Origin of the sequence: Streptantibioticus parmotrematis, assembly GCF_019890615.1 — a bacterium.
GTDB classification, from domain to species: Bacteria; Actinomycetota; Actinomycetes; order Streptomycetales; family Streptomycetaceae; genus Streptantibioticus_D; species Streptantibioticus_D parmotrematis.
Map to the genome: position 1 here is coordinate 1 of NZ_JAINVZ010000030.1, position 57,671 is coordinate 57,671.

Sequence of the window (57,671 nt, forward strand, 5' to 3'; positions counted from 1 at the left end):
GTGGCGCCGGACCCGGCATGACGGGGTGCCGCTTCAGCGCTGCTTGCGCACAAGGGCGTTGGCGCGTCAGGGCACGTGGACCCATTGCCCTTGGGAAGGCGTGTGACGGGAATCGGTGACGAAGAGCATGTACCAGCCCGGCGGCACCAGTGAGGGGTCGTCGGGCACGGTCACGGTGATCCCGTCACGAGTGCGGGTGAAGGCCAGGGCGACCGAGCGCTGGTCGATGTCGGTGACGTGGGTGGCGGACCCGGGGCGGATCAGCCGCGCCGTCGCGACGGGAAGAGCGCTGCGGACGGGGTAGGTGGCGTGGGCGCCGCGGGCGACCGTCTTCGGCCCGGTGCCGAGACGTGGGCGTTCGGTGCGGTAGAGGTAGGGCGGGGTGTAGATCTCGATGCGCTGCTGGAACGTGCCAGGAACGGTGTCCGCCTTGTCGCCGAAGAGCGGGTCGCCGCCGAACACGGCGACGCGTCCGTCCGGCAGGAGCAGTGCCTCGGTGTGGTAGTCGCGACCCACGGTCGGGGAGGCCGCCCTGGTCAGGGTGTTGGTGGCGGGGTCGTAGAACTGCGCTCGCAGGATGTCGCTGGCGCCCTTGCCCCGGTAGTCGCGGGAGCCGCCGGTGGTGAAGACGGTGTCGTCGGGCATGATCACGCTGTTGAGATAGCGGGTCTTCTCGGGCAGGTCCGGCCCCGGCCGCCACACGGGATCGGTACCGCCGAGGTCGACGATGGCCGTGCGGGCGGTGGCCAGGGACGACTCGCCCACGCCGCCTCCGCCCAGCACCATGACCTGCTGCTTCTGCGCGGGCGGCAGCAGGAGCGAGGAGGAGGTCTCCAGCGCGTCGGAGTCGGCCAGTCCCGGCACCGGAGTGAAGGCGCCGGTGCGCAGGTTCCACATGCCGGGCTCGCGGCCCTGGTCGGCGGGCCCGTAACCGGCGTTGGAGCCGGAGTAGAAGAGCCTGTCGCCGCGCATGGTGAACAGGGAGGGGTAGGTGGGGAAGTACTCGTGCGGCGCGGCGGACCAGGTGCGAGTCGCGGGGTCGAAGATCTCGTTGTCACCCGGGTTGATCTGCCCGACGTCGTCGAGACCGGAGACGGCGAGGACCTTGCCGCTGGGCAGCCCGACGAGCGTGGGGTACCAGCGCGCGTCCTTCATCGACCGCACCTGGACGTACTTCTCACTCCAGGGGTCGAACTCGTAGGCCTCCCTGATCCCTTGGAAGTCGCGCTTGTCCATGCCGAGGCGCTGGGCCATCCCGTAGAAGTTGTCCGCGGCCCGGCCGGTCAGTCCGACGATGCGGTACTGCTCGGCGGTGTTGGTGCCGTGCGAGGGGCCGTCCTCGGAGGCCTCGACGTAGACGCGGGCCTGGCCGGGGGTGATGGTGACCTCGCCGGTGTCGGGGTCGACCGCCTTGGTCGCGTGCGGCACGGTGACGGAGCGCTGCGCGGCGTAGATCTGCCCGGCGGGGGAGCGGAAGAGCGTGCCCTTGGGGAACGTGCGGGAGTGGTCCGGGTCCTCGTCCTTGACGAACATCGCGCCGCCGGCCCGCTTGACGTCCCCCTTGAGCACCTCGTACGCGGCGGTGCCACCCGCGATCAGCAGCCTCCCGTCCGGGAGTTGGGCGTGGCCGCCGCAGAACAGGTCCTTGGGCGTCGGGATCTTCTTGAAGGTGCCGTGTGCGGGATCCCACAGGGTGGAGTCGAAACTGCCGCCCTCGAAGTGCCTGATGTTGTTGCCCGATCCGGCGATGAGCAGCACGTCGCCGGTCGGCAGCAGCGTGGCGTGGATGCTGTTGACCCGGTACTTCGCGGGCATGGCCAGCAGGTCCCAGTGCCCGTAGGCCGCCTTGTACGCGGGCTGGTCGATCCGGTACCGGTGGTACTCGTGGCGGGCGAAGCCGATGGCCGCAGGCGCGTTGAGACCGCCCAGCACGGCGAGGGCGGAACCCACCAGCAGGGCCTTGCGGACCTTGGGCCGCGGTCTGTACCCCATACGTCGACTCCCTCGGTCCGGACGCGAGTGCGTACCTTGGCATAGTGCAACGATCGCATAAGGTAGCAAATCGGACGTGAGGTGTGGGGAAGAGCCGAGCTTCGGGAGTGTCGTCGGCCTTGCCGTCGGGGAAGGGCCCTCGGATCACGCTCCCGGCTGACGGGTGCCGGGAGCCCTCAACGCGCAGCTCTGCATCCGACGTGTACTGACGGCCCGTGAGCGTACGCGACATCTCTCCGCGCGCGGCCACCGTCGTTGGGCAGGTGGGCGAGGAGCCGGTTGGCGTCGATGTGTCAGGAAGGCGACGGTGACGGGGCTTCGGTGCTGACGCGCCGGGGCGCGCGGCTCGGGGTGTAGGCGGGGCGGCCCGTCAACGCGCGTTGGGCGGCGTAGCCGATCGCCAGGGTCGCCGCGCCGGCGAAGGCGTCGGTGAGGAAGTGATTCGCGGTGGCGATGATGACGGTGAACGTCGCGAGGGGGTAGCAGACGCCCAGGACCTTCACCCAGGTGCGGCGGGCGAGGCAGGCCAGGGTCAGGCCACTCCACGCCGACCAGATGATGTGGACCGACGGCATGGCCGCGTACTGGTTCGACATCGAGGCCACGTCGCCCGAGGCCCATGAACCCCAGGTGTGGTGTTTGACCACGGTGTCGATGAATCCCACCCCGTCCAGGAACCGCGGCGGCGCGGTGGGCAGGAAGAAGAACCCCGCAAGCGCCAGCAGGGTGGCCGTGTACAGCACGGTGCGGGCCGAGCGGTAGCGGTCGCGGTGCCGCACGTAGAGCCAGACCAGCACGCCGATCACCACGACGAAGTGCAGCGTCGCGTAGTAGTAGTCCATGCCGACGATCAGCCAGGTGACCTTGTCGCAGGCGTGGTTGACGGCCAGTTCGACGTTGACGTGCAGCGCGCGCTCGGCGTGCCAGATCGCCTCCGCCCGGTGCATGGCAGCCGACCGGTTGGACGGGACGGCGTTCCGGGAGACGGTGTAGGCCCAGTAGCCGATCAGTGTGAAGGCCAGTTCCACCCATAGCTTCGGGCGGTCGAGCGGGCACCAGCGGGCCGGTAGCAGCCCCCGGCGCGGGCGGCCGGATTCCGTGGACTCCGTCGTGGTCACTTCGTTCCCCATAGCTGTGGTGGCGGCGCGCACCGACGGAGTGGACGGCGACGGTCCGGAGCGGACCGCGCCGAGCCCCCGGCGGACAGCCGAGACCCTCCCGTCGCGACACGCCGTAGGCGCCGCCGCTCGGGCGGGTGGCGAAAGCATCGAGAACAGACTGTACGACAGTGTGTCGGTGGCAGAACTATTCGGGTCCCGACGCATTGGGCCGTTCCTCCGACGAGAGGCCCGCCTGGACTGCGCCGGATTCGACGGCCGAGCCGCCTCGGGCTGTCACGAGGCGAGTGCTCACGCCTTTCGGCGTGCGCTCGTACGCCCCCCGGCGTCGGGTGCGATGTGCTGGGGAGGCGGTGGGCACTCGTATCGTCGGCACTGCTGGGCCGCCGTGCGGTCGGCGTCGTCCGTGCCGAGCCTCAGGCCGGCCGCGAGGGTGAGGACGGCGACGGCGGTGACGACGACGGCGCTGAGCAGGCGGCTCTGCCAGGGCGTGGAAGCCTGTGACGCAACAGGCCCCGCCAGGCGGCGGCAGCGCGTGTGTTGACGGTGTGCCAGCACGGCGAGCGCACCGGCGCCCACGAGGAGGAGCAGACCGACGAGCCTGTGCCAGACGTGTCGTTGACCGGGCAGGGCGCTCAACGCCCCGCCCGCGGCCAGCAGGGCCAGACAGGTGCGTACCCAGGCGAGGTAGGTTCGGTCCGCGGCCAGGGCATCGCGAAAGGCCAGCCCTTCCGCGCTTCCCGGCTGTCGACGCGTCGTCATCCGGGTAACCGCTCGATCCTCGACAGCCATCGGCACACCACTCCCGCGGTCGGCTCCTGCCTTCGTCGACGGTAGCGGATATCTCGCTGTTCGTTACTCTGAGTTGCCAAGAATGATGTCGAGTGAGAACATGCCTCGCCCTGACGTGGCGTCAGGGCGAGCGGACGGCTACTGCTACTGCCGGGTCTCGGCGTCGGCGGGCGTGTGCGCGCCCCCGCGGTCCCATGGCCGTCATAGGCCGCTGGGGCGCCGCTGCGGACAGTGGAATGACCGTCCTGCGTGCTCGCGGTCCGGGGGATCGGTTTCGGGAGGGCGATCCGCCCTCGGTATCGCAACCTGCACCACCTGCGCCGAAGCAGCTGCCAGGCTGCCACCCCCGCCGCCACGAGTGTCTGCACATGGGCGTTACGGGACAGTCTTCAGGCGGTGCCGTCGGCCGGCCGGATGGTGAAGACGCGGTCCAGGCCGACCAGGGTGAGGATGCGGAGAGTGTGGGGTGGGACGGCGGCGAGGACGACTTCGGCCCCGGCGGCTTGGGCGTGCTGGCGGGCGGCCAGCAGTGTGCTGATGCCGGTGGAGTCGCAGAACTGCAGACCGGTCAGGTCGAGAAGCAGTTCTTCGCCGGGGCCGAGGCCGAGGCGTTCGACCAGCGCCCGTAGGGCGGGGGAGTACTCGTAGTCGAGTTCTCCGTCGACGTGCAGGACGGGGCCGGTGGTGGTGGCGTCGTGAGTGATCTGCAGGGGGCTCATCGTCGGTTCATTCGTTGCCGGGCCGCGGGTCGGATGGGTGGCGGGGCACGCCGAGGGCGAGCAGGGCGGTGTCGTCGTCCAGGCCGTCGCCGAAGCCTTCCATCAGCCCGGTCAGCGCCGAGATCACCTCGGGTGCTGAGGTGGAGGCGTGACCGCGGCCGAAGGCGAGGAGGGCTTCGTCCCCGAAGAGGGATTGGCGGGTGGGGCCGGTGCGGGCTTCGGTGAGGCCGTCGGTGTAGAGCAGCAGGGTGTCGCCGGGGGCGAGGATGGTCTGGGCGAGGGTGAACGTGGCGGCGGGCACGATACCGACCAGGACGCCCCCGGGAGTGGGCAGGTAGTCCGCCTGGCCGTCGGCCCGCATGACGAGGGCGGGCGGGTGGCCGCCGGAAGCGAGCCGGACGGCGGCTTCACCGCGCTCGGTGAACGTGACGGTGCCGAAGATCACGGTGCAGTAGCGGGGGTCACCGCCGGCCGCGTACCGGTCGTGCAGGACAGTGTCCAGGACGGACAGCACCGCGGTCGGCTCGGGGTCGTGCAGGGCCGCCGCCCGCAGCGTGTAACGGGTCAGAGAAGTCAGGGAGGCCGCCTGGGGTCCCTTGCCGCACACGTCCCCGAGGAAGAACGCCCACCGGCCGTCGCCCAGGGAGAACAGGTCGTAGAAATCGCCGCCCAGACGGTCGGGCGAGGCAGTGTGGTAGTGGACGGCCGTCTCCAGTCCCGGCACCGCGGGCAGGGCCGAGGGCACCAACGACTGCTGGAGCGCCGCGAGCGCGTCGGCCAGCCGGGCTCGGTCGGCCTCGGCCTGCAGGCGGGTTTCCTCCGCCTGGGCCCGCGCCCGGTCGGCTTCGGCGCGCGCCAGCTCGGCCTCCTTGCTGCGGCGCAGGAGTTCCTGCTCGTAGGCGCGCCGGTCGGAGGCGTCGAAGACGGTGGTGCGGATCAGCAGCGGGTCGCCGCCGCTGCCGTGCTTGACGACGGAGGAGACGAGCACCGGCAGACGCCGACCGCCGACCGCCTTCATCTCCAGGGCGATGCCGCGCAGTTCTCCTTGCATGCGCAGTAGTGGCGCGAAGTGCGTCTCGTGGTAGAGCTTGCCGCCGACCGTCAGCAGATCGGCGAAACGGACGGCGCCCACCACCTCCTCGCGCTCCAGGCCGAGCCACTTCAGCAGCGTGGTGTTGATCTTCGCGATGGTGCCGTCCATCAGCGTCGACAGGTACCCGCACGGCGCTGAGTCGTACAAATCCTCGGCACTGTCCTCCAGCAGTGCGGCGAACGCCGCGTCCTCGCTGCTGGCATCACCGCTGCCCACTTGCTCCGGGTCCCCGCCCGGGCGGCACATCACCGCAGCTCCCGCAGGAACTCCAGGATCGCGTCAGTGGTGGTCTCCGGCGCGCTCAGCTGCGGGCAGTGTCCGGTGGCCGGCAAGGTGACCAGACGGGAGGAGGGAATCGCCGCGTGCACGAACGCGCCGACCTCACGGGGGGCGATCACGTCCTGCGCGCACTCCAGCACCAGCGTCGGCACCGTCACGTCCTTGAGGTCCTGCCTGCTGTCGGACAGGAACGTGGTGCGGGCGAAGACCCGTGCGATGTCCGGGTCGGTCGCGCAGAAGCTGTTGGCCAGCTCCTGGCCCAGCTCCGGCCGCTCCGGATTGCCCATGATCACCGGCGCCATGGCGGCGGACCAGCCCAGGTAGTTCGACTCCAGCGACTCCAGCAGCTCGTCGATGTCCTCGGCGCTGAACCCGCCGCGGTAGCCGTCGTCATCGATGTAGCGGGGTGACGGGGCCACCATCACCAGGGCCCCGATCCGCCGCGGCGCTCTGCGGGCGGCCAGCACACCGATCATGGCGCTGACCGAATGCCCGACGAACACCGCATCCCGCAGACCGAGTTCCTCGCAGACCTCCACCACGTCCTGCGCGTAGCCGTCGAGCGCCGAATACCGTTCGGCGCTCCAGGCCGACAGGTCCGACCGCCCGGCCCCCACGTAGTCGAACATCACCACCCGGTACCGCTCGGCCAGGACCGGTACCACCAGCCGCCACATGTTCTGATCGCAGCCGAACCCGTGCGCCAGCACCACCACCGGGCCGTCCACCGGACCGGCGACCGTCACGTTGTTCCTGCCGCGAATATCCATACCGGCCATCCTCCCACCAGGCTCGGACTTCACTCCTGTCCAGCGGCGAGGCACAGAACACATGCTCGTGAGGAAGGGTGTCCTGTCGGCGGCAGCGCACACCCCGGGCGACGGCCCGCTCGGTCCCTTCGGGCGGCGGCATCCGCGACCGGGGTGTCCCCGTGGTGGACGGGGAGACCCCGCGCGTCAGGCGAAAGTGCCGTTGGTCTCGTTGGCCTCGGCCGCGGCTTCGGCGAGGGCGTCCAGCAGCTCCCGCAGGGCGGTCAGGGTGGGCTCGTCCGTGATCCTGCCGTCCGCGAACTTCCGGGCGGCCTGCGGGACGCGCAGGTCCTGCGGGATCACCCGGGCGCTCATCACGGTCAGGGTCTGGGACACCCAGGCCCGGGCGCTGTCGCCCCCCGTGATGGCGGTGGAGGCGCTCGCCAGCGCCACCGGCTTGCCGGCGATCTCACCGCCGCCGACCATCCATTCCAGCGCGTTCTTCAGCACGCCCGAGGTGCCGTGGGCGTACTCGGGGGTCACCACGAGTACGCCGTCCGCCGCACCGACCGCCGCCCGCAGGTCGGCCACGATCCCGGGCAACGCGGTCGCCTCGACGTCGGCGTCGAAGAACGGCAGACGGCCCAGGTCCGGCCAGACGACGAATTCCCGCGGGGCGACGGTCAGGTCCGTCGCCGTACGCAGCACCGACGCGTTGAACGACCCGGATCGCAGACTTCCGCACAGACCGAGGATCCTCATGCCGCTCAGCCTACGTTCCCGAAGGTCACCGGCAGGCGGGAAAGCGCCCGCGAGACGGTGGAGGGGCGGTAGGCCGGCTCGCCCTCCGGTCCCCGGCGCTGCCGAGGCGCCGGGGACGGCTCATCGCTGACCGGTGTCCCCGGCGAGGGCCGAGGCCAGTTCCGTTCTGCGGCGGATGCCCAACTTGCGGTAGGCGCTGGTGAGATGGGTCTCCACGGTGCGCCGGGCGAGGTGCAGCAGCGCGGAGATCTCCGCGTTCGTGCGGCCCTCGGCGGCGAGCGCCGCGATCCGGCGTTCGCTCGCGGTGAGCGATCCCGATCCGGTGCGCGCCGATTCCGCCCGGCGGGCGCCGCCCTCCCGCAGCGCGTGTTCCGCCGCCGTCCGCATCCGTACCGCGCCCAGCACCTCGGCGCGTTCGGCCGCCTCACGCAACGTGTCGCGGGCACGCGACCGCTGGCCGGCCGCGATCAACTGCCTGCCGCGCGCGATCAACGCCGGAATCAGTTCCGAGTCGACGGAGGTGCCCCGCAACATCTCGACGGCCTGCCCGGTCAGTTCGAGACCGCGCCGCCCGCCGGTCGCCACCCCCAGCACCCGCAACGCCCGGCCCGTCACCCGCGGGGTGCCCCACACCGCGGCGAGCCGTGCCTCCTCCTCGACCAGGACGAGGGCCTCCCGCTGCCTGCCCAGCGCCAGTTGGCACTCCGCCGCGGCCGACCGCCACGGGGTGACGACCGGACTGACGACGTCCCGCGCGGACTGCCTGCGCCCGCTCTCCAGGAAGAGGTGGAGCGCGCCCGCCGGATCACCGTAGGCGGCACGCAGCACACCCCGCGCGTACAGGAAGCGGTTCAGCTCCCAGGAGTCGGGGGAGTCCGGCAGCCGCACGGAGTCGGCGAGGCTCAGGGCCTGATCGAGACGGCCCGTCTCCACCAACGCCACGACAGCGTGCGCCTGTTCGTTGACCGACCCGGTGCGACGGGCCGCCCCCGTGTCGCTGTGCGGCGGCCCGGGATCGGCCAGCACTTGCGCGTACGCGCCACGGGCGGCGGCGATGTCGGCCCGGGTGTTGAGCAGCATGGTGTGCATCGGATGCAGCAGCGACCCGCGCTGCCCGGCCAGGCCGCGCCGCACCAGCCACTCGGCCTCGTCCAGCTCGTCCGCCCACTGCGCCACGGCGGCCGCGGTGCCCAGCAGGAACGGCTCCGCGAGCGCGTCGGCCGGCTCCTCCAACAGCGCCCTGATCCCGCGCATCGCGGCGTCCGCCGAGGTCAGCCCGGCGGTCGCCTCGTACCGGATGAGCAGGGCCCGCCCGGCCGCGCCGACCAGGCCGGGCGAGTGCCCGGCGGTCGAGCGCAGCCAGCGGTACACCTCGCTGCGGACCTGCTGATCGTGCTCCGACAGGAACGCCGACGCGGTCCGGGTCATCCGGGTCAGGCCCGGGTGGTCCGGCAGTTGCTCGTCGAGATCGCGCAGCACGTCGACCGCCGCCCGCGCCTGACCGCGTTCGGCCAGCGCGGTGCCTAGCGCCAGCGCCGCGCGCAACCGGTCACCGGGACCGCCCGGCAGCCGCGCCGCCTCCGACAGCCGGGGGATACCGGCCGACGACCGGCCGGTGGCGTACTCCAGCGACCCCAGCTCGGTCAGGACGGACGCCCGGCGCTGCGGCGCCAGCGGCTCGTCCAGCGCCCGCCGCAGGAACGCCATCGCGTCCTCGGGGCGGCCGCCCCCGATCGCGTGCGCGGCGGCGTCCAGCAGCGCGCCGGTGGCCCACTCCTCGCCCACCGCCCCGGTCCGCACCAGGTGCCCGGCCACCGCCTCGACGGGCTCGCCCCTGCCGAGCAGCGCCTCGGCCGCCACCCGGTGCGCGGCCCGACGCCCCGCGCTCGACCAGCCGCTGAGCACCGCGTCCCGCAGCAGCGGATGGGCGTAGCGCGGCCGCCCCTCGCGGTCACGGCGCAGCAGCCCGAGGCGGACCGTCGCCGTCAGCCAGCCCGCCACCCGCGCCGGGTCGGCCCCCGCCATCGCGGCCACCAACTCGGCGTACTCCTCGACGCCGCCGTACGGCGCCGGGCCCGCGACGCCGCCCGGGCCGTCGAGGTCCACGGCCGCCAGCGCGCGGGCCACGTCGGCGGTCGTGCGGCCCGCGTTCTCCAGCCACCACGAGACCGCGGCGGGGAAGGCACCCGACGCCAGCGCCGCGCAACTGTCCGGCAACGGCGGCGGAACCGTGCCGTCCTCCTCCCGGGCCGGCAGGTCGTCCAGCAGGGCACGCAGCAGCAGCGGGTTGCCCGCACCCGCGCGCACGCAGTCGGCCACCCACTCCTGCCCGCCCGCGACGCCCGGCGCCACACCGGAGGCGGCGCGCACCAGGCCCGCCGCGGAGGCGGCACCGAGCGGGCCGAGCGTGAGCGTGCGCACCAGGGCGGGCGACAGACCGTGGGCCAGCCCCGCCGAGGGCGGATCGATGTCGTACTGACCGCGTTCGGTCACCACCAGGAGTACGGGTAACCGGTCGAGCCGCAGCGCGGTCTCGGCCAGCCAGCGGTGCGACGGCCGGTCCGCGAGGTGGGCGTCGTCGACGGCCAGCAGCACCGGACCCCGCGCCGCGCACGAACGCAGCCCCCTCCACAGCCGCTCGCCGACGAGCCGGTCGTACGACGCCACGCGGCCGACCGGGCGCGGATCAGTGGGTTCCAGGGCAGAGTTGAGCAACTTCAGCACCGAACCGAAGGGCGTGGTGGCATCCTGCGGGGAGCAACGGGCACGCAGCACGTGCATGCCGCGGGCCGCCGCGTCCTCGGTGACGGCTTCCAGCACCGCCGTGCGCCCGCTGCCGGTGGCGCCCCGCAGCAGCACCAGGCGGCCGGAACCCGACCTGGCGCGGGCCGCTTCGGTGGCGACCAGCGCCAGCGCCTCCTGCCGCTCCCGCAACCGGCCCTCGTCGGCGGGTGCCGTCGCCCAGGGCAGCCCGGGTGCCCTGGGGGTCCCCGGCGCGTCCGGCGACCACGGGGTCTCGGGGATCCGGGACATCCGGGGTGTGCGCAGTATCCGTGACATCACAGGCCCTCCCGCCGTGGAGTCTCGTGGCCGATCTCGTGGTACCTGTCGTGACCTTCCACGATTGCCACGGCATGCGCGTTCCCGCAGGCTGGAAGCCGGACAGCGGCCACCGGCACCGTGGGGGCGGCGAACAGAACAACAGGGGGAGCGGTCTTGCGCGGTTCACTCGCGGCCCCGGTCATGACCCGGACCACGGACACCGGCCCGCACTCGGTCACGGGTGCGAGCGCGGGCGGCCCAGCCGGAGCGCCGGACGGACGGATACCGGTGGTGGTGCACGCACCCGACCCGCTCTCCCAGGCCGGGGTCCTCAGCCACCTGCGGCAGCATCCGCTGATCGACCTGGTCACCGAGGAGGCCGCCGGTCCCGGAGCGGTCGCGGTGCTGCTGGCCTGGACGCTCGAGGAGAGCACGCTCGCGCTGCTGCGCAGGCTCGTGCGCAGCGAAGGCGCCCGGGTCGTGCTGGTGGTCAGCCGTATTCGCGAGGCGGAACTGCTGGAGGTCGTCGAGTGCGGCGCCGTGGCCATCGTCTGGCGCCACGAGGCCACCGCCCACCGCCTGGCGACGGCGGTGCGCGCGGCGTTCCGCGGCGACGGGGACCTGCCCGCCGACCTGCTCGGCCGCCTCATCCAGCAAGTGGGCGCGCTCCAGCGCAGCGTGGCCAACCGGGCCGGACCTCCCTCGTCGGGACTGACGCCGCGCGAGGCGGACGTCCTGCGGCTGGTGGCCGAGGGCCTGGACACCGGGGAGATCGCCAGCAAACTGTCCTACTCCGAACGCACCGTCAAGAACGTCATGCACGGCCTCACCACGCGCCTGCATCTTCGTAACCGGGCCCATGCCGTGGCGTATGCCCTCCGGGAAGGTTACATCTGACCTGCGGGGCAGCATCGAGGGTCCTTTCGGACAGCTTCCCGTGCCCGGCTGCGGGCCCCGGCGATCATGCCGTGACGGCGGGCGGGCTGGAAGGATCGGAGGGGGAGCGCCATCGGCCGCCGCGCGAGCGGCGATCCGGTGCGCGGCCGACGTTCCCGCTGGGACGAACGCGTCGGCAGGACGAGCACATCCGCCACGAGCGGCGGTTCACGGTACGGCGGGAGCGGCGAGGGTGATCCACGAGGTCGACGAGGTCCTCAAGAAGCTGCTCGGCGGTGGTGCCCTGGCCGGCTCCGACATCGACGTCTCCTTCGACGCGCCCACGCGCGACTGGGCCGCGCGGCGCAACGGCCCGGCCCTCAACGCGTACCTGTACGACATACGGGAGGACGTGGCACGGCGGCAGCGCGGTTCCGTGCCGGTGCGCGACGACCGCGGAGTGGTGCTGCGCCGCCGTCAGCCGCCGCGCTGGTTCCGGCTGTCGTACCTGGTGACGGCCTGGACCAAGCGGCCGCAGGACGAACACCGGCTGCTGTCGGCGGTGCTGGCCACCCTCCTGCCCAGGGAGATCATCCCGGCCGACGAACTTCCCGGTTCACTGGGGGAACTGGGGCTGTCGGTGCCGCTGGCGGTCGCGGGGTCGCGGACCGAGGCGCAGTCGCTCGCGGAGATCTGGTCGGCGCTCGGCGGTGAACTCAAGCCCTCCCTCGACCTGATGGTGACGGCGCCCTTCCCGGCCGTCCCCGAGTACGACGCGGGCCCGCCGGTCACCGAGGGCGCGGGCGTGCGGGTCCGGGGCATCGACGGCTCGCTGGAGGGCTCGCCCGAGCGGCACCACCGCAGGCCGCTGCCCGTGCCGGACGCCGCGCGCGACGGTGCCACGGACGCCGGGCGTGAGGATGCCACGGACGGCGGGGCGGAGGAACGGTGACCGTGTCCGCGACCACACGGCCGGACGCGGACACGCGAGCGCGCGGCCCCCTCGCACCGCGCCCCGGCGACGCCGACGCGCTCCTCGCCAGGCTCGGCCGCCTGCGTGAACGCCTCGCCCTGCTGGTCGAGCACCGCGCCGCCGACGACCCCACCGCGGGCGACCCGCTGCGCGGCCTGTACCTGTCCGACGACACGGCACGCCGCCTGCTGGACGCCCCCGCCGCGCCCGGACCGGCCACGACCGGCCTGCCGGACCTCGGGACGCGGGAAGGCGGTGACGCGCTGGACCGGCTGGCGGAACGCCTCGGCCTGACCGCACTGGACGCGGGCCTGCTGCTGATCGCCCTCGCGCCGGACCTCGACCGCTCCTTCGAGCCGCTGTACGGGTACCTCAACGACGACGTCAGCCGCCGCCGCGCCACCGTCGGCCTCGCCCTCGACCTGTACGGACTCCCCGCCCACCTGCCCGCCGTACGTGGGCGCTTCCATCCGTCGGCGCCGCTGGTCGCGCTCGGACTGATGACGGTGGCGGACCCGGAACGGCCGTTCCTCAGCCGCTCGTTGGAGGTGCCCGACCGGGTGGCCGCCCACCTCCTCGGCGACGACACCCTGGACGCGGCGCTCGCCGGACACGTGAGCCCGCTGGCCGCGCCACCCGAACGCGCCCCTCACGACGCCGAGTTCACCCGCAAGCTCACCGACCGCCTCGCCTCCGGACCGCTCTCCGCCTACCTGCGCGAGCAGCGCGAAGGCGACGCGACGGCTTGCGCGGCGACAGCGCTGCGGGCCTGCGGCCTGCCCGCGCTGCACCTGGTGCCCGAAGCCGCCGCCGCGCCCGGTACGCCGGACGCCGGGGTGCGCGAACCGGTGGCCGCACTGCTGCGTGAGGCGCGGCTGCGCGGCTGTGCGATCGTCGTCTCCCCGCTGCCCGACGACCCGGGCCCGCTGCTGCGCGCCCTCACCACGGACGACGTCACCGTGCTGTTCGCCGGGGCCCGCCCCTACGACCCGCAGTGGTGCGAGCGCGATCCACTCGTGCTGGACGTGCCCCGGCCGGGCGCCACCGGCGCGGTGGACGCCTGGTCGGCCGCGCTCGGGCCGGACGGGGACGATCCCGCGCTGGACCTGGCCGCCACTGTCAGCGCGTACCGTCTCGGCGCTGAGCGGATCGGCCGGGCGGTGCACGCGGCCCGGAAGCTCGCCGCGTTCGACGGCACCGGACTGACCGCCGCCCACCTGCGGCTGGTCGCCCGCCAGCAGTCGGCCTCCGGGCTGGAACGGCACGCGCGGCGCATCCGCCCGGCCGTCGGCTGGGACGACCTCGTCCTGCCCGCCGGACCGCTGGCGCAACTGCGGGAACTCGCGCTGCGCGCCCGCCACCGCGAACGCGTCCTCGGCGACTGGCGGTTGTCCGCGGGCGGCGGCCGGGGCCGGGGCGTGCTCGGGCTGTTCGCGGGCGAGTCGGGCACCGGCAAGACGCTGTCGGCCGAGGTGGTCGCCGCGGAACTCGGACTCGACCTGTACGTCGTGCAGTTGTCGTCCGTCGTGGACAAGTACGTGGGCGAGACGGAGAAGAACCTGGAGCGCCTGTTCACCGAGGCGGACCGCACCGACGCCGTCCTGCTCTTCGACGAGGCCGACGCGGTGTTCGGCAAGCGCTCCGAGGTCAAGGACTCCCACGACCGCTACGCCAACATGGAGAGCGCCTACCTGCTCCAGCGCCTGGAGTCCTTCGACGGCATCGCGCTGCTCACCACCAACCTGCGCGCCAACATCGACGAGGCGTTCACCCGGCGCCTCGACCTCGTGATCGACTTCCCGTTCCCCGACGCGGAACAGCGCCTCGCCCTGTGGCGCACCGGTCTCGCCCACGTCCCGTGCGCCGACGGCATCGACCCGCAACCGGTCGCCCGCGACTTCGAGTTGGCCGGTGGCTCGATCCGCAGCGCCGTGGTCACCGCCGCGTACGCCGCCGCCGGGCGCGGTGAGCCGGTGACCACCGCAGACCTGCTGACCGGCGCCCGGCGCGAGTACCGCAAGGCGGGGCGCCTGGTGCCGGGCGAGGGTGGCTGGTAGCAGCCAGGGTGGGGGACGGCAGGTAGCAGACCGGGTGGGGGCGGCTGGTATCAGCCGCCCCCACCCAGTCGTCGTACGGCGTCAGGAGGAGGCGCCGGGGACCAGGCGCCAGCCCTGGTCGTCGGTGTCGCTGCAGTTGTAGAGGGTCAGCGGCTTGGCGTTGGCCGCGTCGGAACCGTCGGAGGCGTACCCCGACACGTCCAGGCACAGCTCGTTGCTCATGTAGTTGCGGATCCAGTACAGCCCGTTCGGCCGCTTCTCCAGGGACCACAGCTGGTTGTCCTGGATGGTCCGGGTGCACGAGTACTCGCTGATGTGCGTGGTGGCCGGCTCGGGGCCGTTGCCCGGCAGGTCCATGCAGTACCCGTCCTTGTCGTTGCGGATCTGGAACAGGTCGGTGCCGTTCGGCCCCTTGCCGGGGAAGATCACGTCGAGGTCCCACAACTGGTTGTCGGAGTCCGTCGGGTCGCAGGTGTACTGGTTGACCTGACCGCCGATCGACCCGTTCCCGTAGCCGGGGATGTCCGCGCACTTGCCGGTGGCGCCGTTCATCAGCAGGATCCGCTGGTTCTTCGGCTTGGGCTTGCCGCCGCCCCCGCCACCCCCGCCCGGGGCCTGCGAGTTGCCCCCGCCACCGGGCGTCTGCGAGGGGGAGGGGCTCGGCGGCGCGAGGGAGGGCGTCACCGAGGGCCCCGGGAGCGCCGTGGCCGCCGCCTGCGCTACGCGCTCGGTGGCGAGGGTGTGCACCTGCGGCGGGTGCGCGAACCAGAAGGCGGCGAAGGCGATGGCCAGCGCCACCACCATGCCGAGCGCGGTGGCCAGCCAGCGGGGCAGCACGCCGCGCTGGGTGTACATGCCCTCCACCGGGTGCGGCCGGGACCCCGAGCGCTGCACGGCCAGGGTGTAGGGCCGCTGCTGCTTGGCGCCGAACCAGATGATCCGGTGCGGCCGCAGCGTCGTCTTCAGGAACGCCGCGCGCCCCGGGGCGATCTGCACACTGCCGGGGCGGACGTCGTACGCGAGGTGGTCGCCGTTGTCGCTGCCGGTCACGGAGGCCGTCAGCGGGGTGTTGCCCAGGTTGTCGACGGCGAGCTTCGGACGCCCGCGGAAGCGGCCCTTGACGGTCGGCGGGACGAGTTCGGCGCGCAACTCCGTGAACGGCGTGACGGTCAGGTTGCCCTCGGGCACCGTCGTCGCCTCGGGATGCTCGGTCGGCGTGATGCGCACCGCGTACGGATTGGGCCCCGCGGTCGCGTCCGGGGTGCGCGGCGGCGCGAACGTCAGCTCCACCGTGCCGGTCGTGCCGGGGTAGAGCCGGATCGACGGCGGCGTCACGGTGGTCCACGGCGCCACCTCGCCCACCGGCTCGAAGCGGTACTCGTCGACGACGTCACCGGTGTTGCGCAGCCGCAGACGCACGGTCGTGCTGGCACCCGGATCGACGGTCGTGGACGCGGGCTCCAGGGAGGTCCACAGGCTCATACGGCGACGCTATGGGAAGGCCGCGGCCATGTCGCAGGACGTGGGGCAGGGTGCGCTGCCCGAACGTGCCCGGTGCGGTGTCCGCCGGGGCAGACCGCACGACCGCGTCCACGAACCGTGGCGCGCCGGGGCCGGGCGGGGCTCCCGCCGGGCCGCCGACGGCCGCTCGACTCCCGCTCGCGGGGCGGTCGTCCAGCCCGATCGGGCAGCGAATCTGCCCCCGAACGGGGACCTGCGGACGTTTCGTCCCCGCGCTTCGCGCGTGAAGGTGGATGACGTCATATCTCGTACCCCGAGGAGAGCCAGAGCATGCCCTCGTACCTGTCACCCGGCGTCTATGTCGAGGAGGTGGCCAGCGGTTCGCGTCCGATCGAGGGGGTGGGCACCTCGGTGGCGGCCTTCGTCGGTCTCGCGCCGACCGGCCCGCTGAACGAGCCGACGCTGGTCACCAACTGGACCCAGTACGCCGCGGCCTTCGGTGAGTTCGTCGACGGGTACCACCTCGCGCACGCCGTCTACGGCTTCTTCAACAACGGCGGCAGCGCCGCGTACGTCGTGCGCGTCGGCGGGGCCTCCGGCGGCGAGAACGGCGGCGCGCAGGACCCGGCGGCCGTCACCGGCTCCGCCGCGGCGCCCGCCGCCCTGCCCGCCGGTGAGGCCAAGGCGCTGGGCACCTTCTCGGTGACCGCCATCGCCTCCCCGGAGAGCGGCGGCCGCATCACCGTCGAGGTCGCCGACCCCGAGGGCGAGGGCCCGGCGGAGCGCTTCCGGCTGGTCGTCAAGGACGGCGACAAGACCGCCGAGACCTTCGACGTGACCGCCAAGAAGGGCGGACGCAACTACGTCGTCACCCAGGTCAAGGAGCGCTCCAAGCTCATCACCGTCCAGGAGTCGGCGCCGGCCGCGCAGTTGGCGCGCCCCGACAACCAGACCGTGACGCTGGCCGCGCCCACGCCGCCCCCGGCCGTCCCGGCCAAGACCGACACCGGGCACCCCGGCGTCGCCGACTACCTGGGCGACTCGGCGGACCGCACCGGTTTCGGCGGCCTGGAGGCCGTGGACGAGATCTCCATGGTCTGCGTCCCCGACCTGATGTCCGCCTACCAGCGCGGCGCCATCGACCTGGAGTCCGTCAAGGCCGTGCAGCTCGGCCTGATCGCCCACTGCGAGCTGATGGGCGACCGCGTCGCCATCATCGACCCGCCGCCCGGCCTGAACGCCCGCCAGATCCGGGTGTGGCGCCAGGAGACGGCCGGCTACGACTCCAAGTACGCGGCCCTGTACTACCCGTGGATCAAGGTCTTCGACCCCGCCACCGGCCGGACCCGGATGGCGCCGCCGAGCGGTCACATGGCCGGCATCTGGGCCCGCAGCGACTCCGAGCGCGGCGTGCACAAGGCGCCCGCCAACGAGGTCGTGCGCGGCGCGGTCGACCTGGAGATCCAGATCACCCGGGGCGAGCAGGACCTGCTCAACCCCATCGGCGTCAACTGCGTGCGCGCCTTCCCCGGCCGGGGCATCCGGGTGTGGGGTGCCCGCACCCTCTCCTCCGACCCGGCCTGGCGCTACCTCAACGTGCGCCGCTACTTCAACTACCTGGAGGAGTCGATCCTCCTCGGCACCCAGTGGGTGGTGTTCGAGCCCAACGACCAGGCGCTGTGGGCCCGGATCCGGCGCAACGTCTCCGCGTTCCTGGTCAACGAGTGGCGTAACGGCGCCCTGTTCGGCTCGCGGCCGGAGGAGGCCTTCTACGTCAAGTGCGACGAGGAGACCAACACCCCGGAGTCGGTCGACCTGGGACGGGTCATCTGCGAGATCGGCATCGCCCCGGTCAAGCCCGCCGAGTTCGTCATCTTCCGGCTGGCGCAGTTCTCCAGCGGCAGCGGGGAGCTGGAGGAGTAGGGCGGGCCGTCACGGCCGCGTGCGGCCGCACACACCACAGCAGTAGACGGCACCGTTTCAGAAGGACGGACAGCACTTCATGAGTCTCCAGCCGGGTGACGCCCTCACCTCACACAATTTCGGCCTCCAGATCGACGGCGTCATGGTCGAGTACCTTGCCGAGGTCAGCGGCCTCAGCCTGGAACAGGACGTCATCGAGTACCAGCAGGTCTCGGCCCAGGGCAAGCCGGTCACCAAGAAGATGCCGGGCGTGAAGAAGGCCGGCACCTGCACCGTGGTCCGCGGCATGACCCAGTCGGCGGCGTTCAACCAGTGGATCAACGAGTCGGTGGCCGGCCAGATGGCCACCGCCCGCAAGAACGCCACCATCATGGTGATGGACTACCAGAACAACCCGGTCAAGCGGTACAACATGCGCAACGCGTGGTGCAGCAAGATCGACACCAGCACCGTGAAGGCCGGAGAGGCGTCCGCGCTCACCGAGTCGGTGACCATCACCTTCGAAGAACTGGTCATCGAGTAATGCGCCGTACGGCCACCAGGCCTTCCCCGGCCGCCGAACCCGAAGGGGCGGCGGCCGGGGAGCCCGCCGCCCCCGAGGTCCTCGCGCCTGCGCCCGAGGCACCTCAGGCGGCCCCGGCGGCGCCGCAGCCCCAGCAACTGCTGCGCACCGAGTTCGAGTTCGAGCTGCCGCGCGGGTACGTCGACGAGTCCGGCACCGTGCACCGCAACGGCACGATGCGGCTCGCGACCGCCCGCGACGAACTGATCCCGCTCCAGGACATGCGGGTGCGGGACAACCCCGCCTACCTGTCGGTGGTGCTGCTCGGCCGGGTGATCACCCGCCTCGGCACGCTGCCGCTGGTCCACGACGGCATCGTGGAGAACCTCTTCGCCTCCGACCTGGCGTTCCTCCAGGACTTCTACCGGCAGGTCAACGCGGAGGGCCACACCCGCGCCGGAGTGACCTGCCCGCATTGCGAGCAGCCGTTCGAGGTGGAGCTCGGCGGGAGCCGCCTGGGGGAATCGTGACGTACGCGACCGACCGCATCCACGAGGAGATCGCGTACATCGCCTACCACTTCCACTGGAGCCTGGAGGAGATCCTGGACCTCGAACACCGCGACCGCCGCCGGTACACCGAACGGATCGCGGCGCTCGTCACCCGCGCCGCCTCCGGGGAGGGGTGAGGCACCGATGGGAATCCTCGACGGATTGCGGTCGGCGGCCGCCGGGGTGTCAGGGCGGGGGAGGACCCGCCCGGGCCCGCACGACGGAGCCGCCGTGGAAGGGACGTCGAGCGCCTCGGGCGCTCCCGAACCCGGCTCCGCTCCCGGACGCGGCACGGATCGCACGGAGACGGCCACCACCGGCCCGGACACCACCGGGCCGGTCACGCCTGCTCCGGCGCGTACGGCGTCCTGGCCCGCCCTGCCGCCGATCCAGCGGGCCACCGCCGGACCGCGGCAGCAGGTCAGCGACCCGGCGTTCGGCGGGCGGCTGACCACCTGGGACAACCCCTCCTTCAGCGGCTCGCTCTCGCACGCCGTCCTGGACGGCGCGCCGAGCGGCGTGCTGCGGAGCCTCCCGGTCGTGGCGACCGGCCCGGCCCCCGGGCTCGAACTGCCGTCGCTCACCCTGCCGGTGGCCCCGTACGACGAGCCGCCGTCCCCTGCTGGCGACCACGGCGACCCGCTGCCCGTGCAACGCGCGACGGGATCCGCGGCGGTCACGGTCAGCAGGCCGACGGGTCCCCGGGTGGCTCCGGTCGCGCCGGGCCGCGCCCGCCCGGTCCAGCTGACGCGCGCGGCTCCCGCCGCCGGGGCCCGGCGCACGCTGCCGACGGCCGTACCGTCGACGCCGCCCGCCGCGGCGGCGCCCACGGATCCGTCCGGCGGCGACGCCACCCCGTCGACCCCGGGGCCGGGCACCCCCTTCCCGGCCCCGGCATCCGCTCCCGCCCGTCCCGCGGCTGCGGCGTCCGCTCCTGCCCGTCCCGTGGCGGCGGCGAGGCCGCTGACTCCGGCGCGGGCGCTGGCCCCTTCGCGGCCCGCTGCCGCGTCGTCGGCACAAGAGGCCCTGCGCGGGCGGAACACCGCCGGTACGGCGGTCGCGTTGCGCCGCGTCGCCACGAGCGAGGGAACGCGGCAGACGGCCGACCGGCCGTCACCGGGGACACCGCGGAGCGCGCCGCCCGTAACTCGGGGTGCCGCCGGGCCGGTCCAGCGGCTCGCGGGGCCGGGCGCGAGCCCGGGCCCCAGGCCGACGGCTCCGGCGGCGACGGCCCCGGGCCGTGCGGCGCCGGGGCCCACGCATGCGTCAGCGCCGACTCGGCCCTTTGGCAACGCTGTTGGGCCATCTGCGGAGAGGGCGGTGCCTGGAGCGCAGCCCAGGCAGTCGCGTTGGGCGCCGACGCAGGACGTCACGCGGGCGGCCGAGCCGTCCACGGCGGGCGGCGCAGGGCTCGTCGCGATCCAGCGCGTCGCGACGCGGCGGGTGGGCGATGCGACGGCTACGGCTGGTCCGACAGCCACGGCTGGGGCCGGGGCCGATGCGACGGTTACGGCCGGTGCGGTCGGCGTGCCCGGGGCTGGCGCCACTGGGCCTGCGGGTGGCGTCACCGTGGCTCGCTCGGTCGCTCCCGTGGCGCGCTCCGTCGCGACGCCTCCCGCGGCTCCTGGCGTAGCGTCCGGCGTTCCGTCCGGCCCGCAGGAGGGCGCCTCAGGGCGACGGGCGGGACTGGGTGTGCCGGTGGTGCGGCCTGCCGCTCGGCCGGCTGCCGCGGGCCGCCCTGCCGCGGATACGTCACCGGTGGCTGAAGGTGCGTCCGATGGCGGGGGGTCGCTGAAGGGTGAGGCGCCGTCGTCGAGTCTGGCGGGGGTGCGAACAGGCGGTGTGGTGGGTTCCGTACCGCTGCGTCGGGCTGAAGTGGGCTCGGCGCGGGCCCCGTTGGGGGCGGCGTCCGTGCAGCGTGCCCCGGAGCGGACGGTCACGCGTTCACCGGAGGCCGCCATGCCTCGTCCCGCGACGGGGGCGGATACCGAAGCGCCTCGTCCTCGGGCTTCATCGCCTTCCAGGTCCGGTGACGTGCCGGTCCAGCGCGCTCCGTCGACCCGTTCGGCGCGACCTGTCACGCCTGACGCCGTGGGATCGCCCGAACCGGCTCCCGTACAGGTGCCGTTGCTGCCCACGTCGGGAGACGTGTCGGTGCAGCGTGTTCCGTCGGGGGACGGTCCTGCCGTGCCTCCGGTGGCCGACGCGGCGCGTGTACGTTCGTCCGCTGACAGTGCGCCCATCGGCGGTGCGGTGGCTCCCGAACCGCACGCCACACGGGCCCCCTTGACTCCCACATCCGCTGACCTGCCGGTGCAACGCCTCTCGGCTGCCGGTCCCGTCGTGACGCCTCCCGTACGCGACGTGCCGCGTGGCAGCGTGTCGTCGCCCGCGTCGCCCGCGTCGCCCGCGTCGCCCGCGTCGCCCGCGTCGCCCGCGTCGCCCGCGTCGCCCGCGTCGCCTGCCCCGCAGGCACCGCTTCCGCCCCCGCCCGCCGCTGCCCCTACGCGTCCTGCCGTGGGTACCCCGCTGCGTGCCGCGAAGTCGTCGTCCGCGTCGGGGGAGCCCTTCGGCCCGGTGGCCCGCAGGACCGGGGGTGCGACGGTGCAGCGTGCTCCGATCGCGGGCCCGGCGCGTTCCGGCCTGGGCGCGCCCGGCGCGGCGACCGTTGCCGCTCCGGTCCAACCGACGTCAGAACAGGCGCCGTTGACGGTCAGCCGTGCCACGGATACGCCGGGTGCCCGTCTCGGCAGCCCGACAACCTCCGCGCTTCCCTCGCCGGAGGCCGAGGCGCCGACCGGTGTGGGCGCACCCGTGCGTCGCGTCCCGTTGAACGCCCTGGCGGGCCCGTCGACGGGCGCACCGGCGCGTCCGCACGTCCAGCGACTGCGCGCGTCATCGGCCTCCTCGCTCGGTGCCCCCGTACAACGCGCGATCGCCGTCGAGGCGGTGCGGCCGCACCTGGGCACTCCCGAGGTGGGTGACCGTCGACCCTTCCAACAGGCGCCGTCCGCCGTGCCGTTGACGACGGCCGGACCGGTGCAGCGGTCCACGCCCAGCGGCCTGCCGGACGCCGTCTCCACGAGCCGGTCCGTCGGCGCACCGTCGTCCGCCTCACCGCCCGCCGCCACGCCGGTCCAGCGTGCCCCGCTGACGTCCACGCCGTCCGCACCCTCCGCGCCGTCCCGTCCGGCACCGTCGATCCCCTCCACCGCGGCCCCGACACGCCTCGGTGTCCCGGACGTTCACGCGCCCGCGTCCGCCGCCGCCATGCCGGTGCGCCGCGCCAGCGCGGCGGCCCCGCTGCCGACGCCCGCCCCCATGCCCGCGCCCGCGCCGACCGTCCAGCGGCAGTCGGACCCCCAGGGCAACGCGTTCACCAAGGCGACCGTCGCGTTCCCGACCCCCGAACGGCCCATGGCCACCTCCGCCGCCCCCGCGACGCCTCCGCCGCCCTACACGCCCTCCGGCCCGCCCCCGCCGTACACCCCCGTCTCCCGGCCGACGTCCTCGCCCGCGTCCGGCGCGGCGCGCGCGAACGGACCGGCTCCGGCGGGAGAGGAGTTCGACGCCAGGGCGCTCAGCGACGGGCAGATCGACGAGCTGACGCATCGTCTGCTTGGGCCGCTGACACGGCTGTTGCGCACGGAACTGCGCCTGGACCGGGAGAGGATCGGCAGACTGCGCGACCCACGCCGCTGACGGCCGGGCGCCGCGAGCGCCCGGCCATCCGTCAGCACCGCCGACACCGGAGCCGGTGAGAGGCACCGCCGACACCATGACCGGTGACACCGGCACCGACGACAGCAGTACCGACGACCGCAGTTCCGCAGAAAGGCCCCCGATGCCCAGCGATCTCGACCCGGGCTCCACCATCTTCTTCAACCTGACCATCGACGGCGAGAGCCTGGGGAACTTCAACGGGTGCGAGGGGCTGTCCTCCGAGGTGGAGATCGAACACCACCAGGAAGGCGGGAACAACGGCTTCGTGTGGCAACTGCCCTCCCGCGTCACGTTCTCCAGCATCCGCCTGACCCGCCCGCTGACCCCGGACACCAGCAAGGTCGCGGCGTGGATCTCGTCCGTCGCCACCGGGGTGACCCGGCCGACCGCGCAGATCGCGGCGCTGCGCGCGGACGGTTCGCTGGTGGCGCGCTGGGGGCTGATCGACGTGCTGCCGGTGCGCTGGCAGGGACCCACCCTCGACCCGGCCAACCCGGGTGTGGCCACGGAGGTCCTGGAAATCACCCACCACGGGTTCACGGACTAGGGGGAACGCGTTCATGGCAGGCACCGCCGGCAGGGGCGGCGCGGGCAAGAGCCTGGTCCGCGCCACCCTCGCCATCCACGAACCGCCGGTCGGCTACAGCACGACACCCGGCGCGCTCATCAAGACCTTCGACTTCGACTTCAACCCCTCCCAGCTGGCGCTCAGCCGCCGCGCGCAGTGGAAGACCACGCCGACCGCGGCGGTGCGCGACGGCGCGCTGCCGGAGTTCATGGGGCCGGAGCCGCGGGAGATGACGGTCGAGATCTTCCTCGACTCCTCCGACGACCCGGGCGGCACGTCCGTACTGAAGAAGGTCGAGGCGCTTTTCTCCTGCTGCGAGGTGACGGCCCGCAGCATCGCCGCCAAGCAGCCCTCCACCCCGTGGGTGGTCTTCCAGTGGGGTTCGTTCTCCACGGCGCGCTTCACCGCGTACGTCACCTCGGTCGACGTCACCTATTCGCTGTTCGGTACGACGGGTGTGCCGATCCGGGCCACCTGCCAGACCCACCTGTGCGAGATCCCCAGCACCACCAAGGGCCAGAACCCCACCTCCGGCGCGCTCACCGCGCGCCGGGTGCACCGCGTGGTGGCGGGTGACTCGCTCCAGTCGCTGGCCTGGCGCGAGTACGGGGACGCCACGGCGTGGCGTGCGATCGCCGAGGCCAACAGCATCGACAACCCCTCGCAGTTGCCGACCGGCGTCGAACTCGTCCTGCCCGCGGCCGAGGAGGTGCGTTCCTGATGCCACCTGTCGCCTACTCCAGCGTCATCCACGTCACCTTCGGCGGCGCGCCCGTGCCGCCGGAACTCGCCGGGCTGCTCGTCGACGGCTGGGTCGACCTGGGCGCGGGGGTGCCCGGCGCGTTCCGGGTGACCTTCCGCGACCCGCACCACATGGTCCTGGCCAAGCTGGGCGTCAAGATCGGCACGCCCGTCGTGCTGGCCCCCGTCGCCGACGGCAAGGGCGCCTCCTCGCCGCTGCTCACCGGCGAGGTCACGGGCCTGGAGACCGACTACGACGGCACGGGGACGTTCACCGTCGTGCGCGGCTACGACCCGGGCCACCGCATGATGCGCCAGCGCAGGGTCGCCGCGTACCGCAACCGGACCGCCTCGGACATCGCCCGCAAGCTCGCGGCGGCCGACGGCGTGGCGATCGGCTCCATCGAGTCGACCAGCACCGTCTACGACTTCATCAGCCAACCCAACGTCACCGACTGGGACTTCCTCGCCCGCCTGGCCGACGAGAACGAGATGGTGATGTCCCTGGACCCCGAGGGACGCTTCCGCTTCGTCAAGCCGGACCCGGCGTCCGGAGCGCCCCCGACCGGCACCCCCGGCGAGAAGAGCCCGTTCGTCCTCCAGGCGGGCACCGACGTGCTGCGCTGCCGGGCCGCCGTCACCTCCGCCGACCAGGTGGCCAGGACCGAGGCGCGCGGCTGGGACGTGCTGGCCAAGAAGACCCTCACCGCGACCGCGGCCGCCACCGCCAACCCGGGCATCGACATCGGCACCACCCCGCAGCGGGTCACCGCCGCGTTCGGCACGGCCGAACTCGTCGAGACCGACCTGCCGTTGGACCACCCCACCGAGGTCACCCGCGCCGCCGACGCCCTGCGCGACGACGTCACCGGCTCCTTCGCGGAGCTGGAGGTCGTGGTGCGCGGCAACCCCCGCCTGCGGCCCGGCGTCCCCGTCACGCTGACCGACGTGGGCACGCCGTTCGAGGGCAAGTACACGACGACCTCCGTGCGCCACGTCTTCGGCGACAGCAGGCACTACGAGACCTGGGTGACCGTCAGCGGCCGCCAGTGGCGCTCCCTGTACGGCCTGACCTCCGGCGGCGGCACGACCTCCGCCCGGGTGCCGAGCGTGGCCAACGCGCTCGTCACCGACGTGACGGACCCGCTCAAACAGGGCCGGGTCAAGCTCCAGTTCCCGTGGCTGGACGACAGTTACGTCAGCGACTGGACGCGCACCGCGCAGCTCGGCGGCAAGGCGGGCGGCGGGATCTTCCCGTACGACGTGGGCGACGAGGTGCTGGTGGCCTTCGACCGCGGCGCGCTGGACCACCCGTTCGTCATCGGCGGCCTCTACAACGGCAAGGACCACCCGACACAGGTGCCCGACGTGCCGCTGTACGACGGGCTGCGCAACGCCGCCGCCCGCCACACCCTCTCCGACCGGCACGGCAACCGGGTCGACCTGCTCAGCCAGACCACCGGCCGCAAGTCGGGCGTGCGGGTGGCCACCGGCGACGACCGGCTGACCGTCAACCTGGACCGCACAAAAACCGAGATCAGCGTGGACAGCGCGGGCGCCGTCAGCATCAAGGGCGCCACGTCCGTGTCGGTGGAGGCCGGCGCGGACCTGTCCCTCAAGGCGGGCGGCGCACTGTCCCTGGAGAGCGTCGGCCCGCTCAACGTCAAGTCCGCCTCCGTGCTCAACCTCAGCGCCACCGGATCCGTCAGCGTCGAGGCGCTGGGCGCCCTCAGCCTCACCGCCCTGGCCGAGGCGACGCTGACGGCCGGCGCGAGCGTCCAGATCGACGCGGTCGCCGACGTCGGCGTCCGGGCCGTCACCGTCCCCCTGCAAGGAGTGGTCCTCATCAACGACGTCCCGGTGCCGCTGTAATGGCCGAGCAGTTCGTCGGATCGGGCTGGGCGTTCCCGCTGCGCATCGGCCCCACCGGAGGCATCGCCCTGGTCAGCGGGGAACGGGAGATCGAGGAGGCGGTCCGGCTGGTGCTCGCCACCGCGCCGGGGGAGCGCCCCATGCGCCCGGAGTTCGGCTGCGCCATCCACGACCTGGTCTTCGCACCCGTCAACGAGGCCACCGCGGGCCGCATCCAGCACGAGGTGTACGCCAGCCTGGACCGCTGGGAGCCGCGCATCGAGGTGCACGACGTGGAGGTGACCGCGGGCGCGGAACAGGGCGTGCTCCACATCGACGTGCGCTACTCGATCCGCGGCACCAACAACCCGCGCAGCCTGGTCTTCCCCTTCTACGTCATCCCCTCCCACGACGAGCCAGAGCCCGGGTCCGCAGGCGGCGGACCGGCCACCGAAAGCGACCTGTAGATGGCACTGCCCTCCCCCAACCTCGACGACCGGCGCTTCCAGCAGTTCGTGGACGACGCCAAGCGCTACATCCAGCAGCGCGCCCCGGAGTGGACCGACCACAACGTGTCCGACCCCGGTGTCACGCTGGTGGAGACCGTCGCGCACATGGCCGACCAGATCGTCTACCGGCTCAACCGGGTGCCGGAGAAGAACCACTTGGCCTTCCTCGACCTGGTGGGCATCACCCTCTTCCCGCCGTCGGCCGCCCGCACCGACCTGACGTTCTGGCTCGCCGCGCCGCAGGACGACCCCGTGGTGCTGCCGACCGGCACCGAGGTCGCCACCGTGCGCACCGAGAGCGAGGAGGGCGTCGTCTTCGCCACCGAGCGCAAGCTGGCCGTCGTGCCGTGCTCCCTCGGCCACGTCGTCGTGCAGCACACCGGCGAACCCGTCCAGGACCACACCACGGACCTCGACGAGGGCAAGGACCTCCTCTGCTTCAACGAGGCCCCGCGCCCCGGCGACTGCCTGCTGCTGGGCCTGACCGCCGCCGTGCCGCACTGCGCGGTCGCGCTCACCCTCGACAGCCGCGTCGACGGCGTCGGCGTCGACCCCCGGCAGCCGCCGCTGGTGTGGGAGGCGTGGACCGAGGACGGCTGGACCGCGTGCGAGGTGGACCGGGACGGCACCGGTGGCCTCAACCGGCCGGGCGAGGTCGTCCTGCACGTCCCCGGCACCCACGCCGTCTCGCGCGCGGGCGGCCAGGAAGCGGGCTGGCTGCGCTGCCGCGTCACCGAACCGCTGGCCAACCAGCCCTTCTACACCACGTCGCCGACCGTGCGGTCCGCCGCCGCGTTCACCATCGGCGGCACCACCTCCGCCGTGCACGCCGACACCGTGACCGACGAGGCGCTCGGCGAGTCCACCGGCATCCCAGGACAACGGCTGCGGCTCGCCCACGCGCCGGTCGTCGCGGGCGACCCGGCGGTGCTGCTGCAGACGGCCGACCACGACGGCTGGAGCGACTGGAGCGTCGTCCCGCACTTCGCCGCCTCGGGCCCGCAGGACCGGCACATCACCCTGGACGCCGCCACCGGCGAGATCGCCTTCGGCCCCGCCGTACGCGAACCCGACGGCTCCCTGCGGCAGTACGGCGCCGTGCCCCCCAAGGGCGCCGTCATCCGCGCCCGCCGCTACCGCACCGGCGGCGGCAGGGCCGGGAACGTCGCCCGTGGCGCGATCCAGGTGCTGCGCGGCTCCGTGCCGTACGTCGCCTCCGTCGCCAACCGGGAGGCGGCCACCGGCGGGGTCGACGGCGAGACGGTGGAGGAGGCCAAGGTCCGCGCCCCCATCACCCTGCGCGCCCAGGAGCGCGCGGTGACGCTGCGGGACTACGAGGAACTCGCGCGCCGCGCCGCGCCGGAGACCGCGCGCATCACCTGCCTGCCCGGCGAGGAGGGCGAACACGGCTCCTACGCGGTGCGGGTGCTCGTCGTGCCGCAGGCGGTCCCGGACCCCGGCGGGCGGCTGCGCTTCGAGCAACTCGTCCCCGACGACGCCCTGTTGGACCGCATCACCCGCCACCTCGACGAACGCCGCCTGATCGGCACCCGGCTCGCCGTCGGTCCGCCCTTCTACCAGGGCGTCACCGTCGTCGCGACGTTGCACGCCTTCCGCGGCGCCGACACCGACCGGGTGCGCAAGCAGGCCCACGACGCCCTCTACCGGCACCTCGACCCGCTCACCGGCGGAATCGGCGGCACCGGCTGGAAGTTCGGGCGCCCGGTGCAGGCCGGGGAGGTCTTCGCGGTGCTGCAACGCGTACCCGGCGTCGAGCTCGTCGACGAGGTGCTGCTGCACCCGGCCGACCCGCTGACCGGCAAGCGCGGCGAGGCGACGGACCGCATCGACCTGGACGCGCCGTCCCTGGTCTTCTCCTTCGACCACCGGGTCCGCGTGATCGGGGACGGCTCGTGAGGGGCTCCGTCGACGACCTGCCGTCGTCCGCGCCGATCGGCGCGATGCTGCCCGCCGTCTTCGCCGCCGACGACCTCGCGCAGCGCTTCGTCGCCGGGCTCGACGACGTCATCGCGCCGATCCTCGTCGTCCTGGACTGCCTGGACTCCTACTTCACCCCGTCGCTGGCGCCGGTCGACTTCACCCGCTGGCTCGGCGACTGGGTCGGCGCGGAGACCGACGGCACGGAACCCGAGGCCCGGCTGCGCGCGGCGGTGGCCGCCGCCGCGTACCTGCACCGCGTCCGGGGCACCCGGCGCGGCCTGTCCGAGGCGGTACGGCTGGCCTTCGGCGTCGAGCCGGAGATCACCGAGAGCGGTGCCGCCGCCTGGGGGGCCCGGCCGCTCGGGCCGTTCCCCGGCGAGCGGCGGCCCCGGCTGCACGTGGCGCTGACGCTGCCCGACCCGACCCCGGCCGACGAACACCGTCTGGACACGCTGGTCGCGGCCGCCCGCCCGGCCCACATGCCCTACACGGTCCAGGTGACCGCCGAAAGGAAGCCCTAGAGATGACCAGGCAGACCTCCGGCACCCGCCCGGAACGGGAGCGGGCCCGCAACTGCGCCGAGTGCGGCACCCCGGCGGAACCGGGCCAGCCCTTCTGTGACGCCTGCGGAGCCGTGCTCGGCTGGACCGCGCCCCCACGCGCTCCGGAGCAGCCGCGGGAGGAGGGCGGCCCTGCCGCGCGGGACCCGCACGACGGCGTCGCCGTTCCGCCGCAGGGCGGTCCCGTCGACCCGGACGACGAGCCGACCGAGCCGCTTCCCCCGGCCGTCCCGGCGCCGGACCCGGCGATCCACCCGTCGGCCGCGGCCTATCCGCCGGCCGGCGCCGCTACGGACGTCCCCCCGGCGCACGTGGTGCCCGCGGGGGCCCACCCGGCCGACGCCGCCGCGGTGGACGTCGCCGCGGCCAACGCACCGGCCGCGGCCGCCGCCATGGACGCCGCGGCCACGGACGCCGCCGCCCTCGAAGCCGCCGAGCGGGCCCGGCAGTTGCTGATCCCGGTCGCCGACACCGAGCAGGCCCCGCCGGTGCCGTCCGTCGCCCCCGTGCTGCCCGGCCGCCCGCTCACCGACCGGCCGCAAGTGCGCGCCCCCGGACCGGAGCACGGGGCCGAGGGCGGCATCCCGTGCCCGTGGTGCCACACCCCCAACCGGCCGGACCGGCACTTCTGCGGGCGCTGCGCGATGCCGATGGCGGGCAGCCCGGCCGCGCCGGAGCTGCGGCTGTCGTGGTGGCGGCGTCTGCTGGACCGCCGCAACCGGCCCGCGCCGTGGGCGGGTCAACGCCCGCGCCTGAACCGGGGGTTCGGCCGCCTCCTCAACTGGGTGGTCGGCGCGGTCGTGCTCGCCCTCCTGATCACCGCCGGGCTCAACACCGGCACGGCCGTCCAGGCGGTGCGCGACCACTTCGCCAAGCGCGCCCCCGTGCGCCCCGACCAGTTCGGCGCCTCCCGCTCGTACGCCGGTCACGGGCCGCAACTCGCGTTCGACGAGACCAGCAACACCTGGTGGGCGCCGGGCGTCTCGCAGTCGGGGACGGGGGAGTGGCTGGAGGCGCGCTTCGACCAGCCGACCCGCCTGCTGGACCTGATCATCACGCCCGGCGAGTCGACGCAGGCGGCCCAGCTCTCGCAGTCCGCGCTCCCGCACCGCATCGACGCGGTGATCACGACGGCGGACGGCAAGACCACCACCCGGCCCATCGTCCTCGACGAGGGCGCGGGACCGCAGCAGCGCGCCTTCCACGCCGACAACGTGACCGCCGTGCGGTTCGTCCTGCAGTCGGCCTACGGGGCGGCCCCCGACAAGCAGGTGGCCATCGCCGAGGTCGAGTTCTTCGGCCCGTCCAACGGCAACGGGGCCTGACCGGCGCCCTGGGCGGAGAAGCGGGAGCGGGGGCGCCGGGTCAGGCGTTCCCCGCTGCCGCCGCCCGGCGCTGCCGCTTGCCCAGCGGAGCCCGGGACAGGTCCTCGGCCTGGGACCTGAGGTTCCGGTAACCGTAACCGCGCTCCTCCAGCCATGCCTTCGCCGCCTGCTCGGCGCGTTCGGTGGCGAGCAGGATGTCCGCCTCCTCCTCGCCCGTGTCCGAGAAACGGAAGGTGAAGGCGGGGCGCGCTGCCAGGTCGTAGCTGAGGTGCCCCTCGGGGGTGAAGGCCGCGCGCAGGACGTCGTGCTGCGCCGCCCGCGCCAGTAGTTCGGCCCGCTGGTCGGCGCCGAGTCCGTCGAAGACGCCGCGCACGGTGACGCGGAAGGTGCGAGTGCTCATCCCGCGACCCTAGTCAGCGGACCCGGCGGGCTCCACCGGGTTTCCGACGCGCGCGAAGCGGCTGGAAATCGACGTCCGGCCCGGCACCTGAACCGGTTCTTAACTTTTCGTCAGCCACACTGCTGCGCGACCGGCCACGCCCCGGCGGACCGGTCGCGCATGTGCCATGTGGCCCATCCGCGCGCGGAGCTGAACCCGGCAGCAGCGCCCGCGACCCGGCCGGCCGCCGTACCACCCCGTTCGCGCGCGCCGTTCACGAGACCCGCGCGTGTCACGGGCAGCCAGGCAACATCACATCCAACCCCACACTCCTGGAGTGATCGTGCGCACGCTGCTTCCCGATCGCTGGAACCGCCTGCTGCTCTGCCTGTTCAGAGTGGTGACCGGTCTGCTCTTCGCCTGCCACGGCGCCGCCACCCTGTTCGGCGTCCTCGGCGGCCCCGAGGGCGGGCACGCCCCCACCTTCGGCCAGTGGCCCGGCTGGTGGGCCGCGGCCATCGAACTCGTCGGCGGTCTCCTCGTCCTGCTGGGCCTGGGCACCCGGGGTGCCGCGCTGCTGTGCTCGGGCTCGATGGCCTACGCCTACTTCTCCGTGCACCAGCAGCACGCGCTGCTGCCCATCCAGAACGGCGGCGAACCGGCGGTGCTGTTCTGCTGGTCGTTCCTGACCATAGCCGTCGTCGGCCCCGGCGCCCTCGCCCTGGACGCGGTCCTGCCCGCGCTCGGCAGGCGGGACACGGCGACGGGCCGCCGCCCGGCGCCCGCGGGGGACTGAACGCCCGGACGGCCGCCCCGAACGTCTCGGGGCGGCCGTCCGTCGCGCCCGCGCTCAGCTCGCGGCGGCCTGCGGGCGCGGCAGGTCGACGACGACCACGGCGCGGCTGCGGGAGGCCGACGCGTCCGCGCCGTCCGCGCCGCCGCCGGGCAGGGCGTTGCCCTCGGACCGCGTGGTGATCACGACGTCCTCGGGGACGACGACGGTCTCCCCGTCCGTCTGGAGCTTCGCCAGGTGCACGGCCAGCGCCGACCGGAAGGTGTCGGCCACGCCGTCCGCGCGCTGCTGGCCCCGCCGCAGCGCCTCACCGAAGTGCGGCAACCCGTTGCGCATGCCGTTGGCGTGGCCGACCACCTCGACACGGGGCAGCGGGAACCCCGCCCGGACGTTCGCCAGCGAGGCCCACGCCACCTCGGCCGCGAGCCGGTGGACGGTTTCCAGCTGACTGCTCGTCAATTCCGATGAACCGTCCGGGAATTCGACGCCGCCGATGGTCATCCGCTCGCTGCGGTAGGGCATCGGCGGGAGTTCCGAGGCGTTGTAGTGGTTGCCGCCCGCGAAGTACACGTGGACCGCGCGACCGGTGTCCTCGGGTCCGACGGTCCGCAACGTCGCGCCGACCGCGTTCTGGTCGTGCGTGATCAGCCGGGACCCCAGCGTGTGCGCCACCAGCGCGGGGAACATCTCGCCCTGGACGGTGTTCCACGCGCCGTCGCCCGGTACCCAGTTGCCCAACGCGTTGATCAGCGTGCGGTGCTCCGCGACGGACAACGGCTCGTGGAGCCGCATCTCCACGAGGGCGCCGACCAGCTCGTCGTGCCCGACGAGATCCAGGTCCAGCCCGCCCGTGTGCTCGTCGAGGTAGTCCAGCTGGTCCCCCGTGGACAGCGCCTCGTCCGCGAGGACCCACTTGCCGTCGCGGCCGGTGGTCTCCGGCACCTCCTCACCCGCGCGCCGGGCCGCCTCCTGCGGCGGCACCCCCTGCGCGGTGAACTCCTCGGTCCGGGCCTGGACGTACAGGCCGCGCAGCGTCCGGGGATCCATCCAGTCCGGGGACAGCACGGTGTCCACGCCCCGGCCGCGCAACCGCTCCCGCAACGCCTGCGGGGTCTGTTGGGACAGGTGCTGTCGCAGCGCGGGTTCCTGGTGTCTGCGGTACAACTCGGTGACGTCGAACGGGAGGTGCTCCGGCGGCGTCTCGCGCACGTGGCGCAGAACCATCTGCCGCAGCGCCTCCGCGGCACGGCCCAGCGGGGTGTCGGGGCCCACCGGTGCGTGCGTGTCGGCCAGTTGGCGCATCTGCCGCAGTACGGCGGCGTGCTGGACGTGCGCGTCGCCCGAAGGACCACCGCGCAGCGCCGCGGGCCAGTGCTCGGGCGGGGTGCTCGCCACGACGGAGTAGAGCAGGCAGCGGCCGTCGCCCGGCGACGTCAGGGGTGCCCCCGGCCGCGCGGGGGCGGTGGTGTCGAGGTCGGAACCGGACGGGTGTGCGGGCGGGTTGAGGCCGGCGTGGGTCGTGCTGACGGTCGCGTCATGGGTGACCTTGACGTCGTGGACCGGCTCGACCGGGGGCGGCGGGACGGTCGTGTCCTTGGCGGACGACTCGGCGGCGTCCGTCTTCACCGGCGGGGGTGCCACCGGCGGCTTCGCGGGCGCCTCGACCTCCGGAGCCTTCACCTCAGGCGTCTTCACTTCCGGCGCCTTGACCTCCGGTGTCTTGACCTCCCGCTTCGTCTCCTGCGGCGGCTTCACCTGCTGCTGGGCGTCCGTCGCCGGCTTCGTGGTGTCTGGCTTCGTGATGTCAGGTTTGGTGGTGTCTGGTTTGGTGGTGTCCGTCGTCGTGGGCTTCGCGGCATCCGTCGTGGGCTTCGTGGTGTCCGTCGTCGCCTTGGTGTGATCGGTCGTCACCGGGGCCGTCGTCGTGTCGTCGGCCTTCTTCGCCGCCCAGTAGTAGACGTTTCCGTCTGTGTGCAGGGCGTTGCCGTAGACGCCGTTCTCGTCGTACTTGCGGGTGCTCAGCCGCACCGGCTGCCGCATCAGCACCTGCGGGCCCTTGAGCTTGGCCTTGCCCGGCTCGGTCGGTGTCCTGCCGTGCGGCAGGGCCGGCGGTGCGAGGGTCCGCTTCGGGACGCCGGGGGCCCGGGTCACCGGGGACGAGCTCTCGAACGTCTGGTCCCGGTCGATCTTCGCCGCGCCGGTCGGCAACGGCACTGTGACGGCGGGGTTCTTCGTCACCACGGGGACGGTCAGCGGCGTCACGTTGCCGTTGACCGCGTTGCTCGCGGACGTGTCCGACTCGTGCTCGGTGGAGACGGTGATCTCGTCGCTGCCCTCCTCGCGGGTGGAGACCTCCTGCGCCTCCCCGGTGGGACGCATGTGTACTTCGAGTCCGGTCGTGCCGTCGACCGGCACCGTGCGGTAGCCCTCCGCCGGGTCCTTGAGGAGGTGGAAGACGGTGGGGAGGGTCTGCGTGGACAGCGCCTGGCGCAGCGACACCTGCTGTTCGAGCGGCAGGCGTTGCTCGCGGACCAGCGGGTTGGCCGTGCCGTCCAGCCTGGGATCGGTGATGAAGGAACTGACCAGCTTGTGAGCGGCCTGCGGGGTCATCGCCCCGGCCCAGTGCCCGAGCGTCGAGCCGACGGAGCCCAGGCCCCAGGAGATCGCGGAGCCGGTCCTGCCCAGCACCCCGTCGCCCCACGGCCGGGGTGTGGTGAGCACCGTCTGCGCGTGGTCGAGGAGGGTGTCGGTGTGGTCGAAGCCCACGAGGTCGTGCCCGGAGTCCAGCGACTCCTGCCAGCGGGCCCGGTCCGCCGCCGAGCCGCCCACCGGCTGCATGCCGAGCGTGTTGCCGCCGTCCAGCACCTGGGGAGGCTGCGGTTGCTGCTGGACGTGCGGTCGCTGCTGCTGATGCGCGGCGGCCTGCTCCGCGGTCCCGGTGAGCGACTCCGGCACGTGGACGTGGACGGGCCAGGAGGGGTCGACCGGGCGGGGCTTGGTGAGGTTGACGAACCGTCCGTACTCGGTGCGCTGCGTGACGGTGACCTCGAAGCGCATGTGGTTGGAGAACTTCACCGTGTCGCCGAACTTGGACGTCTTGTGCTCCACCTTGGTGGTCACACCCGTCTCGGCGCTCTTGTTCCGGGTGCCCTCCGCCCCCAGCGTGGGCGCCCACGACAGGTTGCCGAAACCGGACTTGCTCTCCTCGGCCTTGAACGCGGCCGCGCTCTCGCCCGGCTTCTGCTTGTCCACCGGCGCGTAGGAGATGCGGAAGTTGCCGTCGGCGCCCAGTGACCAGCTATGCCCGGCACTGCCCTTGACGGTCTGGGCGAAGCCGACCTTGCGGGTGGTGTCCCCGCCGGAGTGGCCGCCCTCGTCGGTCCACTTGCCCTGCGGGACGCCCCGCACCAGGACCTCGGTGATCACCCGCTGGGTGCGGGACTCGTGGACGTGGTAGTCGAGGATGCCACGGCCCACCAGGTCCTCGTAGTTGGCCGACAGGTTCTCCGGGGAGAAGGTGTCGGCGAACGGCAGCGCGGCCTTCGGTACGTCGTCCGCCGTGTCCAGCCCGCGGATCTGCCGGTCGATCTCGTGGAGGATCTCGTCGGACCCGCGGATGTCGGCCGTCGCGCCACCCAGCATGCCGGACTCCAGCAGCGGCGCGTGCCGTGTGCCCGGCACGGGCGCGGTGGCGTTCGGGTCCAGGGCGCGCACGTCGTCGTCGGAGAGCACCACCAGCACCCGGTGCCTGCCGGTCCGCGGATCGCCGAGGGTGACGTCGCCGTTGGCGTCCGTGACCCGGCCCTGCACGGTGACGTCCGCGTCGGCCTCGTACACGTGCCAGGTGCCCTTGTACGCGGCCTTCCGCGAGGTCGTCATCTTCTGCTTGACGTTCTCGCCGCGGTTGCCGGTCGCGCCGCCCTTGCCCTTGAAACCGCCGCGCACCTGAAGGGAGTTGTGCGGGTCGTCCTTCGCCGGGAAGTGGCCCGCGTCGAAGCCGAGACCGCCCTTGAAGCCGCGGGTGGTCTTGTCCGCGACGGTCGTCGACACGCTCGACTTGGTCTCGATCTCCAGTTTGCCCTCGCCGGGCAACGTCTCGCGGAACCTGAGGTTGCTCAGGCGGGTGCGCGTCGCCAGCCCGATGGTGTCCCGGTTGCGGCCCGAACCCACCTGTTCGTCACCGCTGTTGGCCCACCCGCCGTGCGAGGCGGAGACCATCGACCGCAGGTGGTCCCCGTCGGTGATCGACTCCAGGGCCTCCTTCATGTCGGGAACGCCGGGGTGCTCGTCGCCCTGACCGCCGCCGCGCAGCCCTGTCTTGCGGGCGGCGGCCGTCGCGGCCCCCGAGACCTTCGCCGAGGCGTTCGCGGTCGGCGATGCCTTGACCTTCTTCTCGAAGGCGCTGGTCAGCGACTGCTTCGCGTGGTCGCGGAAGTCGTCGGGATCGGAGACGTGCCGGACGACGTGGCGCTGCGGCAGCGCGTCGAGCTTCGGAAGGGCACGCGGCGGAGGCGTGGCGCTCGTGGTGTCGGGGGTGCGCGCGACCTCCACGGTGAGATGCCCGTCCGGGCTCACCGGTTTGGTGTACGGGGCGTGCGGCACGGAACCGGGGGTGGGCAGGTGCGTGGTGGGACGGTCGGGGTCCGCGACGCCGATCATCACGTGGTAGGTGAGCGGGTGGGTGAAGGTGTCGGTGTCCGCCTCCAGCGAGAACTGCCGCTTCACCTCCGTCTCGGTGCCCGTGGTCAGGCCGTGCGACGGGTTGTGCGCCGTGATGTCCAGGCTGCCGTTGCCGAAGCCCCGCGTCACGTCCGGGTGGTCCAGCGAACTGCGGATGTTTCCGGCGAAGTTGACGACGTGTTTGCTGCTGCGGCTGACGGACTTGTCGGCGCCCGTCGTACGCGTCGCCGCGTCCTTCGACGTGGACTTGCCCGATCCCACGTGGGTGCCGCGGAACGCCTCGGCCTTGATGAGGATCTCGTGGGTCGTGCCGCTCCTGAGCGGAAGGTGGGGGGCGTCCAGGGTGATCCGGTACGTGCCGTCCAGCAGCTTCGGCGCGGCGTCGCGCAGTCGCGAGGGGGCCAGCTGCTGGTGCAGGGAGCGCAGGTTCTCCCACGCCTGCGGGGCGACCTGCCGGTGGTTCGCGGTGCCGTCGCCGCCGTGCGCGGTCGTGGCACCGGGGTGCAGCGCCTCGGGTGGCGGCAGCACGCCCGGGTGGTTGGTCCACATCTCGCGCACGACGTGGTCCGCCAGGTCCGAGGAGCCGGGCATGTCGAGGAACGTCGTGCGCGGTGCCGTGACCGGGTCGGTGAGCCGGCCGGGGTCGAGCGGCTGGTGCTGTCCCGTGGCGTCCGGCGCGGTGTCGTCGTGCGGGACGGCACGCAGCACCTCACCGTTCTGCGGGTGGATGGTGATGGCGACGTCACCGGTGTGCGGCGCGGCGGCGCGCTGCGACGGGGGCGGGGTGTGGTCCCCGATCCTCGTGGTGGTCGTACCGTGCAGCCCGTCGGGTCCCGCCTGCCACCGGTGCCGGATCAGCCGCACCCGCAACCGCACGTTGGTGGCGACCAGGTCGGCCTTGCCGGTGCGCTCGTGACCGGCCTCGGTGCCGATGGCGTTCTTGCCCTTGGCGCCGTGGGTGAGGCTGCTGGTGCCGGTGTAACCGGCCGTGCCGGTGAGCCACTTGGACTCGGAACTGTCGTGCGCCTTCCACACCTCACCGGTCGCGCCACCGCTGAGGCCCAGCGACCACGAGCTGTTCTCGGTGCGGTTCTGGCCGTGCTCGCCGGAGGTCTTCGACCCCAGTGTGGACTTGTCGTCCACGGTGTGCAGCGCCGTGGAGTCGTCCGGCTCGACGGTCAGGTGCAGATGGGCCTTGGTGCCGTCGCTCAGCGTCAGCGGCTTCGACAGCAGCCCCCAGCCCGAGGCGTGCTCGAACTCGTTGATGACGCTGGACGGCTGGAAGAAGTCCTCGATGGCCTGGTGGGCCGTGCCGTCCGGGCGGGCCTCGCGCGGCAGCGCCTCGTAGACCGCGTCGCGGGCCGTGTCCAGCCCGGTGATCGACACCGGATGACCGGACGCGGCCCGGGGCGGACGCGGCGTGGCCGTGGCGTTCGGGACGGTCGGCGCCGTCGTCGTACGCGGCGGGTCCCATCCCTGCCACGCCTTCGGACGGTCCTGCGCCAGGTCCTCGGGGCGCGGCACGTCGGCCCTGACGGTGCCCGTGATGGGGGCGGCGGCGCCCTTCGCGGTCAGCTGGGCGCCCTGGTGGTCGGTGACCTTCACCTGGTAGGTGAAGTCGGAGGTGTAGCTGTCGGTCCTGCCGGTGAACGCGAACTGGTTCGCCGTCTGCGCCGAGGACTTGACCGTGGTCTCCCGGCCGTGTGTCGCGCCGCCCAGCTTGGCCGAAGGGTTCACCAGGACCGACAGCGTGTCGTTCACGGGACGCACGACGGTCGGCCCGAACTCCAGGCCCGCCTCGGAGGACGTCATCTCCGTCTTGCGCGGCTCGGCGTCGTGGGCGGACTCCGACGGCACGTCGAACCCGTCGCCGTCGTTGTCCTTGGCCGCGTCGGTGTCGGGGTCCAGTCGCCACGGTGTGGCGGTCGCCTTCACCTCGACCTCGTGGGGCTTGCCGTCGACGTGCACGGTGAAGCGCCAGCCGCCGTTGACCATCGGGCCGTGCTGCGTGCGGAAGTTGGCCGGGTCGAGGGCCGCGTCGAGACGCTGCGTGACGGAGGTGTCGTGGCCGTGCCCGCCCAGCAGGGTCTCGATGCGGTCGCGCACGTCGTCCGGCGGCGGGTTCTCGGTGATCTTCTTCCCGGCGAGGGACGCGGTGTGCCGTCCGCCCAGGGATTTGACGGGTTCGTTGCCCGGAGGCGTCGTCGGCTTGGTCTGCTGCTGGTCGCCGGGGGCGAGGTCGTCCTTGGCGGAGGTGTGGTGTTCGGCGGCGGTGTGGTCCGTCGTGGTGGTGTGGTCCTTGGCGGAGGTGTGGTCCGTCGTGGGATCGTGCTTCGGTTGCTCCACCGGCTTGGTGACGGGCTTGTCGACGGGCTTGTCGGTGGGGTTGGTCGCGGGCTTGTCGGCCGGTTTGTCGGTGGACGTGTCCTGCGGCCGTTCCGTCGGCTGCTTCTCGACCACGGACTCGGTCGGGACTTCGGGCTTGGCCGGGTCCTCGGGCTTGGGCGCGGCCTCCGGCTTGGGCGCGGCCTCCGGCTTGTCCACGGGTGCGGTGTCGACGGGGGCCTTCGTCTTCGTGACGGTCGCCTCGGCCGGTGCTTCGGCCTTCGGTGCCTCGGCCTTCGGTGTTTCCGCCTTCGGGGTCTCGGCCTTCGGCGTCTCAGCCGCCTTCACGGTTTCGGGGGGCTTCACGGTTTCCGGACCGTGGGTGTTCTGCTCGGTGGCCGGCTGCTGCTGCCGCGTCGGGTCCGAGACCGGGTCCACCCAGGTGTGCTGACGGGGTACGGCGGGCGCGTTCCGGCGCGACTGCTGCCACGCGGGGTCGTCCGCCGGGTCGTCGTGTTGCTGCTGAGGGTGGTCGTCGACCTGCGGCGGGGCGACGTGCTGGGCGTCACCGCCGGAGGCAGGCAGCTTCGGGGCGACCTCGCCGGTGCCCTCCCCGGGACGGACCTCGTACCACTGGCGTGGGACCGCGATCGACTCGAACGCCGATGGTGACTCGTGGAGTTGGCCCTGCCGGAGGAACGACGCGATCAGGTTGATGTTGTCCTGGTTCCACTCGGTGGACGCCGACTTGCCGTCGCTGTTGGACCGTTCGACGTGCACCGTGCCGGTGGCGGGGTCGTGCCGCACGGTGATCCGCACGTCACCGGGCACGTCGGGCCGAGTGAGGGTGAACGTGTGGGTCAGGCCGTCACCTGAGACGGACTGCTCCAGCCGCGTGCCCTCCAGCTCGTAGTCGTAGGCCTGGAGGAGCGACTCGTGCTGGAAGGAGTCGGTGAAGAGCCTGAAGGTCTCGCCCGGGTCCAGGTCGGAGCGGGCGTCGCGCATGAGGGTGATCGCCTCGTCCAGCGGCAGGCGGTGCGCCTCCACGCTGATGATCGTGGCGTCGCCGTCGGTGCGTCGCCCGGTCACCCGCAGACGGCTCGGCCCGAGGGTGACCTCGTGCTGGTCGGCGTTGATCGGCGGCGGATCCTCCTGCCCGTGCGTGTGGCCCGGCGGGTAGGAGAGCACCATCATCTCGTGCTCCGGGGGGACCTTGATCTCGAAGACGGCGTAGTTGCGGGCGCCGCCCGAGATCTGGGTCCACTCCCTCCAGTGCGACGAGCTGAGCGACGTGGAGGACGGCAGCCGTTCGATGAACTCGTCGGCGCCACGGGTCTCCGGGTCCATCTGCACCGCGCGGTAGAGCGTCAGCGGGTGGTGGTCGGCGGTCGCGTTGTGCAGCTGTCCCGAGACCTGGTAGAAGCGGCGGACCTGCTTCTCCAGGTCGTCCAGCTTGGAGCCGGTGACCGTGACCCGTCCGCCTGCCCCCTTCTTGCCGGTGAACGCGCCGCCCACGACGCCGTTGGCGAACTGCTTCAGCATCGGGCGCCGCAGCACGCCGAGGTGGGTCGTGGCGACGTTGACCGCCGCTTCGTGGGCCTGCGGGTCGACGGGGATCTCGGCCGGGGTGTGCTGCTCGGTGGCGTTCGTCACCGGGGCCTTGGGCGGCACGGACTCGCCCGTGTGGTCCTGCGGGCGGTCGGTGTGGTGCCCACCGGTGTGGTCCCCGCCCGTGTGTTCCTGGTGGGCCAGCAGGTCGTCGTGCCCGGAGGTGAGGGCGCCCAGGAGCTTCAGGTGGCGGTCGCGCAGGCCGCCGTGGCTGAGTCCGTCGTGCTCGGGAGGCTGATGCACGTCGCCGAGCAGGCTGCCGGGGATGTGCGGCCGCTGCGGCGCGGTCTCGTCCGCGTACTCGTCGCGCAACCCCAACTGGTGGGAGATCTCGTGCGCGTACTCGACCGGCTTGGCCCCCGGCGTCCAGCTGCGCTGGTCCATGCCGTGGTCCCCGCCGACCAGGTCGACCGTCAGGTGCGGCTTGTCGCCGGGGCCGACGCGTTCGACGGTGACGTGCAGGCGGTCGCCGTTGGGCAGCGTGTACTCGGGGTCGTTGAAGTACTGCTTGACGCCCTGCTGTGCCCGGTTCCAGGTGTCGTCGGCGTCGTGGGAACCCGAGCCGTCGTCGCGCAGCGCGATACGCACGGTCAGGTCGGTGTACGGGGTGTCGCCCAGGGCGAAGCGCCGCTGGTCGAAGCCGGACCGCACGACGTAGCGCGGCGTGCGGTCGAGCTTCATGCGCGGCGGCGGGCCGGAGCGGAACCCGCCGGAGGAGCGCAGGTCGTCCAGGTCCTTGACGCTGGGCACCGAATCGCGGCTGGGACGGCCGGAGTTCTCGTGCGACGTGCCGGGACCGGACTGGTCGCGCGCCGGGCGCTGGGCGACGAGTTGCTGGTCCTGCTGGTGGGGACGCTGGTCCTGCTGGTGCGGCCGCTGCTCCTCATGGGGTTGCCGTACGGCCGGATTCGTGACGTGCTGCTCGCCCCCGCCGCCGGTGCGGTCGGTGCCGTTGGTGTGTTCGGCGACGGGCGTGGGCGTGGTGTGTTCCGGCGGCGGAGTGTCATGGGCCGACTGTTCGTGCTGTTCGCCACCGGTGGTGATGCGGTCGAGGTGACCCGGCGACTCGGTCTTCGCGGTGTCCTGCGCCAACTCCTGCCGGAGCCCGGCCACCCGCTCATCGTACGTCTGACGATTCGTCAACTGATCGCGTACGTCGTTGATCCGGCGCTCGGTGTCCCGCGCGTCGTCGGTGTGACCGTCGAGCAACTGCTCGGTGTGCTGCTGACGCAACTGCTCCAGCCGGTCGCCCAGGTCGTGCAGTTCGTCCTGGCGCTGCTGCTCGCGGTGGTCGAGGTAGCGGTCGAGCTTGTCGAGCGCCTCCTTCGCCTCGTGCTCGGTGGCCGCGTCCCGCGCCTGGTGGCGCAACTGTGCCGCGCGGGGGTCGTTCTCGCCGTCGTGCAGCGCGTCGAGGCGGTCGCGCAGCTCCCGGTCGGAGGGGATGTGCGGGGTGTCCTGCTTCAGACGGTCGAGCCGCTGTTCGAGTGCGCGTTCCTCGCGGTAGTCCTGGAGGTCGCGCAGCGCGCGGTCGGCCTCGTCGGGGGTGGCGGCGCGGTCCGCCTGCTCCCGCAACTCCCGCTCGCGGTCGTCGCCGAGGGCGTCGAGCCGACGGCGCAGGTCCGCCTCGCTGCCCGGTTTCGGGGCGCGGTACGGGGTCGGCTCGTCGGACTTGAGGTGGTCGAGGCGACTTTGGAGTTCGGTGAGTTCCTGGTGCTGCTCCAACTCCTGGAGCGCGCGGGCCGATTCGTCGGGCGTGGACGCCTCGTCCAGCCGCTGGCGCAGCGCCTGGGTCTCCGGGTCCGGCGTGGCGGAGGAGCGCAACGCGTTGAGGCGGTCGCGCAGTTGGGCGTCGGTGCGGATGTCGTCGAGCTGCGCGCGGAGTCGGTCGGCGGTCGGCCCGTCGGTGGCCATGGCGAGGCGCTGCCGCACGTCCTCGACGTCCTGGTGGAACGGCACAGGCGTGTCGTGGCCGGTCAGCACCTCGGACGGGACGTGGCTCTCGACGTAGGACGAGTACTCGTTCAGCTTGCTGTCGAGCAGGTCCGGGTCGCCGGAGCGCCGCGCGGCCTCGACCTCGTCGACCTTGGCCTGCCACTCGTCCTTGGAACCGGTGAGGTTCGTCAGCCGGTCGAAGCCACCCGAGGTGTGCGACCGGAACGCGTCGTAGCGCTGCTGCGTCGCGCGTGTCTCTACGTGGTGACGGAAGTCCGTGAGGTTCTGCCCCGCGCGCTCCCAGTCGCCCTCGGCCGTCGCCTCGTCGATGGCCCGCTTGTACGCGTCGCGGTCCTGCGGGGGCATCCCGGCGGCGCGCGCGGCCCGGTCGAGGTCGGCGGCGCGCTGCCGGATCGCGCTGTCGGGGGACTGCGGGCGGGTGTCCGGCGGCGACGGGGCCCGGTCCATCGGGGACGGCGGGTCGGGGTCGTGCGTGGGCACCACGAGGCTGTCGAGCTGCTGCCGTACCCGCTCGTCCCCGCCCTGGTCACCGGAGACGTGCTCGTCGCCGCCCTGCTGGACGTGGGGGGTCGCGCCGGGCTCGTGCTGCGGGACCTCGGGCAGCGTGGGGTGGTGTGCGTCGGAGGTGACCGGCGGCACCGTCGGCGCCTGCCGCTCGGGCGGCGCGGGCGGGCCCTCGGGCAGGGGCTTGTGCACTCCGCCCGGAGCGCGGGGGGCGACCTCGTCGGGGCCCGGCGCGGCGCGTTCCGTTGCGGGGAAGTGGCCGGTGGAGGCCGTGACCGACGACGGCCGCGCCACCGGGGTGGCCTCCTGATGCGGTGCCGACTCCGTGACGGGGCGCGGCGCGGCGGGGGACTGGGTGGGCGCGGTGGTGCGGGGGCCGCCGGTGGACTCGGTCGGCGGGCGGCTGCCAACGGGCGCCTGTGGCTGGGTGGTCGGGCCGCCGGAGGTGCGCGTGGGGTCGTTGACGGAGGCGGGCGCCTGCGGACGGTCGTCGACCGAGGGGGCCTGCGGGGTGTCCGTGCGGACCGGCTGAACGCCGGTGGGAGCCTGCGGGGTGTCGGCGCGGTCCTGCGGGCTGTCCGTGCGGACTTGCTGTACGTCGGTGGGGGCCTGCTGGACCTCGGTGGGGGCCTTTGGGCGGTCGGCCGGGCCGGTCGCCACCTCGGCGGGAGGCTGCGCGTGCCCCGTGCCGACCGGTGCCTGCGGCTGGTCGGTCACGGTGTGCCGCGTGGGGTCGACGACGGGGGCCGGGCTCTCGTGGCCCGCCCCCTCAAGGGGGTGGCCGCCGTTGGCGACCGGAGTGGTCCCGAAGCCGGGCAGCCCGGTCGACTGCCGTGCGGACGAGGGGACTTCGTTCACGACGGGCGCGTGCGGCGTCGACGCCGACTCGGATGCGGTCTCGACGTGCGGCGTTGCCACGTGGGACGTGACGGGCCCTTCGGACTGGGTGGTGGGAACGCGTGAGGTCTGCGTCGTCGTGCCACGCGCACCGGTGGCGTTCGCACCGCTGCTGTTTGCGTCGCCGCTGTTGGCAGCGCCGCTCCTCGCGGCGGTGTCGTTCGTGACGGTGTCGTTCACCCCCGTGGAGGCGTGGACATCATCGGTCTCCGTGGCCGGGAGGGGGGCCTTCTCCGTCGCCGGGAGAGGGGCCTTCGCCCCGGTGCCGTCCTCCGCGCCCTGGCCTTGGCCCTTGCCCGTACCGAAGCCGGAGCCGTCGCCCTTGCCCGTACCGAAACCAGCGCCGGCGTCGTCGCCCTCGCCGAACCCGTCGCCCTTGCCGAGTCCGACTCCGTCCCCGAAGCCGTCGCCCTTGCCGACCAGGTCGGAGTAGTCCGGCGGTGCCTCGTCCTCACCGGGCAGCTTGGGGATGTGGAAGTCGCCCGACGACGGCAGGTGGATGTCGGGGTCGTCGATCTCGACGTGGTCGTCGCCGCCACCGAACCTGCGGCGCCCTCCGCCGCCGCCCATCGCGCCGATGATCCCGGACGACAGCGCCGAGCCGAAGTCCGTGTCGCCGCCGAAGATCTCGGACATGACCTCGGTGGTCACGACGCTGGACGCGCCGCCGATGAGGCCCTTGCCGATGAGCGACCCGGCGAACTTCGGCGCGAACGCGCTGCCGAGACCGGAGAACACACCGCCGATGGCGCCGCCGATCGCGCCGCCCTCCAGCGCCTGGAGAGTGCTGGAGGTGTCCCAGTGGGTGCGGTCGCCCTTGAGGAACTGGATGCCCTGGATGACCGCGTCCATCCCGACCATGAACGCCACACCGGTGGCGATCGACGTCAGCAGCCGCTTGAGCAGCATCCTGACGATCAACCGCACACCGGTGACCATGGCCGGGATCGCCTCGGGCGCCCAGAAGGCCAGTTCGGCGATCTCGACCGCGAGCCAGATCAGCTGGGCGATGATCATGTACTTCGTGTACTCGACCTGCAACCCGGTGTTCTTGCCCAGCTCCCCGAGCTGACCGGCCGCCTGGGCCATGTCGGGAAGGTTGGACTGGAGCTGCTGCGTGAAGCTGGAGAACTCGTCGGCGACCGCGCCGCTGATGTTCTGCAGCACACCGGTGGCGATGGGGCTGATCTCGCGGCTGATCTCGCCCAGTTGCTGAGCCGCGTCGTCCCACGCCTCGCCGAGGGCGCGCAGTTTGTCCTCGTCCGCGTCCGGCCAGTCCTGGCCGACGGCCAGCTTGGCGACCCAGTCGAGTTCCGGGGGCAGGTTGATGCTCATGACTCGGTGGTCTTCGTCCTCGTCTCGGCGGGCTGCGGGGCGCTGGTGCTCAGCCGCCGGGTGGCCTCGACGTTCTCGTTCTCCATGCGGTCGAGGTTGACGGCCATCGTCTGGATGCCGTCGTGCATGCTGTCGACCACGTCGCCCATCTGCCCGGTCGCGTCGAGGATCTGCTCCTTCGGCTGCGCGTACTGCCCGTAGAACTGCTGTCCGATGGGGCCCTTGCCCCAGCACTCGCCCAGGTCGTCGAGGCGGTCGCCCAACGTCTTGGACACGTCGCGGAACCGGCCCGCCAACTGCTGGACGTACGGCAGCTGTTCGCCCAGCCCCTCGGTGTCGACGTAGAACTCGCCGTCAGCCATGGTGTGTTCCTCCCTCACGTCTCCGTGCGCGGCGGGTCGCCGTCGCCCGGATCACCTCGCGCCGCCGCCCCGCATCTCGGGCCGGCCCTTCTCGATGTACTCGCGCACCTCGTCCGGCGCGCCCGGCTCCTGCGGCAGCAACGCGGTCGCGTCCACCTTGCCCTCCAGCAGGTCGGTGACCTTGACGCCGGCCGGCAGGTTCAGCGAGGTGAGTTCCGCCACCGCCTCCAGCGCGTTGGCCCGGGCCTGCCGGATCGTCGTCATCAGTGCCTCGGACAGCTCCTTCGGCGCCATCCGGTGGTACGCCCCGGTGGGGAACTCGATGGCGGTGAGCTCGCCCTGGGCGTTGACCGTCGCCTTCACGGTCTGCCGGGGCGCGGTCGCGGTGCCGGTCACCTCGTTGATCCGGCGCCGGGTCTCGACGGCCTCCTCGCGCTGCTTGCGGTACAGCGCGAGAAGGTCCTCGATCTCCTGGTCGTAGGGGCTGCTCACGATGGGTCTCCTAGTGGTGGTGCGGTGATGCTGTGGCGTCCGGGCGCCGAGTGGGGGGGCCGGTGTCACAGGACCGCCCCGGATCCGTCGGACGCCGCCGAACCCCAGGTGTCGCCCTCCTGGACCAGCAGATCCGCGATGCCGCGGCCGGGCTGCTCCTCCTCGGCCCCGTCCTCTTCGTCCTCCACCGGTTCCTGTGCGGCCGGTTCGGCGGCGAGCAGTGACGGGTCGCCAGCGAAGGAGCGCAGGGGCACGGCGGACAGCACGGGTTCACCGGGCGCGGCGGGCGCGGCACGGTTGGGGCGCCAGGTGGACAGCCGCGGGCCGTCCGCCTCGCCGTCCACCGGGGCACCGCCGGTCCACGTGGCCTCGTCCTCCGAGGCGTAGCCCGGCGCCCGCACCTCCTGTTCGTCCTCGGCGGGCACCGACCACAGCAGCGGTACGAACGACGAACCGGCGGCGTCCCAGGCGGTGGTGTCCTCCGCGTCCGACTCACCTGGCGGTGTCAACGCCACATGGTCGTCCGGCAGTTCACGCTGATACGGATCGTCGTCCTCGCTGCCGTCGGCCTCGGTGCCGTCGTCCTCGGCGTCGGCGGCCACCGGCGGTACCGGTCCCGCCGCCTGCGGGTCCCCGCCCGCCGGATCCGCCGGACCGGACACCTCGCCGGAGGCGGCAGGGGCGTCTTCCTCCTCCTCGGCGAACGGCAGCAGCACTACCGCGGCACCGTCGTCGTGGTGGCGCCGGTGCTCGTCGCGCTCCGCGTCGTCCTCCGGGACGCCCGCGCCCCACGCGGCAACGGACGCCGCGCCCGCCGCCGCGCCCACCAGCGCCACGGTCAACTCGCCCTCGCCGACGCCGTCCTGGGCGCCGACGACCGGCCGGTCCCCGCCGGGCTCGGCCTCCGGCGACCACGGCTGCGCGTCCGGCGCCAGCAGACCGGAGGCGTCGGAACGCTCCTCCTCGCGCGCGGCCGACGCGGCCCCCGGCATCATGCCGGGCATGCCCGCCCCGCCCGCCGTGGCGGCCGGGGCCGCGGGCTCCTCCTCGGCGTCCGTCAGTGCGGCGGGCACTGGGGAGGCGGTGGGCGTCGCCGGGGCGATGGGCAGCCCGTCCGAGCCGACCATGACGCCCTCGGGGAACGCCTCGGCCTCCTCGCCCGAGGGCAGGCCAAGACCCTCGCCTCCCGCCTCGGTGCCCCCGTCCATTTCGTCGGAGACGGCCGGGTCGCCGGTCCACGGCTCGGCGTCGGGTTCCAGGAGCCCGGACGCGTCACTCGGCTCGTTGCCCGACTGGTTGCCGGCAGCCCCCGCGCCGCCCATGCCCGGCATCATCGGCATGCCGCCCGCGCCCGGCGCCGACTCGCCCTCTTCCGCGCCGAGTTCGCCGGGGAAGGCTTCGGCCTCTTCGTCGGTGGGGAGGCCGTCGAGTCCTTCGCCGCCTGCTTGGGCGCCCTTGCCGCCGATGGTGTCGGCGACGCTGGGGTCTCCGGTCCAGGGTTCGGCGTCGGAGTCGAGGAGTCCGGAGGCGTCGGAGGGGTCGGTGGCGCCTGCGGTGGGCATGCCGCCGGATCCCATGCCGGGCATCATCGGCATGCCGCCGCTGCCCGCCAACTGGCCCTCGTTCGTGCCGGTTTCGCCGGGGAAGGCTTCGGCTTCCTCGTCGGTGGGGAGGCCGTCGAGTCCTTCGCCGCCTGCTTGGGCGCCCTTGCCGCCGATGGTGTCGGCGACGCTGGGGTCTCCGGTCCAGGGTTCGGCGTCGGAGTCGAGGAGTCCGGAGGCGTCGGAGGGGTCGGTGGCGCCTGCGGTGGGCATGCCGCCGGATCCCATGCCCGGCATCATCGGCATGCCGCCCGCGGTCCCGGTGCCGCCCGGGAAGCCCTCCGCCTCCTCGTCGCCGAGGGTGCCGGGCGACTCCAGCGCGTCGTCCAGCCCGGCCGGCGTCTTCAGCCCGCTGGGCAGGCCCGACTCCTTGGCGAGGTCGCCGGGGAACGCCTCGGGCGCTTCGTCGCCGAGGGAGTCCGGTGCGCCGAGGCCGCCGGTGCCGCCGACCCCCGTGTCGCCGGGGAAGTCCTCCGGCGCCGCGTCGTCGCTCCACGCCTGCGGGTCCTCGTCGGCCAGCTTCTCGTTCGGCGACAGCCCGTCACCCGTGCCCAGGCCGCCGGGGAACGCGCTCGGCGTCAGAGTCGGCATGGTGCCGCCCACTCCGTCGCCGCCCTGGAACGGGGTCGGGTTGAGCGCCTTGTCCAGCGCCGACGGGTCCAGCGCGTCGTTGGTCAGCCCGTCGTCGTTCCCCAGGCCGTCCATGTCCGGCGCGTCGCCCCCGACCCCCGTTCCGCCGCCGAACGGGGTCGGCGAGGCCAGGGCGTCCATCGGGCTCAGCCCGTCCGTCGGGCTCAGGGCGTCCATCCTGGGGGCGTCCATACCGGTGGTGTCCGGGGCCGCGAACTGCTGCGGCGTCCCCTGATCCACCGGCTGCAACTGCGGGGAATCCATGTCCGGGTCGGGAACGTTCGGCGTGTCGTCCGGGACGTCGGGGTTGCCGGTGGGATTGGTCACCGGCGTCGGGTTCTTCACCGAGTCGATGGTGACCTGGTACTCGCCCGCGAGACTCTTGAGCACCGCCCGCATGTCGTTGGTCATCATGTCCACGAGCTGGGGCTTCTCGTGGATCGGGATCAGCCCGTTGCTCATGGGCTTCACGCCCATCTTCACCGCCTGGTCGGCGTACCAGGAGTCGATGTCGGCGATCTTCGTCCGGGCGTTGTAGAGGTTGACGGAGTTGTCCGCGAGCTGCTGCGGCACGGAGTTGCCCGCCTCGCCGCCGGAGAGCACGTCGACCGTGGCCTTCACCTGGCGGGAGAAGGTGTTCATCATGTCGAGGAACGAGTCGGCGGCGTCGCCCTTCCACGGCCCGTTGTCACCGGCCAGCGCGGTCGCCTGGTCCGTCAGGCTCTTGGCGATACCGGCCAGCACGGTCTGCGCGTCGAGGAAGTACCCCGCCGCGTCCATCAGGGACTGGGGGTCGGAGATGCCCTTGGCGCGGGACTCGTTCGAGGACGAGTCCGTTCCGGCGGACATGCCGTTGATGGCCGCCATGATCTGTTTCCAGTCCCAGGAGTCGTAGTCCTGGATCGATCCCGGGTCGCTGGTGGGATCGCCGAAGGTGCCGTCGTCGGTGCTGCTGAATCCGCCGCTGTCGTCCGGGCTGTCACTCATGTGTGGCCCCAGTCTCCGCTCACGCCCGTGTCAGGGCCCCGTCGCCCCCCGGTGCCGTGGGACCGGCACCGGGGGACGTCGAGACCGTCCGTCAACTGTTCCCGCCGCCACCGGCTGTGCCGCCGGCGTCGGTCATCATGGTGGTGAAGTCGCTGTCGGTGCTCTGCATGGCGTTCTGCAGGTCCGTCGCCTTCATCTTCCCGGCCTCGTCGAGGGTCGTGTACTTCTGCGCCAACTGCTTCACGCCGTCGCGCAGATCACCCAACCCCTGGGCGAGGTCCTGGAACACCTTGATGTACTGCTCCTTGAGCCCCGAATCCGCGTTCAGGCCGTTGACCTTCGTACGGATCTGGTTCGCGTGGTAGAACGCACCCGGCTCGGCCTGGACGCCCTGCAACTTGGTCGCGGCGTCCTTCGCGGGCTGGATGAGCTTGTCGACGTTGTCGGCGAACAACAGCATCGACGGGGTGTCCACGCTCGTGCCGCTACCGTGAGCCCCCGGACCACCGGGGACGTTCGGCGCGTTGAACGGTGTCGGCTGCGGCAGCGTGCCGTGCCCGGCCGGGACCGTCGTGCCGCCGTCGTAGGTCTTCGGCTGGTAGGGCGGCGGCTGCTTGTGCGGCTGCCTGACGGGAGGGACATACATCCGGCGTCACCCCCAGAGCTGAACGCCCTGGCGTTCACCGTTGGAGTAGTACTCGTTGATGGTGCCGAGCATCTGCGTGGCGGCCGCGGCCTTCTGCGTCATGTCGGCGGCTGCGGCGTCCCACTGCGCCTTGACCTGGGCGTAGGTCTGCTGGGCGTCGCTGGTCCACTCGCTCAGGTTGACCTTCGACTGGTTGTCGAGGTCGGCGAGGGTCTGGTTGATGCGCTGGGTGATGGAGTTCATCTCGCCGACGATGTAGTCGACCTGCTCCATCTGAACGGTGTACGTGGCCATCTTCTGTCCGGCTCCTTCGCGGGGGACGGCGGTATGGGTCGGAGAACGGGTGTCAGGAGGGGAAGCCCGGCAGACCGACGCTGCCGGAGCCCATCTGCTGGGCGACCTGCTGCGCCTGCTGCTGGGTGTTCTCGTGGGTGTTGGCGTACACGTTGGTGTTCTGCGCCAGCTTCTCCAGCATGGTGCGCAGCGCCTGGTTGACCTTGTCGAAGTCCGCCAGCCACTCCTGCATGGCGTTGTGGTAGATGGTGGCGGCCTCGCCGGTCCAGTTGGACTGCAGGCCCTCGACCTGCCCGTCCATCTGCGCGTACGAGCTGGTCGCCTCGTCCAGCGCGCTCTGGAACGTCTGCTGGGCAGCGGTCATTCCCTGTAGTTCGACTGACGTCAGTGCCATGTGTGGTCCCTTCGTGTTCTGCGGCGCCGGCCGGAGCCGTCGACAGCGACAGCGCTCCCGTCCTGGGGGGCGTGTCCGCGCCGGTTGGTGGGGGTTCACCCGCCGGGCCGCCGGATCGCGCGGTCTCCCGCGCGTCGCGGCGGTGGCGGACGCTCTAGGTGCGCACCAGGGATTCCGCTTCCTGGGGCGGTGGTCCCGCCGGGCCCGGCGGTGCGCTCGGGGGACCGGACGGGCTCGCGGCGGCCGGGGGCGGCGTGCCCTCGCCCGCGCCGGACGGCGCCGGGGCCCTGGGCAGGTCGGAGGCGGAGACGGTACGCGTACGCGCGGACGCCACCAGGCGCTCGGCGAGCCGGTGCGCCTCCCAGGCACCGCCACGCGGCGGCGACGCCTCGAACGAGGCCACCAGCACCTTGGCCGCGTCATCCGCCAACTTGAAGCCGTAGCGCGACATATGACCTCGCATCAGCTCGATCGCCTGCTCTGCGGTGTACGGCTCCAGGCGCAGGTACTCGGCGAACTCCTCGGCGATTCCGGCGCGTTCGGCCATCAGGGCGCGCAGCCCGTCGGGCGAGCCGCACAGCGCCAGCACGGTGTCACCCGGTACCGCCGCCAGGCGGCCGAGCCCGTCGAGCACCGCGGTCCGCTCGGCGGGTGACCGGCGGCCGAAGGCCTCGTCCAGCTCCACCACCAGCACCCCGCCCTCCGCCTCCGTCAGCGCGGCGGCCAGCAGATGCGCGGGCTGTTCGGGCCAACGCACCGGCACCGCCGACAACTTCACCTCGTGCACGGTGCCCGACGCCAGCAGCCCAGCCTCCGTCAGGCAACGCCCGTACACCCGGGTCAGCGCCCTGCGCCCACTGCCCGGCGCGCCCTCCAGCACCACGTTGGCCTGCGCCGACAGCGGCTGGTCCGGCTGCTCCCGCGCCGCGCCCAGCGCGTCGAGCCGGGTGAGCAGCGCCGCGCGGGCGGCGTCCAGACCGGTCATCGCCGCGAGCTTGCGCAGCCCGCCGGAAGGACCGCCGTCCCCGGCCGGGCGCCCGCTCGACGGACGCGCGGCGCCGGGCGGCTGGGCCGCGCCAGACGGCTGGGCGCCGGGCGGCTGGGCAGCGGCAGGCGTCCTTCCGCCCGCCTCGGCGCCGGACCCCGCCTTCGCGGCCGGTGCGCCTGCGCCGCCCTTCGACGTGTTCGGGTCGGTGGGGAGGGTGATGACGTCGGCGCCGGTGAGGCGGGAGAGTTCGTCGTCGTGGGTGGGCGGTTGGGCCGCGAGGCGGGAGGCCTGGCGGCTGATCATCTCCTCGAAGACCTGGCGGGCGACGCGGCCGTTGCCGAAGGTGGCGGTCTTGGGGACGTCCTCGAAGTAGCGGTTCAGTGCGTCCAGCGCGGTGTCGGTGAGTTCGTAGTAGTGCTTGGAGCACAGTCCGCGGACGATGGTGACGAGTTCGGTGGGGCTGTAGTTGGGGAATTCGACGCCGCGGGCGAAGCGGGAGGCCATGCCGGGGTTGGAGGCGAGGAACTGGTCCATTTGGGCGGAGTATCCGGCGACGATGACGACGATCTCGTCGCGGTGGTCCTCCATGAGTTTCATGAGGGTCTCGACGGCTTCCTGGCCGAAGTCGGGTCCGGTGCCGCGGGACTGGTTGGTGAGGGTGTAGGCCTCGTCGATGAACAGGACGCCGCCGAGTGCCTTGTTGAAGACCTCGGTGGTCTTGATGGCGGTGCCGCCGATGATCTGGGCGACGAGGTCGGCGCGGGCGACCTCGACGATGTGTCCTTGGGCGAGGATGCCGAGTTCGGCGAGGACGGCGCCGTAGAGGCGGGCGACGGTGGTCTTGCCGGTGCCGGGCGGGCCGGCGAAGACGAGGTGGCGGCTCATGGGGGGCATGGGCAGACCCATCTCCATGCGGCGCTGGGTCATCTTGTTGAGGTTGATCAGACCGGTGACCTCGCGCTTGACGCTCTCCAGACCGACCAGCGCCTCCAACTCCGCCAACGGGCCGGTGGAGACCCCGGCGGCCGCCCGAACCTCCGGACCGCCCGACTGCTCCGCGCCGTCCGCGCTGGTGGCGGTGCGGCCGGACGGGTCGCCACCGGTGTCGACGCGTTCCACCGACACCTGGGCGGACTTGAGCTGGTGGACGGGCCTGCCGCCGTTGTCGCGGACCTCGCAGTCGTGGACGCGGACGGGTTCGTCGGTGTTGCAGCGCACGCCGTCGCCGCCGTTGTCGAAGACCGCGCAGTTGGTCAGCTCGGCCCGCGACGATGCCTGGACGGTGATGCCGTGGCCGCGTGCGCCGTTGATCCGGCATCCCACGGCGATCAGCGCGCCGCCGCCGGTGACCCGCAGCCCGTCGGAGTCGGAGCGGCTGAACTCGCTGTCTCGCGCGGTCAGTTCGGCTTCCGCGCCGATGAGGGTGAGGCAGCCGGTGAACTCCGAGCCGTCCACCTCGGCACGCGCACCCGAGGCCAGCGCGAGCCCCGTGCCACCACCGGAACGCAACCGCACCGCCGACAGCGTGCCGACCGCGCCCTCCTCCAGCTCGACGCCCACCGCACCACTGACCGCCAGATCCGCGTCCCGCACCGTCAGCCGGGCCGTCGCCCCCGTCGCCCGCGCGGCGGGACCGCCGCCCTCGGTCGTCAGGCGCTCCAGCACGATCTCGCCACCGGCCGCGTGCACGGCCGCCGTCGCCGCGTCCTTCACGGTCAGCCCGGCACACTCGGCGTGCCCGTCCTTCTCCACGAGCAGCCCGACCGGGGTACCGGTGACACGGCAGTCCTCCAGCCGGGGCCGCCCGCCGGATGCCACGTGGACGCCTTCGCGCTTGGCCCCGGACACCACGCACTCACGCAGCACCGGCGAGCTGCCGGTGCCCACGTGCAGCGCCTGGCCGCCGGAGCCGGTGAACACACAGCGCGTCAGGGTGACTTCGGAGGCGCTGGTCAGATAGGCGTCCAGCGCCGCGCTGCCGCTGACCTCGACGCCGGTGAGCTGAGCGCGGGCGTTCTGCTCGACGGCGAGGGCGGGCTTGCCGGTGCCGGTGACGCGCGTGGCCTCGACGGTGACGGTGGCCTGCCCGTTCGCGCAGACACCGTTGCCACGCGCCCGGTCCAACTCGCACTCGCGCAACGTCAGCCGGCCGTGCTCCGCGACGACGACGGCGGACGAGGCGACCTCGCTGATCCGCGAACCCTCGACCGCGTTGCCACCACCGGAGGTGACGACGATGCCCGCGCCCTGGGAGTTGGTGATCCGGCAGTCGCGCAGCGCGATCACACCGTCCTGCCAGGCCAGCACGGCGGCCCACGCCTCACCGGACAACTGGCAGGCGTCGAGCGCGGCTTGCCCGCGCCGCACGTCCAGGACGGGCGCCTCGCGGTCGGTGCCGGACAGATGCAGGCCGGTGAGCTGCACGGCCTCGGTCTCCAGCACAAGGGTGCTGCCGCTCGCGGAGGCGATCTCCACCGTCCCGGCGGCGCCCTCGGCGGCGAGCGTGACCGGGCGGGTGACGTAGAGCGTCTCGTCGTAGCGGCCGGGGGCGATGGTGATCAACGCGCCGTCCGGGGCGTCCGCCAGGGCGTCCTTGACCGCTCGGTAGGCTCCCGGACGATCCGGGGACACCAATAGCACGGACCGGCTCACAGCTTCGCTCCCTCGTCGGACACACTCACATCGCCATCGGCGCCCGGCCGCCGTACCCGCGCGCCGCCGATCAGGCCCGGCGGCGTCGCGAGCGGCCCGTCCTCCCGCTCACCGCCGCGCTTGCCCCGTGTCGTCGCCTCGCCGCTTTGGCGCAGCGCGGTGACCGCGCGTTCCAGTCCGTCGAGGGCGATCTCGTCCAGCGGCACCCGCTGGACGTCGACCTTGCCCTCGCCGTCCACCTCCGAGGGCGACAACTCCCTTATCAGGACCGGGCCTTCGCCGTCCGAGGCGCGCAGCACCTTGAACGTGGTGCCGGGCAGGAAGACCACGCGGAACGGCTCCGCCGGGTCGATGAGGGCGGTGCGCCGGGCGGTCATCGACCAGATGAGGAAGTCGGTGCCGTCCTCCGGCCCCGGACGCGGGGCGCTGTGCGCGGTGCAGAACGCCCACTCCGTGGCAAGCCGCCCCTCGCGGTACCAGTCACGCTCCGGCCCGGTGGTACGGGCACGCAACAGGGCCGCACCACGGTACGACGGCAGCCTGCGCAGGCCCGCCGCCACGCACCGCGCGAGCGGCACGTGCGGGCCGACGGCCGCCGACCGCACCGCCTCGTCGACCTGCGCGCTGTCACCCGACAGGTACAGCCGCACGGCCACCAGGTCGGTCAGCGCGTCGGCCGCCTCGCCACGGCTGCCACCCCGCAGCCCCGGGGACTCGGACATCACCCGCGAGACGGTGCCCGCGACAGCGTTGTACTGCGTGCTGAACGTGCGCCGCACCCAGTCGCGCTCCTGGCTCGTGCCACGCTCCGGCGGAACGGCACAGGCGGACGTCTTCGGCACCGGCTGCACCCTGACCCCGGCGGCGGCCGCGCGCGGTGCGGCGACGGGACCGGCGGCGGGCCCGGGCCCCGCGTCCGACGGCCCGGCAGGTCCGGCGGAAGCGCCCGGTCGCGCAGCGGGGTCCGGCTCGGCGGCACGCGGCGGGGCGGCGGCCGGAGAGTCGGACTCCAGGCGGATCATCCGGGAGGGCGAAGGCGAAGGCGAGGGCGAGGCAGGGCGCGGGGGTTCGGGAGCGGCGGGCGCAGGCGTGACCGGGGCGGCCACGGGCGGGGGAGCGGCGGCCTCCCCCGGCCCGGCCTGCGGAACCCGCGGTGGCTCCGGGCTGTGGGGAGGCTCCGGCGCGCCCGGCGGCTCGGACGCCACGGGCAGGTCCGGCAGCTTGGCACCGGAAACGGCCGCAGGCGCGGGCGTGGGGCCGGACGGCACCGGGTCCTGGCGCTCGGCATCCGGCGTCACGTACGGCAACGGGTTGCCGGTGGGCGGCGGTTCGGGAGCCCGCTCGGGTTCGGCGCGCGGGGCGTCGGGCTGGGGAACGGGAGCCGGAGTGGGCTCGGGCGTGAGCGCGGGACCCGGGGCGAGCGGCGTGGCGGGAGCGGGCGTGACGTGCTGATCGGCGGCCGTTCCCGAAGTCGCCACGGCGGCGTGGCTCACGTCCGCCACCTCGTCACCCACCGCCGGCTCAGAGGCATCGGATTCCGTGCCGGGCAACGGAGTTGACGGCGCGTCGGTTTCCGTACGCGCGGACTGCGGCGTCGGTGCCGGTGCCGGTGCGGCCGGGGCGGTGGTGTCGGTTCGGCTGACGACGGAAGCATGTGACGGGTCGTCAGGATTGAGACGGGCCAACGCGGACGCCGGGCCCGCGGTGGCGTCCTGCGGTGCCGCGGTGTGTTCCTGCGCCTCCTGCTCCGGCACGGCGGACTCCGGGGTCCAGGGCGCGATGTCGGCCGGACGGCTGTGCCCGCCGCGGGCCGGTGCCACCACCGCCTGCGGCCCGGAGGCCGCCGGGTCCTGCGGCGACCACAGATAGGCGTCCTCCGCCGGACCGGACCGCACGCCCGGCTCGTCGGCGGGCGCGACCGTGAAGGCCTCACGTGTGTCCGGGTCGAGCTTCCACAGCATGTCCTCGGCGAGCGAGCGCATGCGGTCCTCGGTGCCCGGGACGCTGCGGTCGTAGAGGATCGCCGCGTACCCCGGTGTCGCGGGGATGCGGCGCACGGCGTCACCGTCGGCGGGCTCGGCGTGCGGGCGCATCCACAGACCGCTCTGCACGACTTCGAGCACCGCGTCGGACGCGTACTCGTAGACGCCCGTGGTGATCTCCGGTACGCCGTGCACCGGCGCGCGCAGGCCGAACAGGGCGGGCGGCGGCGCCGAACGCGACGTACGCGGGAAGTACATCAGCTCGCTGACGAACGGGCGGGCGCCGAGCGTGCCGTCGGAAGCTACGGACACCACGTCGGGCGAGTCGAGGCCCCGGCGCGGCGTGACGGGCAGGCCCGCGTACAGGACGACCTGCTGGCGCAGCGTGTCGGCGAGGTGCTGGCCGAGCGACTCGGCGGTGTCGGGCAGCGCGACCGGCCCGAAGTGCAGGAAACGCACCCAGGACCGGGCCGACGGCAGGACGGTGTCCCACCAGCGGATGACGTCGGTCAGCGGCAGGGGCGGGCAGCCGGGTGCGCCGAGGACGGCCGTGAGGATGTCCTGATGGCTGGGCAGGTGGTCGACCAGCCACTGACGGCCGCCGGGGAAGGCGTCGGTGGAGCGGTTGTGCAGCCACACGCCGCTGGGGACCGGCTCGACCACGGCGTGGCTGCTCGTGGTCCAGGGCCGGTCGAAGGTGGAGAACTCCCAGCGGGGCTTGGGGAAGCGCTGCGAGTCGCGCTCCGGAGTGCGGCCCGGGCGGTAGCGCAGCCAGCCCGCGCCGTGGTCGCTGGGCACGAACAGGCCGCCGTCGGTGGTCGGCAGCACCGAGCCGTCCGCGGCGAGCACGAGCCGGTCGAGACGTTCCGCGACGTGCTGCGCGGTGCGCCGGGCCTCCTGCGCGGTCGCGCGGCCGAAGACCAGCCGCAGACTCGGCCCGTACGGGGTCAGGTGCCGGGCGAGCGACTCGGCGGACGCCTCCAGGGTGCCGAACGGCAGGTCGACCACGGCCAGGGTGTGCTGCGGGTCGGGTGCGAGGCGGGTGGCGAACGCGACGGCCCGCGGGTCCGGTTCGCCCTTGGCGTGGACCAGCAGGGCGTGGCCGACGCCCCGGCTCTGCAACGCGGTGCCCGTGGCCTTGACGCCACCGATGCCGATGCGCACGCCCCTCACCCCACCTTCGCCGAGCCGGTGGGCGCCGGGTGCCTGGAGACCGAAGGCGCCGGGGCACCCCCCGCGTTCTGGGCGGATCCGGAACCGCCCTCCCCTGACGCGGAGTCGGGCGCCGCCGCCGACCCCGACGCACTCGGCGAGGCCGCCGGCCGCCCGCCCTGACCCGCCTGCACCGTCGCCTCCGCCGCCGTGCGGTCGAGCACCGGCCCGCGTGGCAGCGCCGCCAGCACGCTCCCCGGCAGTGCCGTCGCCGTGCCGCCGCCGACGCCCAGGTCCTGCGCGGCGGAGGAGTCGCCGAGCGGGTAGGCGACGCCCTGGTCGGTGATGAGCCAGGTCTGCGGGTTCGACGCCTGCTGTGCCAACTGCCCCTGGTCGACGGCGTACACACCGTGCGAGGGCGGTACGAGGACCGGGTCGGCGCCGGTCGCCGCCGCGCCGCCCTCGACCGCCACCTCGGCGGTCAGCCGGGTGCCCTGTGAGGACTCGCGCAGGCACACGGCCCGCGTGGCCGTGTCGACCGCCGGGACGTTCAGGACGTCCGGCAACGCGGTGGTCAGCGACTGGTCGTCCGAGACGCGGGCGGCGGCGATGTCGGAGACCGACACCTGACGCGGCGCGGGGGCGCCGTGCTGCGCCGCGAGCAGTGCCGCCTCCGTGGCGCTGACCGGGGCCACACCGGCCGACGTCATCACGTAGGAGCGCTTGGCCCCCGCCGCCGACGTGGTGAACAACTGGCCGACGGTGGACGCCTGTCCGCCGACCTGTCCGGCCGACTTGCCCGCGTCTTCGATCCGCGCCGCGGCTAGCGCGGTCCCGGTCGGCACTCCGGCGAGCCAGGCGGCGGGCGCGGCGATGGAACGGTCGGCGTCGAGCCCCAGGGCGATCAGCG

36 protein-coding genes (1 of these 36 running past the window's edge) are annotated in these 57,671 nt (G+C 73.2%); 16 read left to right on the forward strand and 20 right to left on the reverse strand.

Annotated elements, in window-relative coordinates:
* Positions 1-66: 66 nt before the first annotated feature.
* From glxA to K7472_RS28975, 8 genes are all read right to left on the reverse strand, one after another.
* Complete coding sequence (glxA, locus tag K7472_RS28940; RefSeq protein ID WP_222981632.1) at positions 67-1,992, reverse strand: radical copper oxidase GlxA; 1,926 nt, start codon at positions 1,990-1,992, stop codon at positions 67-69.
* A 293-nt stretch (positions 1,993-2,285) separates the two neighbouring features.
* Entirely contained in the window at positions 2,286-3,122 is an 837-nt protein-coding gene (locus K7472_RS28945; protein WP_222981635.1) for a phosphatase PAP2 family protein, read from the reverse strand.
* Between the two features lie 279 nt (positions 3,123-3,401).
* Positions 3,402-3,902, reverse strand: a complete 501-nt coding sequence (locus tag K7472_RS28950; protein ID WP_222981637.1) for a DUF202 domain-containing protein — start codon at positions 3,900-3,902, stop codon at positions 3,402-3,404.
* A gap of 389 nt (positions 3,903-4,291) precedes the next feature.
* Positions 4,292-4,621: an STAS domain-containing protein gene (locus K7472_RS28955; RefSeq protein WP_222981639.1), complete on the reverse strand. Its 330-nt coding sequence runs from the start codon at positions 4,619-4,621 to the stop codon at positions 4,292-4,294.
* Positions 4,622-4,628: 7 nt separating this feature from the next.
* Positions 4,629-5,960 (reverse strand): SpoIIE family protein phosphatase, encoded by a 1,332-nt coding sequence (locus K7472_RS28960; protein WP_222981640.1) that lies wholly within the window; start codon positions 5,958-5,960, stop codon positions 4,629-4,631.
* Positions 5,960-6,763 (reverse strand): alpha/beta fold hydrolase, encoded by an 804-nt coding sequence (locus K7472_RS28965; protein WP_222981642.1) that lies wholly within the window; start codon positions 6,761-6,763, stop codon positions 5,960-5,962. Before K7472_RS28965 ends, K7472_RS28960 begins: the two co-directional genes overlap by 1 nt.
* 186 nt (positions 6,764-6,949) lie before the next feature.
* Entirely contained in the window at positions 6,950-7,504 is a 555-nt protein-coding gene (locus tag K7472_RS28970) for an NADPH-dependent FMN reductase (protein ID WP_222981644.1), read from the reverse strand.
* Between the two features lie 120 nt (positions 7,505-7,624).
* Positions 7,625-10,564 carry a helix-turn-helix transcriptional regulator gene (locus K7472_RS28975; protein WP_252396424.1) on the reverse strand — a complete coding sequence of 980 codons (2,940 nt, stop codon included), beginning with the start codon at positions 10,562-10,564 and terminating at the stop codon, positions 7,625-7,627.
* Positions 10,565-10,747: 183 nt separating this feature from the next.
* Here K7472_RS28975 and K7472_RS28980 point away from each other — a divergent pair, with 183 nt between their 5' ends.
* The 3 genes from K7472_RS28980 (at position 10,748) to K7472_RS28990 (ending at position 14,452) form a co-directional block, all read left to right on the forward strand.
* Positions 10,748-11,443, forward strand: coding sequence for a helix-turn-helix transcriptional regulator (locus K7472_RS28980; protein WP_222981646.1), 696 nt, complete (start codon positions 10,748-10,750; stop codon positions 11,441-11,443).
* Positions 11,444-11,675: 232 nt separating this feature from the next.
* On the forward strand, positions 11,676-12,374 hold the full coding sequence (locus K7472_RS28985) for a Pvc16 family protein (RefSeq protein ID WP_222981648.1): 699 nt from the start codon (positions 11,676-11,678) through the stop codon (positions 12,372-12,374).
* A 2-nt stretch (positions 12,375-12,376) separates the two neighbouring features.
* Complete coding sequence (locus tag K7472_RS28990) at positions 12,377-14,452, forward strand: ATP-binding protein (protein ID WP_222981650.1); 2,076 nt, start codon at positions 12,377-12,379, stop codon at positions 14,450-14,452.
* 81 nt (positions 14,453-14,533) lie between these two features.
* Here the strand turns inward: K7472_RS28990 and K7472_RS28995 are convergent, their stop codons facing one another.
* Complete coding sequence (locus K7472_RS28995) at positions 14,534-15,934, reverse strand: RICIN domain-containing protein (RefSeq protein WP_222981651.1); 1,401 nt, start codon at positions 15,932-15,934, stop codon at positions 14,534-14,536.
* A 309-nt stretch (positions 15,935-16,243) separates the two neighbouring features.
* On the opposite strand from K7472_RS28995, the gene K7472_RS29000 reads away from it, so the two are divergent.
* The 12 genes from K7472_RS29000 to K7472_RS29055 all read left to right on the forward strand — a co-directional run bounded on the left by K7472_RS29000 (position 16,244) and on the right by K7472_RS29055 (position 30,107).
* The gene (locus K7472_RS29000) at positions 16,244-17,836 is read left to right on the forward strand and encodes a phage tail sheath family protein (RefSeq protein WP_222981652.1); all 1,593 of its coding nucleotides are present in this window, start codon (positions 16,244-16,246) and stop codon (positions 17,834-17,836) included.
* A gap of 79 nt (positions 17,837-17,915) precedes the next feature.
* Positions 17,916-18,359, forward strand: a complete 444-nt coding sequence (locus K7472_RS29005; protein WP_222981653.1) for a phage tail protein — start codon at positions 17,916-17,918, stop codon at positions 18,357-18,359.
* Entirely contained in the window at positions 18,359-18,868 is a 510-nt protein-coding gene (locus tag K7472_RS29010; RefSeq protein ID WP_222981654.1) for a hypothetical protein, read from the forward strand. Before K7472_RS29005 ends, K7472_RS29010 begins: the two co-directional genes overlap by 1 nt.
* Entirely contained in the window at positions 18,865-19,026 is a 162-nt protein-coding gene (locus tag K7472_RS29015) for a DUF6760 family protein (protein WP_222981655.1), read from the forward strand. The genes K7472_RS29010 and K7472_RS29015 overlap by 4 nt, the downstream gene beginning before the upstream one ends.
* 2,878 nt (positions 19,027-21,904) lie before the next feature.
* Positions 21,905-22,591, forward strand: coding sequence for an extensin (locus tag K7472_RS29020; protein ID WP_308014136.1), 687 nt, complete (start codon positions 21,905-21,907; stop codon positions 22,589-22,591).
* 142 nt (positions 22,592-22,733) lie between these two features.
* Positions 22,734-23,159 carry a phage tail protein gene (locus K7472_RS29025; RefSeq protein ID WP_109454217.1) on the forward strand — a complete coding sequence of 142 codons (426 nt, stop codon included), beginning with the start codon at positions 22,734-22,736 and terminating at the stop codon, positions 23,157-23,159.
* 13 nt (positions 23,160-23,172) lie between these two features.
* Entirely contained in the window at positions 23,173-23,901 is a 729-nt protein-coding gene (locus K7472_RS29030) for a CIS tube protein (RefSeq protein ID WP_222981656.1), read from the forward strand.
* Positions 23,901-25,793, forward strand: a complete 1,893-nt coding sequence (locus K7472_RS29035) for a VgrG-related protein (protein ID WP_222981658.1) — start codon at positions 23,901-23,903, stop codon at positions 25,791-25,793. The genes K7472_RS29030 and K7472_RS29035 overlap by 1 nt, the downstream gene beginning before the upstream one ends.
* Positions 25,793-26,239 carry a GPW/gp25 family protein gene (locus tag K7472_RS29040; protein WP_109454220.1) on the forward strand — a complete coding sequence of 149 codons (447 nt, stop codon included), beginning with the start codon at positions 25,793-25,795 and terminating at the stop codon, positions 26,237-26,239. The genes K7472_RS29035 and K7472_RS29040 overlap by 1 nt, the downstream gene beginning before the upstream one ends.
* Positions 26,240-28,198: a putative baseplate assembly protein gene (locus K7472_RS29045; RefSeq protein WP_222981660.1), complete on the forward strand. Its 1,959-nt coding sequence runs from the start codon at positions 26,240-26,242 to the stop codon at positions 28,196-28,198.
* On the forward strand, positions 28,195-28,743 hold the full coding sequence (locus K7472_RS29050) for a phage tail protein (RefSeq protein ID WP_222981662.1): 549 nt from the start codon (positions 28,195-28,197) through the stop codon (positions 28,741-28,743). Before K7472_RS29045 ends, K7472_RS29050 begins: the two co-directional genes overlap by 4 nt.
* A gap of 2 nt (positions 28,744-28,745) precedes the next feature.
* Entirely contained in the window at positions 28,746-30,107 is a 1,362-nt protein-coding gene (locus K7472_RS29055; protein WP_222981664.1) for a zinc ribbon domain-containing protein, read from the forward strand.
* Positions 30,108-30,147: 40 nt separating this feature from the next.
* Here the strand turns inward: K7472_RS29055 and K7472_RS29060 are convergent, their stop codons facing one another.
* Positions 30,148-30,507, reverse strand: coding sequence for a DUF6204 family protein (locus tag K7472_RS29060; protein WP_222981667.1), 360 nt, complete (start codon positions 30,505-30,507; stop codon positions 30,148-30,150).
* A gap of 316 nt (positions 30,508-30,823) precedes the next feature.
* On the opposite strand from K7472_RS29060, the gene K7472_RS29065 reads away from it, so the two are divergent.
* Positions 30,824-31,282: a DoxX family protein gene (locus K7472_RS29065; RefSeq protein ID WP_372458116.1), complete on the forward strand. Its 459-nt coding sequence runs from the start codon at positions 30,824-30,826 to the stop codon at positions 31,280-31,282.
* Between the two features lie 54 nt (positions 31,283-31,336).
* Here K7472_RS29065 and K7472_RS29070 read toward each other — a convergent pair whose 3' ends face one another.
* The 10 genes from K7472_RS29070 to eccB all read right to left on the reverse strand — a co-directional run.
* Positions 31,337-44,581, reverse strand: a complete 13,245-nt coding sequence (locus K7472_RS29070; RefSeq protein ID WP_222981669.1) for a WXG100-like domain-containing protein — start codon at positions 44,579-44,581, stop codon at positions 31,337-31,339.
* Entirely contained in the window at positions 44,578-44,943 is a 366-nt protein-coding gene (locus K7472_RS29075; protein ID WP_222981671.1) for a WXG100 family type VII secretion target, read from the reverse strand. Before K7472_RS29075 ends, K7472_RS29070 begins: the two co-directional genes overlap by 4 nt.
* 51 nt (positions 44,944-44,994) lie before the next feature.
* Positions 44,995-45,435 (reverse strand): YbaB/EbfC family nucleoid-associated protein, encoded by a 441-nt coding sequence (locus K7472_RS29080; RefSeq protein WP_222981672.1) that lies wholly within the window; start codon positions 45,433-45,435, stop codon positions 44,995-44,997.
* Between the two features lie 65 nt (positions 45,436-45,500).
* Positions 45,501-48,653 (reverse strand): hypothetical protein, encoded by a 3,153-nt coding sequence (locus K7472_RS29085; RefSeq protein ID WP_222981674.1) that lies wholly within the window; start codon positions 48,651-48,653, stop codon positions 45,501-45,503.
* 91 nt (positions 48,654-48,744) lie between these two features.
* Positions 48,745-49,299 carry a hypothetical protein gene (locus K7472_RS29090; protein WP_222981676.1) on the reverse strand — a complete coding sequence of 185 codons (555 nt, stop codon included), beginning with the start codon at positions 49,297-49,299 and terminating at the stop codon, positions 48,745-48,747.
* 6 nt (positions 49,300-49,305) lie between these two features.
* Positions 49,306-49,593 (reverse strand): WXG100 family type VII secretion target, encoded by a 288-nt coding sequence (locus K7472_RS29095; protein WP_109454231.1) that lies wholly within the window; start codon positions 49,591-49,593, stop codon positions 49,306-49,308.
* A gap of 52 nt (positions 49,594-49,645) precedes the next feature.
* Positions 49,646-49,987 carry a WXG100 family type VII secretion target gene (locus K7472_RS29100; RefSeq protein ID WP_222981678.1) on the reverse strand — a complete coding sequence of 114 codons (342 nt, stop codon included), beginning with the start codon at positions 49,985-49,987 and terminating at the stop codon, positions 49,646-49,648.
* A gap of 154 nt (positions 49,988-50,141) precedes the next feature.
* Entirely contained in the window at positions 50,142-53,627 is a 3,486-nt protein-coding gene (locus K7472_RS29105; protein WP_222981680.1) for a right-handed parallel beta-helix repeat-containing protein, read from the reverse strand.
* On the reverse strand, positions 53,624-56,773 hold the full coding sequence (locus K7472_RS29110; protein ID WP_222981683.1) for a hypothetical protein: 3,150 nt from the start codon (positions 56,771-56,773) through the stop codon (positions 53,624-53,626). Before K7472_RS29110 ends, K7472_RS29105 begins: the two co-directional genes overlap by 4 nt.
* Before the next feature lie 5 nt (positions 56,774-56,778).
* On the reverse strand, positions 56,779-57,671 hold the 3' portion of the coding sequence (eccB, locus tag K7472_RS29115; protein WP_222981685.1) for a type VII secretion protein EccB. It continues 610 nt past the right edge of the window; 893 of the gene's 1,503 nt are visible here — the last part of the coding sequence; its start codon lies beyond the right edge, outside the window; the stop codon is at positions 56,779-56,781.

Coding starts and splice junctions, on each gene's coding strand:
- K7472_RS28945 (WP_222981635.1), bottom strand. CDS start 3,122: ATGGGGAACGAAGTGACCACGACGGAGTCCACGGAATCCGGCCGCCCG.
- K7472_RS29010 (WP_222981654.1), top strand. CDS start 18,359: ATGCGCCGTACGGCCACCAGGCCTTCCCCGGCCGCCGAACCCGAAGGG.
- K7472_RS29005 (WP_222981653.1), top strand. CDS start 17,916: ATGAGTCTCCAGCCGGGTGACGCCCTCACCTCACACAATTTCGGCCTC.
- K7472_RS28950 (WP_222981637.1), bottom strand. CDS start 3,902: ATGGCTGTCGAGGATCGAGCGGTTACCCGGATGACGACGCGTCGACAG.
- K7472_RS28965 (WP_222981642.1), bottom strand. CDS start 6,763: ATGGATATTCGCGGCAGGAACAACGTGACGGTCGCCGGTCCGGTGGAC.
- K7472_RS28975 (WP_252396424.1), bottom strand. CDS start 10,564: ATGTCACGGATACTGCGCACACCCCGGATGTCCCGGATCCCCGAGACC.
- K7472_RS29030 (WP_222981656.1), top strand. CDS start 23,173: ATGGCAGGCACCGCCGGCAGGGGCGGCGCGGGCAAGAGCCTGGTCCGC.
- K7472_RS29000 (WP_222981652.1), top strand. CDS start 16,244: ATGCCCTCGTACCTGTCACCCGGCGTCTATGTCGAGGAGGTGGCCAGC.
- K7472_RS28955 (WP_222981639.1), bottom strand. CDS start 4,621: ATGAGCCCCCTGCAGATCACTCACGACGCCACCACCACCGGCCCCGTC.
- K7472_RS29035 (WP_222981658.1), top strand. CDS start 23,901: ATGCCACCTGTCGCCTACTCCAGCGTCATCCACGTCACCTTCGGCGGC.
- K7472_RS29025 (WP_109454217.1), top strand. CDS start 22,734: ATGCCCAGCGATCTCGACCCGGGCTCCACCATCTTCTTCAACCTGACC.
- K7472_RS29085 (WP_222981674.1), bottom strand. CDS start 48,653: ATGAGTGACAGCCCGGACGACAGCGGCGGATTCAGCAGCACCGACGAC.
- K7472_RS28980 (WP_222981646.1), top strand. CDS start 10,748: ATGACCCGGACCACGGACACCGGCCCGCACTCGGTCACGGGTGCGAGC.
- K7472_RS29095 (WP_109454231.1), bottom strand. CDS start 49,593: ATGGCCACGTACACCGTTCAGATGGAGCAGGTCGACTACATCGTCGGC.
- glxA (WP_222981632.1), bottom strand. CDS start 1,992: ATGGGGTACAGACCGCGGCCCAAGGTCCGCAAGGCCCTGCTGGTGGGT.
- K7472_RS28960 (WP_222981640.1), bottom strand. CDS start 5,960: ATGTGCCGCCCGGGCGGGGACCCGGAGCAAGTGGGCAGCGGTGATGCC.
- K7472_RS29100 (WP_222981678.1), bottom strand. CDS start 49,987: ATGGCACTGACGTCAGTCGAACTACAGGGAATGACCGCTGCCCAGCAG.
- K7472_RS29060 (WP_222981667.1), bottom strand. CDS start 30,507: ATGAGCACTCGCACCTTCCGCGTCACCGTGCGCGGCGTCTTCGACGGA.
- K7472_RS29040 (WP_109454220.1), top strand. CDS start 25,793: ATGGCCGAGCAGTTCGTCGGATCGGGCTGGGCGTTCCCGCTGCGCATC.
- K7472_RS29075 (WP_222981671.1), bottom strand. CDS start 44,943: ATGGCTGACGGCGAGTTCTACGTCGACACCGAGGGGCTGGGCGAACAG.
- K7472_RS29045 (WP_222981660.1), top strand. CDS start 26,240: ATGGCACTGCCCTCCCCCAACCTCGACGACCGGCGCTTCCAGCAGTTC.
- K7472_RS29090 (WP_222981676.1), bottom strand. CDS start 49,299: ATGTATGTCCCTCCCGTCAGGCAGCCGCACAAGCAGCCGCCGCCCTAC.
- K7472_RS28970 (WP_222981644.1), bottom strand. CDS start 7,504: ATGAGGATCCTCGGTCTGTGCGGAAGTCTGCGATCCGGGTCGTTCAAC.
- K7472_RS28995 (WP_222981651.1), bottom strand. CDS start 15,934: ATGAGCCTGTGGACCTCCCTGGAGCCCGCGTCCACGACCGTCGATCCG.
- K7472_RS29055 (WP_222981664.1), top strand. CDS start 28,746: ATGACCAGGCAGACCTCCGGCACCCGCCCGGAACGGGAGCGGGCCCGC.
- K7472_RS29070 (WP_222981669.1), bottom strand. CDS start 44,581: ATGAGCATCAACCTGCCCCCGGAACTCGACTGGGTCGCCAAGCTGGCC.